This window comes from Paracoccus sp. 228, assembly GCF_000967825.1.
Classification (GTDB): Bacteria; Pseudomonadota; Alphaproteobacteria; order Rhodobacterales; family Rhodobacteraceae; genus Paracoccus; species Paracoccus marcusii.
This window is the reverse complement of sequence record NZ_JYGY01000003.1, coordinates 614176-668548: the sequence shown is the minus strand read 5'-3', so window position 1 is coordinate 668548 and position 54373 is coordinate 614176. Positions and strand designations below refer to the sequence as shown.

Sequence of the window (54373 nt, the reverse complement as noted above, 5' to 3'; positions counted from 1 at the left end):
TTGGCGATGTCGCGCTTGGAATTGGCGTCCGGATTGTCGGACACCCATTCGAGGATCTGCGCCTTGCTGGGGATCTGGGTCTGGGTCATCGGCTCACTTCAGGTCCAGGGCCATGTCGCGATGCGGGATGCCCGCGTCGTCATAGACGGGGCCCTCGGCGACAAAGCCCAGCTTTTCATAGAAACCCATCGCATGGGTCTGCGATCCCAGCCGCACCTGGCGCACGCCGCGGGCGGCCAGCGCGTCGATGGCGGCCCGCATCAAGGCGGCCCCCATGCCGGTGCCGCGCTGGTCGGCCAGCACGCAGACGCGGCCGATCTTGCCGATGTCGTCCTTGACCAGCAGGCGCGCGGTCGCGACCGGACGGTCCTCCGCATCGGTCGCCAGCAGGTGGACGGCGTCGCCGTCCAGGTCGTCCATCTCCTCGGCCTCGGGGACGTTCTGCTCCTCGATGAAGACGGTGCGGCGCAGCGCGTGGCAGGCGGCCAGGTCGGTCGTCTCGACGATGGTCATGCAAAGAACCTTTCCAGGATACGCTGATAGATCACCTGCAGCTGGCGGACCTGCTGGGCGGGGACACGTTCGTCCACCTGGTGCATGTGGGCACCGACCAGCCCGAATTCCACCACCGGGCAGTGATCCTTGACGAAGCGCGCGTCCGAGGTGCCGCCCGATGTGGACAGGACCGGCTGTCGGTTCGTCTCTTGCTGGACGACGCCGCGCACCATGTCGACGAAGGGGCCGGGCGCGGTCAGGAACGCCTCGCCCGAGATCTGGGCCTCGACGCTCAGCGTCACGCCAGTCTGCGCCTGCACCGCCGCCGCGCGGTCGCGCAGGCGGTCCAGCAGGCCCGCCCCGGTATGCAGGTCGTTGAAGCGGATGTTGACCACCGCCACCGCCTTTTCCGGGATCACGTTCGACGCGGGGTTGCCGCAGTCGATCGTGGTGATCTGCAGCCCCGAGGGGTCGAAATGATCCGTCCCCTGGTCCAGCGGTTCGGCGGTCAGGTCGGCCAGATAGCGGGTCAGCGCGTGCAGCGGGTTCAGCGCCTTGTGCGGATAGGCGGCATGCCCCTGACGACCCTTGGCGGTGATGGTGTAGGTGGCCGATCCGCGGCGGCCGATCTTCATCATCTCTCCCATCACCTCGGGGTTCGACGGCTCTCCGACGATGCAGGCCTCCATGCGTTCGTCGTTCGCGGCCATCCAGTCCAGCAGGGCGATGGTACCGTCTCGGGACGGGCCTTCCTCGTCGCCGGTGATGGTCAGGATCACGGCCCCGTCCGGGGGCGTCTGGCGCACGAAATCCACCGCGGCGCAGACAAAGGCCGCGACGCCGGATTTCATGTCGGTGGCGCCCCGGCCCCAGATCACGTCGTCTGCGTCCCAGTGGCCGGAGAACGGCGGGTGCGTCCAGGATGCCGGATCACCCGGCGGCACCACGTCGGTATGCCCGTTGAAGCCGATGGCCCGCGCCCCCTTGGCGCCCCATCGCGCGAACAGGTTCGGCGTGCCGTTGCGGTCGACGCGGTGGCAGTCGAAGCCCGCCTCCTCCAGCATCTCCTGCAGCAGGACCAGGGCGCCGCCCTCCTCGGGCGTGACCGAGGGGCAGCGGATCAGGCGGGCGGTCAGGTCGGCGGCGTCAGGCATCACAGGCTCCAGAGATCAAAGGCGCGGCGGATCAGGTTCAGCCCGGTCAGGATCAGCAGCAGCAGCGTCCAGCGGCGGAACTGTTCGACATCCAGCCGGTCCTGCAGCGCAAACCCCGCCATCATCCCCGCAAAGGCCGGGATGCACAGGACCGCGGACAGGGGCAGGGTCGATGCGTTCAGCAGGCCGGAAAACAGGTGTGCCACCGTCAGGACGACCGCGCCGATCAGGAACACGACGCCCTGCACCCGCACCTGTTCGCGCTTTTCGGTGCCCACCGACAGCAGATAAACGATCAGCGGCGGCCCCCAGATTCCCGAGATGCCCCCGTACAGTCCGCCGATGACGCCCGACCACCCCTCGGCCCGCCTGCGGTGGCGCAGGTTCAGGACCAGCGGGCGGCCCGACAGCTGCCACAGCGCGAACAGCGTGATCGGCACGCCCAGCAGCGCGTACATCACCCATTGCGGGATCACCGCCGCGAACCCGGCGGAGACGCAGATGAAGATGCCGACCATCGCGATGTGCAGCCGGAACTTGACGGCCGAGGCCACGGCGGCGGGCCGCCCGTCGCGCACGGCCTGCTGGATGTTGGTGAACAGCGTCGGCAGGATCATAGCCGCCAGGGCCACCGGCGCCGGCATGATCGACCCGAAGGCCGAGATCATGATCATCGGCATGGCAAAGCCCAGGGCCCCCTTCACGAAGCCCGCGAAGGCGGTAACCCCGAAGGCCGCCACGAATTGCCAGGGCTCCAGTCCGAACATGGGCGCACGCTAACCGCGACGCCGGGAAAGGAAAAGGCCGCTTTGACGGATCAGCGACATGCGAATCCGGTGCGACACAATAGGTCGCGCGGCGGTCATTGGGCGCAAAATTGTTGCGCTGCAGGTGCGAAGGCGCTACCCATGCTGCAATGCCGCGAAAGGACGAATCGATGAAAGACATGACCCATCAGTCCCAGACCGTCCTGTCCGAACTGGACGATCTGCTGGACAGCGCCAAGGATGCCCTGCGCGCCCGCGTGACGGTGGACGGCCGCGTCGACGCCGATGCGCTGGAGCGGCACCAGCATGCGGCGCATGCCCTGTCCTGGCTGGCCACCTATGTCATGTCGCTGCGTCAGCTGGCCGACTGGTCGGCGCGCGTGGACGGCCCTGTCGAGGCGCTGATCACCCGCATCGGCATGGGAGAATACCTGACCCAGATCCAGGGCGGCATCCCGATGAGCCAGACCGAATTCGCGCGCCTGGCCGATCTGGGTGTGACGTGGCAGCCGTCGGAACAGGCGCTGTTGCTGATGGCGGGCAACACGCCAGAGGCGCGGGCCGAACTGGCCGCCCTGATGGCGCGCGACGCCGGCGCCGCGATCTTTGGCGCCAGCGGCCTGGACGAGGATCTGGAGATGATCCGCGACCAGTTCCGCCGGTGGAGCGACGACAAGGTCGCCCCCCATGCCCATGGCTGGCACCTGCAGGATCAGCTGATCCCGATGGAGATCATCAGCGAACTGGCCGAACTGGGCGTCTTCGGCCTGACCATCCCCGAGGAATTCGGCGGCCTGGGCCTGTCCAAGGCCGCGATGGTCGTCGTGTCCGAGGAGCTGTCGCGCGGCTATATCGGCGTGGGCTCTCTTGGCACGCGCAGCGAGATCGCGGCCGAGCTGATCCTGTGCGGCGGCACCGAGGCGCAGAAGGCGCACTGGCTGCCGCGCCTGGCCAGCGGCGAGACGCTGCCCACCGCGGTCTTCACCGAACCCAACACCGGCAGCGACCTGGGCAGCCTGCGCACCCGCGCGGTCCGGGACAGCGACGATTGGGTGGTGACCGGGAACAAGACCTGGATCACCCATGCCGCCCGCACGCATATCATGACCCTGCTGGCGCGCACGGACCCCGCGACCGACGACTATCGCGGGTTGTCGATGTTCATCGCCGAAAAGACCCCCGGCACCGATGCCGACCCCTTTCCCACCCCCGGCATGACCGGCGGAGAGATCGAGGTCCTGGGCTATCGCGGGATGAAGGAATACGAGCTTGCCTTTGACGGGTTCCGCGTCGACGGCGCGAACCTTCTGGGCGGAGAGACGGGCCGCGGCTTCAAGCAGCTGATGGAGACGTTCGAATCCGCCCGCATCCAGACCGCGGCGCGCGCGATCGGGGTGGCGCAGAACGCGCTGGACCTGGGGCTGCGCTATGCGCTGGACCGCAGGCAGTTCGGCAAGCCGCTGGCGGCCTTTCCCCGCGTGGCCGACAAACTGGCGATGATGGCTGTCGAAATCATGATCGCGCGGCAGCTGACTTATTTCAGCGCGTGGGAAAAAGATCACGGTCACCGCTGCGATGTTGAGGCAGGGATGGCCAAGCTGCTGGGTGCCCGCGTGGCCTGGTCGGCGGCCGACAATGCCCTGCAAATCCACGGTGGCAACGGTTTTGCGCTGGAATATCCGATCAGCCGGGTGCTGTGCGATGCCCGCATCCTGAACATCTTCGAGGGCGCGGCAGAAATCCAGGCCCAGGTGATCGCGCGCAGGTTGTTGGGCTGATGCGCGCGCGGGCTGGATCGGCGCCGAAAATGACGCTAGACCACCTCAGCCCCGCTTGTCTGCGCCCATAGGAGCCTGCCCATGTCCCTGACGATCCGCCCCGCCCTTGCCCTGGCCGCCATCGCCACGTTGACCCTGTCCGCCTGCTCGGAACCGGCGGGCGACCCGATGGGCGGCATCCCGGCCAACGACTATGTGCTGGTGGGCATCGGAAACGGCACCGTGCCGCTGCGCAACATCACCCTGACGACCCGCCCCGAGGGCGTGTCCGGTCGCGGGCCGTGCAACGGCTATGCGGCCAAGAACACCGTCCCCCTGCCCGCCGTCGCCTTCGAGCCGCTGCAGACGACCGGCGTCACCGACTGCAAGGACCTGGCCGTCGAACAGCGCTTCTTCGAGGCGCTGCAGCAGGCCAGTTCGATGGAGTTCTATGGCGGCGTTCTGCGCATCAAGGGCCCGACCTGGCTGATCTTCGAAAGCGGCCGCCCTGCCGAACAGGCCACCGACGCGCTGTCGGCCGCCCGCGGCAACCAGTAGGCCTCAGCCGTCCTGCGGCCCCGCGGCGGGCCGCAGCAGGCGCCGCACAAGCCGCCCCCGCGCGGCGGGCAAGGGGCGTCCGACCAGGTCGGGCGCCAGCCGCCGTTCCAGGAAATGCCCGGTGATGGCCAGCCCCTGGGCCAGATCGCGGCCGCGATTGTCGCCCGCCCCGCCCATGACCGCCGGCAGTGGCAGCAGGCGGTCCGCCCAGTCCCCCGCCCCCTGCCGGCTGACCGCACGGCCCGATCTTGGGCTGACATAGGCCAGCCCCTCGGTCGCGCCGGTCACCGCGCAGCTGGCAAGGTCCAGGCCGAACCCCATCTCGTCCAGCAGCAGCATCTCCCACGCCAGATAGGCGGGCGGCCAGTCGGCACCCGCCTCGATCTGGTCCAGCAGCGCCTCGGTCCGCTGGACCAGCATCGGGTGCGGATCGCGTTCGGGCAGCGCAAAGACCAGCAGCGCGCAGACGGCGTTCAGGCCGGCAAGCGCGGTCGGATCGGCCATCAGCCCCGCCCGCATCCGCAGCGGCTCGGCGGCAAAGCTGCCCAGCTGGTCCGACTGGCGCGCGCGCCAGCGCAGGGTCAGCCGCGCGCCGGGCTGCAGCATGGCGGCGCGTTTCTGCGATGCCCCGCCGGGGACGACCCCGGCATGGCGCCCGTGTTCAAGGGTCAGCACGTCGATGATGACGGCCGTCTCGCAATGGGGACGGCGGCCGATCACGGTGCCTTCTGCCTGCCATTCCATCACAGCCTCCGGGTCCGCCGACACAGCTTGCGCGATCCGGCCTGCGGGGGCCAGAGGGCGTCACGCGGGCCACGGTCGCGCGCCCCGCCGGCATGGGGTGCCTATTGCATGCGCCGGGCGGCCAGGTCGCGACGGTCGCGGCGTCTCTGGCCCGCCTGGCGGACCAGCGTCACCGAATAGATGACCAGTGCCACCCAGATCATCGGGAACGCGATCAGGCGGGCCCCGTCGAAGGGTTCGCCGAACAGCACCACCGCGCACAGAAAGATCATCGTCGGCGCGATGTATTGCAGGATGCCGATGGTCGACAGGCGGATCAGCTTGGCCCCGTTGGCATAGAACAGCAGCGGGATCGCCGTGACCGGCCCGCATCCCAGCAGCAACAGCGCCTGGCCCCAGCCGGCGCCAGTGAAATGCGACTGACCCTGCAGCGCCTGCCAGATCAGGAAGCCCGCCGCCAGCGGGGTCAGCAGCAGCACCTCCAGCGTGAAGCCCTGGTTGGGGCCAAGCGGCAGGCTTTTCTTGCAATAGGCATAGAGGCCCCAGGACAGCGTCAGGCCGATCGCCACCACCGGCAGGCTGCCCGCCTGCACGGTCAGCACGATCACCGCGGTGGCCGCCAGCGCGATGGCCGCGACCTGCCCCCGCGTCAGCCGTTCCCCCAGCAACGTCGCGCCCAAAAACACGCTGAACAGCGGGTTGATGTAATAGCCAAGCGCCGCGTCCAGCGCGTGATCGTTCGAGATGGCCCAGACATAGATCAGCCAGTTGACCGAGATCAGCACCGCCGTCAGCGCCGCCATCGCCAGCAGGCGCGGCTGGCGCAGGGCCTGGCCGACCTCGGCCGCGCGGCCCTGCCACAACAGGACGGCGGCCGCGATGGGCAGCGACCAGACGATGCGATGGGCGATGATCTCGGCCGCGGGCAGATGGGCCAGCGCCTTCATGTAGATTGGCAGGAACCCCCACAGCCCATAGGCCGCGACGGCATAGGCAAGGCCCTTGGGCGAATCGGTTTGCGGGGTGCTGCTCATGGCGTGATGCATATTCTGCAAACCGCGACCCCGCCAGAGGTCAGAACAGCCCGTCGCGATCCAGCAGCGTGGTGCCGTCGCGCGATTCGATCTCGATCACCCACAGGTCGCGGTCGCGGGACCGCTGGCGGGCGATGGCAGCGTCGATGTCACGCTCGGTGCCCCTGTCGGTCGCGACCCAGGGACGGGTGTCGCTGTCCATGTCCCATTCGCGCATCCACAGCGCGGCGGTGCCGTCCAGATGGGCGCATTTCACCGCGATCGCCCCCGCCGTGTCGTCGCCGCGCGCCAGTACATAGGCGGGGATGGTGGCCTGCGCCAGGCGGGCCAGATAGGCCGCGACCCACAGGGACGCGGCCAGGCGGGCCTCAGCCATCGCCGTCGCGGAAGTTCAGGCCGATCTCGTCATAGCGTTCGGCCTCGTTCTCCCAGTTCTCGCGGACGCGGACCTGCAGGAACAGATGGACGCGGCGGCCCATGAACTCCTCCAGCTCGACGCGGGCGGCCTGACCCACGGCCTTGATCGTCTCTCCGCCGCGGCCCAGGACGATGCCCTTGTGGCCCTGGCGGGCGACATAGACGACCTGCTCGACGCGGGCGCTGCCGTCGTCCTTCTCCTCCCAGGCCTCGGTCTCCACCGTCAGCTGATAGGGGATCTCCTCATGCAGACGCAGGGTCAGCTTCTCGCGGGTGATCTCGGCGGCGATCATGCGCATGGGCAGGTCGGCGATCTGATCCTCGGGGTACAGCCACGGGCTTTCGGGCAAGCTGCGGGCCAGCCAGCCGCGCAGCTGCTGGCAACCATGGCCGCGCATGGCCGAGATCATGAACGTCTCGGTGAAGGGATAGGCCTCGTTCAGCTGCTGAGACAGGGCCAGCAGGGTCTCGGCCTTGACGCGGTCGATCTTGTTGATGATCAGCGCGACGGGCGTCCCCTTGCCCAGGTCGACCAGCTGATCCAGGATCGCCTGCGTGCCGTCGGTCAGGCCGCGATGCGCCTCGACCAGGACCAGCACGATGTCGGCGTCCGACGCCCCGCCCCAGGCCGCGGCGACCATGCTGCGGTCCAGCCGGCGGCGCGGGCGGAAGATGCCCGGCGTGTCGACAAAGACGATCTGCGCGGGGCCGTGCATGGCGATGCCGCGGATGCGTGCGCGGGTCGTCTGGACCTTGTGTGTCACGATGCTGACCTTGGCGCCGACCATCTGGTTCAGCAGCGTGGACTTGCCCGCATTGGGCTCTCCGATCAGGGCGACGAAGCCCGCGCGGGTGGGCCCGTCGGGTTGCGCCGCGGGCGGCTGATCGGGGGCGATGTCGTCGTCGGTCATGTCAGTCCTTCCAGCCGATCCAGCAGCGATTGCGCGGCGGCCTGTTCGATGCTGCGCTTGGTGCCCGTGCCGCGGGCCTGCGCGTCGCGGCCGTCTTCCAGCCGCACGGTGATCAGGAAGACCGGCGCATGGTCGGGGCCGCTGCGTTCGGTCTGTTCATAGACGGGGGGCGGCATGCCCTGGGCCTGGGCCCATTCCTGCAGGGCGGTCTTGGCGTCGCGGCTGTCGGCATCGACCCGCGCCAGACGCGGCGCCCAATGGCGCAGCACGACCTGACGGGCCGCATCGAAGCCCGCATCCAGATAGACGGCGGCCAGCACCGCCTCCATCGCATCGGCCAGAAGGGCGTCCTTGCGACGCCCGCCCGACAGCATCTCGGACCGGCCCAGCTTCAGCACGTCGCCCAGGGACAGCTCGCGGGCCACCGCGGCGCAGGTCTCTCCGCGCACCAGCGCATTGTAGCGCGGGGCAAGCTGGCCCTCGCTGGCGGCGGTGTCTGCGGTGAACAGCGCCTCGGCCATGACCAGGCCCAGGACGCGGTCGCCCAGGAACTCCAGCCGCTGGTTGTCGGGCCGCGTGACGCTGGCGATCGAGCCATGCGTCAGCGCGCGGATCAGCAGTTCGGGCCGCGCGAATTCATGCCCCAGACGGGCCATGAAGGCCCGGATGTCGGCCGAGGGCGTCAATTCACCGCCTTGAAGAAGCGGTCGGACCGCCACGTCCAGAAATACAGCAGAGACCGCCCCGCCGACGAGAACATGATGCGGTCGGCGCGGCCGATCAGGTATTCGGCCGGCACGAAGCCCAAGCCGCCGATCTCGGCCGGGAAACGGCTGTCTTCGGAATTGTCGCGGTTGTCGCCCATGAAGAAGTACTGTCCTTCGGGGACGGTGAAGGTCGGCGTGTCGTCGGCCACCCAGCCATCGACGATGTTCAAGATGTCATGGGTGTTGCCGCCCGGCAGCGTCTCGGTCATGCGTTCGCTGATGCAGTCGCCGCCCTCGGTCACGGGGTCGTTCACGCAGCGCGGGATCAGGCCCTGCGGCCCCTGCTGTTCCTTGACCTCGATGAACTCGCCGGCGGGGGTGACCTGGACCGGCTCTCCGTTCAGCCACAGGCGGCCGCCGCGCATCTGCACGGTGTCGCCCGGCAGGCCGATCACGCGCTTGATGAAATCGACGTTGCGGGTCGGGTGGCGAAACACGGCCACGTCGCCGCGCGCCGGTTCGCGTTCCAGGATGCGGCCGCTGATCGGGCACATCGAGAACGGGCAGCTATGCGCGGAATAACCATAGGCCATCTTGTTCACGAACAGGAAATCACCGATCAGCAGCGTGTCCTTCATGCTGCCCGACGGGATCCAGAAGGGCTGGAAGAACAGCGTGCGGAAGATGCCCGCGATCACCAGCGCCCAGAAGATCGTCTTGATCGTCTCCCAGATGCCGTCCTTTTTCTCGGGCGCTGCCGTTGCCATTCCGCGTGGTCCTCTTATCCCTCGGGCCGGGGGCCCTGCGTCGCGTGTTCATGGGCCGGGCACAGGGTCAAAGTCAAGCAGGCGCAGGGCCGGGACGCGCCTCGATCACCACGAAGGCCTGCGCCCAGGGGTGGTCGTCGGTCAGCGTGACATGCACGACCGCGTGATGATCGGCGGGCGTCATCGCCGCCAGCCGGTCCGCGGCCCAGCCCGTCAGCGCCATGACCGGCTGGCCCGACCGCAGGTTCGTCACCGCCATGTCGCGCCAGCTGATGCCCATGGAAAGACCCGTGCCAAGCGCCTTGGAGCAGGCCTCCTTGGCGGCCCACCGCTTGGCCAGGGTGCCGGCCTCGTCGGCGCGGCGGGCAGCCTTGGCCAGTTCGGTCGGCGTGAAGACCCGGTTGCGGAACCGGTCGCCAAAGCGGTCCAGCGTCCCTTGGATGCGGTCGATGTTCGCCAGGTCCGTGCCGATGCCAAGGATCATGCCGTACGTCCCGACGGGTCTTTGGACAGGAAAGGGATCACGCCCGCGCCGCGTCCATGCGCGCGCGCATCTCGCGGATTGCGCCCTCCAGCCCCAGGAACACCGATTCCGAGATCAGGAAATGCCCGATGTTCAGTTCGGCCACCTGGGGAATGGCCGCGATGGGACCGACCGTATCGAATGTCAGCCCGTGGCCCGCATGGACCTCCAGCCCCAGGTCATGGGCCAGCGCGGCACCCTCGCGCAGGGCGGCCAGTTCGGCGTCGCGCTCGGCGTGGCGGCCTTCGGTGTCCAGGTCGCAATAGGCGCCGGTGTGCAGTTCGACCACCGCCGCGCCGATCCGGGCGGCGGCGCGGATCTGGGCGGGTTCGTGACCGATGAACAGTGACACCCGACAGCCGGCCTCGCGCAGCGGCGCGATGTATCCCGCCAGCGCATTGTCGTTGCCCGCGACATCCAGTCCGCCTTCGGTCGTGCGCTCCTCGCGCTTTTCGGGGACGATGCAGACGGCATGCGGACGATGGCGCAGGGCGATGGCCTGCATCTCCATCGTGGCGGCCATCTCGAAGTTCAGGGGCTGCGTCAGGTTGGCCATCAGCGCGTCGATATCGGCGTCGCTGATATGGCGGCGATCCTCGCGCAGATGGGCGGTGATGCCGTCCGCGCCCGCGGCCTGGGCGATCAGCGCGGCCCGCAGCGGGTCCGGCCAGGGCGTGCCCCGCGCGTTGCGGATGGTGGCGACGTGGTCGATGTTGACGCCAAGGCGCAGCATGGGTTCCTCCGGGATCGGGTCGGGCGCAGTCTAGCCGCGTGCCGGGGCGGATGCCAGTTCGGTCGCCACCGCCCACCAGCCGTTGCGCGCAAGGGCCGCAGCCGCGCGCTCCGCGGCGCCGGGGTCGGCAAAGATGCCGAAGCAGGTGGCCCCCGATCCCGACATCCGCGCCAGCCGCGCGCCCTGGCCTTCCAGCGCCTGCAGCACGTCGGCGATGACCGGCGCCGCGGCGATCGCGGGGGGCTGCAGGTCGTTCCGCGTGGTGCCCAGCCAGCCCAGCAGCGCATCGACATCGGCAAAGGCGGGAATGGGCGGCAAAGGCGGATTGTCGCGCGACCGCAGGCCCGCGAAGATCGCCGGGGTGGGCACCGCGATGCCGGGATTGACCAGCACCAGATGCAGCGGCGGCAGGGCGGGCAGCGGGGTCAGCACCTCTCCGACGCCCTGCATGCGCGCGGGCGTCGAGGCCAGGCAGACCGGCACGTCGGCACCAAGCCGTTCGGTCCCCTCGGGCAGCGGATGGCCCATCCGCGCCAGCCCGCGCAGCACCGCCGCCGCATCGGCGGACCCTCCCCCGATGCCCGAGGCGACGGGCAGCGCCTTGGTCAGCCGGATCGCGGCCTGTCCCCCGACCAGACGCGCGGCGCGCAGGCACAGGTTGTCGTCGGTGGACAGACCCGCCGCGAAGGGGCCGTCGATGCTCAGGGACAGCGGGCCGGGGGTCAGGGCGATGCTGTCGCCGACCGCCGCAAAGCAGACCAGCGAATCCAGCAGGTGATAGCCGTCAGGCCGCCGACCCGTCACATGCAGCGCCAGGTTCAGCTTGGCGGGGGCCGCCTCGATGATCATTCGGCCGCGTCGGCCTCGGTCTGCGGGGCCTGGGTGGGGTGGCTGGCGACGGGGCCGTCCTCCTCGTCCATCACCGCGTTCAGGCCGCGATCCAGCTTGGCGCGGATGCGGTCGGCATCGACCTCTCCGCTTTCGCCGGGCTCCAGCGACAGGGCGCGCTGCCACTGGATCTGCGCCTCGCGGTGGCGGCCGACCATCCAGTAGATGTCGCCCAGGTGGTCGTTGACCAGCGGATCGGCGGCCATCGTGGCGATGGACTGCTCCATCGGGGCAACGGCCTCCTGATAGCGGCCAAGCCGGAAATAGGCCCATGCCAGGCTGTCCAGGATATAGCCGTCGCCGGGCGACAGCTCGACCGCGCGCTTGATCATGTCCAGCGCCCGGTCCAGGTTCTGGTTCCGGTCGATCCAAGAATAACCCAGATAGTTCAGCAGGCTGGCCTGATCGGGGCGGATCTCCAGCGCGGCCAGCAGGTCGGCCTCGGCGCGGTCGAACTGGCCCGCACGCTCCAGCGAGATGCCGCGCGCGTAAAGCGGGAACCACCGCGCCTCGGGCGGGGCGTCGGCCAGAAGGTCCAGCGCCCGGTCATAGCTTGGGATCGCCTCGGCGTATTTCTCCTGCTGGCGGGTCACGTCGCCAAGCGCGATCCAGGACTGCGCCAGGCCCGGATAGGCCGCGGTCAGTGCCAGGGCCGCACGCTCCGCCTCGGCGGGGCGTTGGGCGCGCGACAGGGCGTCGATGCGCGACAGCTCGGCCTGGGGGCGCATCTCGCCCATGCGGCGGACGGCATCGAACTCGGCCTCGGCCAGGTCGAACTGCTGGCGGTCCTGCAGCAGCTGCGCGGTGGTCAGCCGGGCCTCGGGGTTCTGCGGCGCGATCCAGGACGCCAGGCGCGCATGGATCAGCGCCAGCGGTTCCGGGTCCGGGCTGCTGGACAGGGCCGAGGCAAAGGACAGCAGCAGATGCGCGATCCCGTCCGCCGGGCCGCCCACCACGTCGAAGGGCACCGGCTGCCCCTGTTCCAGGCGCTGGCGCAGGGCCAGCAACTGCGGCTCGGCCTCCAGCCCGTCGATCTGGGACAGCAGCGCCAGCGCCTCGTCGCCGCGATCCAGCTGCGACAGGATCTGGACGCGGGCGGTCAGGCCCATCAGGTGGCCGCTGGCCTCGGACTGCACGATCAGGCGGTCGGCGGCCTCATAGTCGCCCGCCAGCGCCCGGGCCAGCGCCAGGTGATAGTTCACGATGGGGGCCAGGTCCGCATTCGCGGCCATCGCCTCGAACGCCGCGATGGCGTCGGTGGCGCGTCCCGCACCCAGCAGCGCCCAGGCGCGGATGGTGCCGTCCATCAGGTCCTGGTCCAGCGGGACGTCCGGCGCATGGGTCGCGTCGATCAGGTCGACCACGCCCTGCCAGTCCTCGGCCCGGACCAACTGCGCGCGGCGCAGAAGGCCGGCCAGTTCCGTCGGACGATCCTCGTCGAACAGCCGTTCGGCCATGGCCACCGCCTGATCGACATCGCCCGCCGATGCCAGCGCGACCAGCGCGCTGTCCTGCAGATAGACGTCCTGCGGATCCTGCGCCGAAGCCATGACGAAATAGCGCGCCGCCGCGCGAAAGTCGTTCTCGACGGTCGCCATTCGAGCGGCAAGATAGGGGCCGGCCAGGCCGCTGATCTGCGCGGGCTGCTGTGTCGGTTTCGGTTCGGGCGGGCCGTCCTGCGCCAGAGCCGGCAGGGCGGTTCCCGTCGTCAGCGCAGCCAGCACGGCAAGACGCAGCAGGGCAGCAAGGGGGCGGGTCTGGGTCAATGGCGGCACTTCCGGAAATCACATTTGCGTTGCCCGCAAGCCTAGCGGCCGGGGCCAAGGCAGGCAACGCCCCTGCCCCAAGGTTTCATCACATGTTCGAGTAATCACGTGTGTTTTGGATTTTGATAGGGTTCCTTGAGGCATATCGCCGGTTGCCGTCGAAGACTGCAGGATGCGCGGTTTGTAGCGCACAGCGACACGGGATACCCGCCCCGATCAGTTTGCAATTGTTAGCCGACGTACCGTCACGCTTGCCGAAAACTGAGGCATCGGCAGCAATCCGTGAAAATCGAACCATGTAACGGCATGATTTCGCCGCTTTTGTCACGGATGTCACCTCTGCCTAGGCGTTTTGCCAATGTGCATGGTACGATCAGTTAACCAAGATCGAAACGGTCATTCGCTGGTATTTTGGTTTCTGAATGAAATGCTGTGGCCATCTGTCCTTGCAGGGGGTCGGCTATCGAATGGAGGGGTCGGATGATCGCAGCCAATCTTGCCTTTGCCCTAGCCGTGGCCATCGGCGTCATGATGCTGTTCCTGTTCAACGGGTTCGCATATTGGGAATGCCTCACGGCCTATGCACTCTGCGGAGGATTCTCGGTGCTGGCATTTGCCTGGGCATCGGCATCGCGGACGCCCGTCCGCACAGACCAGAGGTCATGACGGACGGGCACGTTGCCTGACTGGTAACCTGTGACACAAGGGAACGACCGGCGACGGGACGGACCTTATCTCTGACAATCGATACGCACGTCTTAGACTTGTGCATATGGTGCAATACGTCAATATAATATAAGGTTGAATATAAACTAATAATTCACGCCTAAGTTGTTAATAAAAGTCTTGATATTGCCATAGCCGTCGTACGCGATTGCTTTCTGAAAGCTTTTTAGAGTTTTGATAAGATAGCAAGCGCATCAACATTTTACGCCTTATCCGACGGTACACTCCCCACTCTACGCCTCAGGTATCGCGTAGATTAGATTTGCGAACCGTATTCCCACAGGGGCAGCACGCAACGCAGTGTGTCTCATGCTGGATCTTCCGATCACCTTTAACAGGGCCCTTGATATAGTTCGCCGACAGAATATCGCGCTGTTCTGGCAGATCCGACGCCGTTCCTTAGCTTGCGTTCGTCCCACATGGGGCAAAGCACAAACCGCGCAGCGCAAGATCGCGTTAAAGTTGCATTAGGGTGTCCGGGTCATACTGAGCCTTCCGGTTTCCTGATCAGGCCGCGTGCTGCCCTGCCCGTCTCGGCCGCCGCCGTCCCTGCGACCATCTGAGGTGAGCATGACCACGACCCCGACCGCCCCTGCCCTTGATCTGTACGAGATCGGCGAACAGCACGACAATGACAGCTGGCTGATCTCGGACTGGGCGGCCGGGCAATCAAGCATCATGCAGTGGTCGGACGACAATGTCCGCGTCGGCGCGGATGGTGCCATCGAACTGGTCCTGGGCCGGTCCCCATCCGGATCGCCCCGTCCCTATCAGGGCGGCGAGATTCAGGGCGCCCAGATCGCCACCACCGGAACATGGGGATGGACCGTGCAGGCCCCCGACATGCAACCGGGCGCGGTATTCGGACTGTTCACCTACAAGGCGGACTGGCAGCATCAGCCTTGGGTCGAATTCGATTTCGAATTCGTGGGGGGCGACACCACGCAGGTCCAGCTGGCCATCCACATGGAGGACGCTGCCGGAAACCACGTCACGCTGAATGACGCCGGCCAGCGGCGCGCGGTGATCGACCTGGGCTTTGACGCGGCGGAAGGCTTTCACACCTACGAAGTCACCGTGACCGACCGTTCCGCCGTCTTCTATGTAGATGGGCGGGTCGTGGCGCAATTCAGCGCCGCGGACATGCCCGGCGGCATCTGGAACATCGGCCCCATGTCCAGCTATGTCGATCTGTGGGCGGTGGCCCCGGGGCAGGAAGGCTGGGCCGGACGATGGACCGATCCCGGAGAACCCCTGGTCGCCCGCATCGCCGGGGCAGAGATCAGGCCCGGCGAATACGGCAGTAGCGTTCCCCCCGACCCCGTGGTCGGCGGGCCGGGTCCGACCCCCGATCCGGTCCCCGGCTTTCCGCTGTTCCCCGCCGATGCCCCTCCGGGCAGCATCATCGGCAGCGCGGGTGCCGATCGCCTGCGCGGGACCGCGGCAAATGACACGATGTTCGGGCTGTCGGGCAATGATGTCATCGACGGCATGGCGGGCGCCGACAGGATGCACGGCATGGCCGGCGACGACGTCTATCACGTCGACAACGCGGGTGACCGGGTGATCGAAACGGCGAACGGCGGTCGGGACGTGGTGCATGCCGGCGTGTCCCACGCGCTGTCCGCCCATGTCGAGCATCTTGTGATGACCGGCACGGGGCGGGTGACCGGTATCGGCAACGATCTGGCCAACCGCATGACCGGCAATGGGGCCGATACCATCCTGCGCGGCGCGGGTGGCGCGGACACGATCGCCGGGGGCGGCGGGGCCGACAGCCTTTTCGGCGGGAACGGAAACGACGTCCTGCATGGCGGGGTCGGCAACGACATGCTTTGGGGTGGGGCGGGCAACGACACGATCGATGGCGGCGCGGGAACGGACTGGGTTTCGTTCATGGGTCAGGCGCGGGCCGCGCGGATCGATCTGGCCATGACCGGCGCGCAGGCCACGGGGCACGGGACCGACGTGATCCACAATGTCGAGAACATTCACGGCGGGATGGGAAACGACATCCTGCTGGGCGACGCCCGGGCGAACGTGATCCGCGGCGGGTTCGGTGCGGACATCCTTCACGGCAGGCAGGGCGATGATCGCCTGGACGGTGGGGCCGGAAACGACAGCCTGAATGGGGGTGCGGGACGCGATCAGCTGTGGGGCGGCGCGGGGGCCGATGTCTTCGTCTTCGGTCACGGTGCCGGGCGCGATGCGGTCATGGATTTTCAGGACGACATCGACACGATCCGCATGGTCAACTTCGGGATCGCCAGCTTGGCGCAGGCGCGGAACCATGCCGCGCAGGTCGGCGCGAACGTCGTCTTCGATCTTGGGGACGGTGACGTGCTGACGGTGCGCAACATGACGATCGACGGGCTGGGCAACGACCTGATCTTCGTCTGACCGGGATCGGCCCGTGACGCCCGTCCCACGCGGGGCCAGGCGTCACGGGCTACGGCATGCGCCCATCAGGCCGGGTCGGCAATGACCTCCTGGCGCTGCCGGCCCAGCCCCTTGATGCCCAGCTCGACGACGTCGCCCGCGCACAGGAAGCGTTGCGGCCGCATCCCCATCCCCACGCCCGGAGGCGTTCCGGTGGAAATCACGTCGCCCGGATGCAGGGTCATGAACTGGCTGAGGTAATGGATCAGGAACGGCACCTGATAGACCATTGTCGCCGTCGACCCGTCCTGCATCGTCTGACCGTTCACGCTCAGCCACATCGCCAGATCCTGGGGATCGGCGATCTCGTCCGGGGTGACCAGCCAGGGGCCGATCTGGCCGAAATTGTCGCAGGACTTGCCCTTGGTCCACTGGCCCGCGCGTTCGGTCTGGAACGCCCGTTCGGACACGTCGTTTGTCACGGCAAAGCCCGCGACATGGGACATGGCGTCGGCTTCATCGACATATTTGGCAGGCTTGCCGATGATGACGGCAAGCTCGACCTCCCAGTCAGTCTTTTCGCTGCCGCGCGGGATGATGATCGGATCGTTCGGGCCGCAGATCGCGCTGGTGGCCTTCATGAAGATCACCGGCTCGGGCGGGACCTGCATGCCGGATTCGGCGGCATGGTCGGCATAGTTCAGGCCGATGCAGATGAACTTGCCGGTGCCCGCGACGGGCGGGCCCAGACGCGGATCGCCCTGGACCAGCGGCAGCGTCGCCGGATCAAGGCGCGCCAGGCCGGCCAGTGCATCGGGATGCAGCGCCTGTCCGGACAGGTCCGACACATGCGCCGACAGGTCACGGATCTGGCCGTCCGCGTCGATCAGGCCGGGTTTCTCGGCGCCCGCGGCACCAAAGCGAACAAGTTTCATGTCGTCTTCCTTGGGTCAGAGTGTCCAGCCGCCGTCGATGCAGACGGCTTGGCCCGTGGTATAGGTCGCGCCCGCCAGATACACGGCCAGATCGGCGATTTCCGCCGCATCGGCGATGCGCCCCATGGGCTGGCGCGCGACGAAGGCCGCGCGGGCCGCCACGGCATCGCCCGTCGCGGCAAGGCGGTCATCCAGCGACGGCGACTGCACCGTGCCGGGGCATATCGCGTTGCATCGGATGCCGTGGCCCACATGGTCGGCGGCGACCGACTTGGTCAGACCCAGGACGGCGGCCTTGGTGGTGGAATAGGCAAAGCGGTTGGGCACCCCCTTGATGGACGAGGCGACCGAGGACATGTTGATGATCGCCCCCCGCCCCCGGTCGACCATCCCCGGCAGGACCGCCCGGATCGTGCGCATCATCGATCGCACGTTCAGGTCGAATGCGAATTCCAGGTCGGCCTCGGATGCCTCCAGGATGCCCCCCGCATGCACGACCCCGGCGCAGTTGAACAGCACGTCCACTGGTCCCAGATCGGCAAAGAACGCGGCCACGGCGGCGCCGTCCAGCACGTCCAGGCGCGCGGTGCGGCACCCGTCCAGCGTCGAGAGCCCGTCCATGTTGATGTCGGTGGCGATCACCTCGGCGCCCGCCGCGGCGAAGGCCAGCGCACTGGCGCGGCCGATCCCCTGGGCCGCCGCGGTGATCACGACGCGCTGTCCGGTCATGGGGGTTGGTATCATTCGCTGTCCTTTCACTTACATCACCGCGCCGATCTGCCAGGGCACGAACTCGACCGCGCCGAAGCCCTGCGCCTCGCTTTTCGTCGGGGCACTGGAGGCGACGGCCAGCATCAGGTCGAAGATCTCGTGCCCCTTCTCCTGCAGGGTGGCCCCGGAGAGGATCGCACCGCAATCGACATCCATGTCCGGCTCCATCCGGCGCCACAGGTCGGGGTTCGACGCGATCTTGATGCAGGGCACCGGGCGATAGCCCGACACGCTGCCCCGCCCGGTGGTGAAGGCGATCAGGTTGGCCCCCGACGCGACCTGCCCCGTCACCGAACAGGGGTCATAGCCGGGGCTGTCCATGAAGACGAAGCCCGGCCGGTCGATGGGTTCGCCATAGCGATAGACCGCCGACAGCGGCGCGCTGCCCCCCTTGGCCACGGCGCCCAGGCTCTTTTCCAGGATCGTGGTCAGGCCGCCGCGCTTGTTGCCGGGCGAGGGATTGTTGTCCATCTCTCCGAAGTTGCGGGCGGTGTAATCCTCCCACCATTCGATCAGGTCGATCAGCTTGCGGCCGGTCTCGGGATCGGCGCGTCGGGTCAGCAGATGTTCGGCGCCATAGATCTCGGAGGTTTCCGACAGGATCGAGATGCCCCCCTGCGCCACCAGCAGATCAGAGGCGATGCCCAGGGCCGGGTTGGCCGTGATCCCGGAATAGCCGTCCGACCCCCCGCATTGCATGCCCATCACCAGCGCGGATGCCGGCGCGGTCCGGCGCGTGGCACGGTCCGCCTCGGCGGCCAGTTCGCGCAGGATCGCCACGCCCTTGTCGACGGTGGCCCGCGTGCCGCCCGTCTGCTGGATGGTCATATAGCGGAACCGGGCGCTGTCCTTCAGCGCGCGCCGGTCGATCAGGTCGGGGATCTGCATGACCTCGCAGCCCAGGCCCACCATCAGGATGGCGCCGAAATTAGGGTTGTGGCCATAGCCTGCGATGGTGCGGAACAGCGTCTCGTACCCTTCGCCCTTGCCAGACATGCCGCAGCCGGTGCCGTGCACGATGGGCACGATTCCGTCCACGTTGGGGTAATCGGCCAGCCAGCCCTGACGCTCTGCCTCCTCGGCGATGAAGCGGGCGACCGATCCCGCGCAATTGACCGAGGTCAGGATGCCCACATAATTGCGCGTGCCCACCCGCCCCGACGGCCGGTGAAACCCCTGGAAGGACGCCGGCGCATCGGGGGCCGGCAGCGCACCCGCCGCGCTGCCAAAGCCGTGATCCTGCTTGTGCGCCCCCATGCCCAGGTTCTGGACATGGACATGCGCCCCCGCCGCGATGGGCCGGGTGGCGATGCCGATGACCTGACCGTATTTCAGGACCGGTTCGCCGGGCGCGATGGGGCGGATGGCGACCTTGTGGCCCGCGGGGATCGCCTCTGTCGCGGCGCATCCGGCATCAAGCGGCGCGCCGGGGGCCAGGGCGATCAGGGCGACCATGATGTTGTCGCGGTCATGCAGGCGGATGGCGGTCGGTGGGGCTTGCGTCACGGGGTCACCAGGATCTTGACGATGTCGTCGCGGTCATCGACCAGCGCGGCGAAGCGGTCGGGCAGATCGGCCAGCGGCACGACCTCGGACAGCAGCGCATCGGTGGGGATCAGCCCGTCGCGAATGGCCGCGATGACCCGGTCGAAATCGGGGGCCTGCGCGTTGCGGCTGCCGATGATGCGGGCCTCGCGCTTGTGGAACTCGGCATCCGAAAAGCGGATGTCGCCCTTGACCACGCTGACCAGCACCGTGCTGCCGCCATGGGCCACGAGGGGAAAACCCGCCTCGATGGCCGGCGCGCTGCCGGTCGCGTCGAAGACGACATCGAAGCCCTGCGCCAATTCGCCGGTCAGGATGTCGTCGCCCGGACGGTGCAGCAGGTCGAACCCGCACAGCCGCCGCGCCAGCGCCAGCCGCCGGTCGCTGAGATCCATCAGATGCACCTGGGCCCCGGCCAGGCGGGCGAACAGCGCGGTGCCAAGCCCGATCGGCCCCGCCCCCGTCACCAGCGCCAGATCGCCCGGCCCCACGCCCGAACGCGCGACGGCATGGGCGCCGATGGCCAGGAACTCGACCATCGCGGCCTGATGCACGCTCAGCCCGTCGGCGGGGTACAGGTTGCCCGCCGGAACCGCGATCCGCGCGCACATGCCGCCGTCGCGATGCACGCCCAGCACCGCGATCGCGGCGCAGCAGTTGGGCTTGCCGCGCAGGCAAGCACGGCAGGCCCCGCAGGACAGGTATGGGTTCACCACGACCAGGCGCCCGGCATCCGGTCCGCTGGCCACATGCCCGGACAGCTCGTGCCCGATCACGCGGGGATAATCCAGATAGGGATGCTTGCCCTCGAAGATGTGGTAATCCGTGCCGCAGATGCCGATGGCGGCGATGTCGACAAGCACCCAGCCCTCGGGGGCATGGGTCGGCAGGGGCCGCGTCTCGATGCGGAACCGGCCGGGCTCGACGCAGACGCCGCATGCCATCGTGGTGGCGGATGCGTCCTTCATTGCACCGGCTCCGGCCTGCGGGCGGACCAGTCGGACGGCAGCTCTCCCTTGACGATCAGGCTGAGGACGTCGTCCTTGCTGACATCGCCGATGGCATGGGCGCCCACGACGCGGCCCTTGTTCATCACCACAACCCGGTCGCACAGGTCGAACACGTCATGGATGTCGTGGCTGACCAGGAATATCCCGATCCCGTCGGCCTGCAGCTTGCGGATCAGGTCGGCCACCATCGCCGTCTCCGACGGGCCCAGGGCTGCGGTGGGTTCGTCCATGATCAGCACGCGGGTGTCGAAATAGATCGCACGCGCGATCGCGATCACCTGGCGCTGGCCTCCCGACAGGCTGGACACGGGGTCGCGCAGGTTGCGGAAGTTGGGGTTCAGCCGGGCCAGCACCTCGCGCGCGGCGCGCAGCATGGCGGCGTCGTCCAGGTTGCCGAACCGGGTCTTCAGCTCCCGCCCCAGGAAAAGGTTGCTGGGCGCGTCCAGGTGATCGGCCAGGGCCAGCGTCTGATAGATCGTCTCGATCCCCTTGGCGCGGGCGTCGTTGGGTTCGGCAAAGCGGACCGCCGTGCCGTTCACGCGGATCTCTCCGCTGCTGGGGGTCATGGCGCCCGACAGGATGCGCATCAGGCAGGACTTGCCCGCGCCGTTATGCCCCAGAAGGCCCACCACCTCGCCCGGATAGAGGCTGACCGAGACATGATCGACGGCCCGGACGCCCCCGAAATGCTTTTCGATGTCGATCATCTGGACCAGCGGCTGGTCTGACATGGGCATGCCCCTTGCAACGTGTCGGTGATCGGGGACCGCGCGGGCGGTCCCCGGCAGCATCAGTAGAGGACGTTCCTGGCCTCGTCGGACTCGATGTTGGCCTTGTCGACCATCACCACGCCGGTGTTGATGAACGGCTCGACCGTCTCTCCGGCCAGGATGTCCATCACGGTCTGCACGCCCATCTCGCCCATGGCGAACGATCCCTGCACCGCCGTCGCCGTCAGCACGCCGTCGCGCACGAACTGCTGCAGGTCCTCGTTGCCGTCAAAGCCCAGGGCGGTCAGCTGGCCCGCCTTGCCCGCCTGCTCGATCGCGCGCCCCATGCCGACGGCCGTGGGTTCGTTCGCCCCGAAGATGCCGACCAGGTCCGGGTTCGACGCCAGCATGTCGGTGGTCTGGTTCAGCGCGTTGGCCATCTGGCTTTGCGAATAGAGCGGACCCACGATCTCCAGGTCGGAATTCTCCTGCAGGTAGGTGGTAAAGCAGCCGACGCGCCCGATCTCGGACCCGACGCCCGCGACATAGGACATGATCCCCACCTTGCCGGTCGTGCCGGCCTCGTCGATCATGCGCTTGGCCACCTGCTCTCCGGCCGCGCAGTTGTCGGTCGACAGGAAGGCCTGGAACGCGCCTTCTCCGCCCTCGCCCAGGGCGCTGTCGATGATCACGACCGGGATGCCGGATTCATAGGCGCGCTGCACCACGGGGATCAGCGCCTCGGGGTCGGACGGGGCCAGGACCAGCCCGGCCACGCCGCGGTTGATGGCGTTCTCGACCAGGCTGACCTGATCGGCCACCGCGCTTTCCGCGGCCGGACCGTCAAAGCTCAGCGTATGCTCGGACTGGCCCTCGATCGCGGCCTGGGCGCCCAGGTTCACGTTCTGCCAGAAGTTCGAGTTGGTCGTCTTGACGATGACCGCGATCTCTCCGGCCTGGGCGCCGGCGGCGGTCAGGGCAAGGGCGGATACGGCCAGGCATGTCTTCAGCAGTGTCATCTTGGTTCCTCCTCCGATGATGATGATGCGGGCCTAGCGGCGGTTGCGGACCTGATCGATCCAGACCGCGCCGATGACCACGAAGCCGATGACGATCTGCTGGATGAAGGCGGACACGCCCGACATGTTCAGACCGTTTCGCAGGATGCCGATGATGAACGCACCGATCATCGTGCCCGCGACGGTGCCCACGCCCCCCGACAGGGACGCGCCGCCGATCACCGCCGCCGCGATGGCATCCAGTTCGTACATCACCCCCTCGCTTGGCTGGGCGGTGACCAGGCGCGACATCAGCACGTTGCCCGCCAGCCCCGCCAACGCGCCCGACATCGTGTAGGCGTACATCTTGGTCCAGTCGACATTCACGCCGGACAGGCGCGCGGCCTCCTCGTTCGACCCGGTGGCATAGATGTGGCGTCCGACCTGGCGGCGGCGCAGCAGATAGGTCGCAGCCACCGCCACGACCAGCAGCAGGATGGCCGGATAGGGGATGCCCGGAAAGATCACGCGCGGAAAGCCGTTCGGCTGCATCTCGACCACGCGGAACAGCGCGCCGTTGCCAAGCCGCCCGAAGCCCGCGCCCAGCTGCGAAATCGGCGTGGCCCCGGTCAGCTGCAGCGCCACGCCGCGCGCGATCAGCATCATGCCAAGCGTCGCCACGAAGGGCGGAATCCGCAGCCGGGTGATGACAAGGCCGTTGAACGCACCGCAGGCGGCGCCGGCCAGGACGCCTGCGCACATCGCAGGCACCACCGGCAGGCCGGCCTTGACCGCCATCGCCGATACCACGCCCGACAGCGCCAGCACCGAGCCGACCGACAGGTCGATCCCGCCGGTGATGATGACCATGGTCAGCCCGATCCCCAGCAGCCCGATGACCGATGTCTGCAACAGCACCGTCAGTCCGTTGTTGACCGACAAGAACGCCGGGCTGGCCATCGCAAAGCCGATGATCAGCAGAACCAGCGTCAGCAGGGCCGATGCGCGGTGCAGCTGGTCGCGGGCGATCGTCAGCCGACGCGCCTTGCCGTCGGCCCAGGGCTTGGTTGCGTCCGTCATCGTTCCTCCCCGACCGATTTCGTCCTGATGTCGGCAAAGCATGTGCAGGCACCTTGCACCTGTCAATTGTTTTTAATAATTTAAGACAAGAACCGCCTGATCCAAGGAAACCCCGACCATGGCCCGCAGCGACACCCGCTATCGCGAGGCGTACAACCGCCTTCTGGACCACTGCGCGACCCTGACCCCGGGGGCCGACCTGCCCGCCGAGGCCGCGCTGAGCGAGATCGCCGGGGTCAGCCGCACCGTCGTCCGCCGCTGCCTGGCGCGGCTGGCGGAGCTGGGGGTGATCGCGCTGGACGGGCGGGCCAAGCGGGTGCTGCGCATGCCGGACCAGGACGACCGGATCGCCGTGATCCGCGCCGCCGACGGCCTGCAGGCGCTGGAGCAGCGGTTCCTGGACTGGATCCTGCGGTTCGACGTGCCCGCCGAAACGCCGCTGTCGGTGGCCGAGCTGGCGCGGACCTTCGGCGTCACCCAGCATCAGCTGAACGAGTTCCTGGCCGGCCTCAGCCGGTTCGGCCTGGTCGCACGCAGGCCCAAGGGCGGCTGGATGCTGCGCGGCTTCACCAAGGAATTCGCAGTCGAGCTGTCGGACTTTCGGCTGGTCCTGGAACTGGACGCGATCGCCAAGCTGGTCGAGGCGCCGGTCGATCACCCCGTCTGGCCGCGGCTGGCCACGCTGCGCGTCCAGCACCTGGCCCTGGCGGACCAGATCGACACGCATTTCCACGAGTTCTCCAAGCTGGACGAGGCGTTCCACGAGGCCATCAACGCCGTCGTCCGAAACCGCTTCGTGGCCGAGTTCCAGAAGGTCATCTCGCTGATCTTCCATTATCACTACATGTGGGACAAGACGCAGGAAAAGCAGCGCAACGGCGCCGCGATCCAGGAACACCTGGCGATCATCGACGCGCTGGAGGCCCGCGACGCCGGCCGCGCGCTGGATGCCGCGCGCCAGCATCTGCGCACGTCGAAATCGACGCTGCTGTCATCCCTGCGCCATCACGACCTGGGCTAACGCAGGGCCTCCAGGTTGCGGCGCAAGGTCGTAGGATTGGCCGTGCCCAGCAGCACCGCCGCCGCCGCGGGATGGTCGCGCGCGAAATGCAACGCCGCGGTCGCAAGCGGCATCCCCTGCACGGCGGCCTGATCCTGCAGGGCAGCCACACGGTCCAGCACCTGCTGCGGGGCGGGGCCGTAGTCATAGGTCGCGCCGGCCACGGGCCCGGTCGCCAGGATGCCGGAGTTGAAGATCCCGCCCAGCACCAGACTGGTGCCGACCGTGCGACAGCGCGGCACCAAAGCGTCCTCGGCCGAACGGTCCAGCAGGGTCAGCCGCCCCGCCAGCAGGATCACGTCCAGCGGCCCGTGATCCATCACCTGCAGGCAGATCTCGGTTTCGTTGACGCCAAGACCGAATGCGCCGATGCGGCCCGCCTTCTTCAGCCGGACCAGCCGTTCATACCCGGACCCCAGGAACGCCTGCAGATGCCGGTCGTTGTCGGTGCCATGGGTATAGGTGCCCAGATCGTGGACATAGACGATGTCGACCCGCGCGACGCCAAGCCGGTCCAGGCTCTGCTCCAGACTTTCCTCGATCCCGTCACCGGAATAGTCGTAATGCACGTCGTTCTGCGCGGGGCGGACATAGCTGTCGGCCTCGGGGATCGGCGCGGCGGCAGGGGTCAGGACGCGCCCGACCTTGGTCGACAGAACGGCCCCCGTCCTGCCCGTCAGGAACCGCCCCAACCGCTGCTCGGACAGGCCGCGCCCGTAATGGGGCGCCGTATCGAAATAGCGGATCCCGGCATCCCATGCCGCCTGCAGAACCTGCTGCGCGTCCTCCTCCGCGACCTCGCGATACAGGTTGCCGATGCTGGCACAGCCGAACGCGATGGGGGTGATCTCCACCCCCGTCCGGCCGATCCTGATGGTCTTCATGCCGCCTCCTGTCCTCCCGGGTCGGGCGTTGACACGCCGCGACCGCCTCCATACGGTTTATTATGATTAGAGACACAACCCGGCAAGGACATTCCCGTGATCATCGACGCCCATCAGCATTTCTGGCGGATCGCCCGAGGCGATTACGGCTGGATGACCGATCAGGTCGCGCCCATCCGGCGGGACATCCTGCCCGCGGACCTGGAACCCCTGGCGCGGGCGGCTGGGGTCACCGGCACGGTGCTGGTCCAGGCCGCCCCCACGCTGGACGAGACGCGGTTCCTGCTGAGACTGGCCGACCGGTCGCCGATGATCCGCGGCGTCGTCGGGTGGATCGACCTGACCGGCGACGTGGCCGCCCAGCTGTCGCGCATCGCCCACCCTGCGCTGCGCGGTATCCGCCCGATGCTGCAAGATATCGACGACACCCGGTGGATCCTGCAGGACGGCGTGGTCGACGCCCTGCGGCAGGTCGCGGGGGCCGGGCTGCGGCTGGACGCGCTGATCACGCCCCGCCATCTGCCGGTCATCGAGGAATTGGCCAGGCGAGTGCCGTCCCTGCCCATCGTGATCGATCACTGCGCCAAGCCCGTCTTTGACGGCACGGACCCCGGACCGGACTGGCGCCGGGGCATCGACGCCCTGGCCGCCCATCCGCAGGTGTTCTGCAAGCTGTCGGGGCTGGCCAACGAATTCGGGCCCGGCTGGTCCGCAGACACCCTGCGCCCGGTCTTCGACCATGTCCTGCAGGCCTTCGGCCCCGAACGGCTGATGTGGGGTAGCGACTGGCCGGTGCTGGAGCTTGCGGGCACCTATGCCGACTGGCTGCAGGTCGCGCAGACCCTGTGCGCTGACCTGTCCGATGCCGATCGCGCGCAGGTCTTTGGGCAGACGGCCATCCGCTTCTATGACCTTGACGCGAAGGAACAGCGCCCATGAGACGCATGGCCTATGTCATCGGGATCGATCCGGACCGGATCGACGAATACACCCGCCTGCATGCCGATGTCTGGCCCGCGGTGCTGGCCCGGCTGTCGCGGTCGCATATCACCAACTATTCGATCTTCCTGCGCCGGCCAGAAAACCTGCTGTTCAGCTATTGGGAATATCGCGGCACCGATTTCGCGGCCGATAATGCGGCCATTGCCGCCGAGCCGGTGACGCGCGACTGGTGGGCGCTGTGCGGCCCGATGCAGCGCCCGCTGGACACGCGGGCCCCTGGTGAATGGTGGGCGGGCCTGACCGAGGTGTTCCATTCGGACTAGGTCGCGCCTGCCGGGTCACCCGTCGATCAGGCCGACAAGGATCTCCTTGATCTGCCGGGTGCAGGCTTCCTCGTTTCCGTCCTCGGCCAGGGTGCGGGCTTCGCCTAGGCGGGCACGCGCCTCGATCAGCTCCTCGCCACCGTCCCCGGCCTCCTCGGCCTCCTCGACCGCCCCGGCGGCGTCGTCCTGATAGGGGACGGGTTCCTCTGCCGTCTCCTCGGTCACGGCCTGGGCCTCACGGGCGCCCGCGACCCCCTGCCCGCCCGTCGAGGCCGAGATGGCCAGCCGCGAGGCATCGTCCAGCGCCTCTTCGAGGAAGGTGATCCGGTCGGCGCAATCCGCCAGCGCCGGACCGGCCAGGACAGCAAGGCCGCCGGCCAGAAGCATCTGTTTCAGGGTCATGGACATGTCCTCAGCTGCGAAGTTGATCGGCCACCGGCAGGCGGCGGATACGGGTGCCCGTCGCGGCAAAGATCGCGTTGACGATGGCCGGGGCGACGGGCGGCAGGCCCGGTTCCCCGACGCCCCCCAAAGGCTGGTCATAGCCACCCGAGGACACGAGATGCACGTTGATCTCCCGTGGCGCGGTCTCCATGCGGGGAATCAGGTAGGTGTCAAAGTTGTCCTGCTGCGCACGCCCGTCCTGGAAGGTGATCTCGGCCGTCAGGGCCTGCCCCGCGCCCATGATGACCGCCCCCTCCATCTGAGAGCGGATGCGGTCGGGATTGACATGCGCGCCGCAGTCGATGGCGATCTCGACGCGCGGAATGCGCACCGCGCCGTCCATGACCTCAACCTCGGCCGCCACGGCGACATGGCTGACAAAGCTGTAATGCGCGGCGACGCCCAGGCCGCTGCCGGCGGGCATCTGGCGACCCCATCCGATCGCCTCGGCCACGGTTTCGGTGACCGCCCGCAGCCGTCCGGTGTCGATGGGATAGCGCGCCGGGTCCTCGCCATAATTCCAGACATCGCCGATCTCGCTCGGGTTGATGAGGCGGGCGGGGCCGATCGTCTCCAGCAGGTATTCCAGCGGATCGCGCCCCGCCGCCGCTGCCAGTTCTGCGATGAAGGACTGGATCGCGAAGGCGTGCGGGATGTTGGAGACCGACCGGTACCAGCCGATGCGCACATGGGCCGGGGCCTGCGGGTTCTCGGCACGGACGTTGGGGATGTCCAGGGGCATGTTGGTCAGCCCCATGCCCAGCTCGAACGGCAGCTTCTCCTTGGGGTCGGGGGCAAAGATCGACCCGATCGTGGGGGCGGCGGTGCGGTGCAGCCAGGCCACGGCCTTGCCCTGTGCGTCCAGCCCCGCCTCCAGCCGCTCGACCGAGACGGTGTGGTAATAGCTGTGGTGCAGATCGTCCTCGCGCGTCCAGGTCAGCTTGACCGGGGCGCCCATCTCGCGGCTGAGGATCGCGGCCTCCAGCACGAAGTCGGGCTTGGACTTGCGGCCGAAACCACCGCCCAGCAGGGTGACGTTGACGGTCACGTCCTCCTCGGGCAGGTCCATCCGCTGTGCCAGGCGCAGGCGGGTGACCTGCGGCGCCTGCACGCAGGCCCAGACCTCGCAGGACCCGTCGCGCACATCGGCCACGGCGGCTGGCGGCTCCATCGGTGCCTGCGCCAGGTGGGGGATATAGTATTCGGCGACCACGCGGATCTCTGCCTCGGCCAGGGCCGCGTCGACGTCGCCCCGGTTCAGGATCAGCTTGCCGTCGCCGGTCTGCACCGCCGCCTCAAGCTCTGCCCTGAAGTCATCCGAGGAATAGGCGGCATGCGGCCCATCCTCCCATTCGATGACCAGCGCTTCGCGCCCCTTGATGGCAGCCCAGGTGTTGCGGGCAATGACCGCGACACCGCCAAGCGGCTGGAATTCCGTGGGGATGGCGGGCGGGTCCAGCCGCACGATCCGCTCGACCCCGGGCACCTGCAGGGCGGCGCTGTCGTCCAGGCTGGCCACGCTGCCGCCAAAGACCGGCGGGCGGGCGATGACGGCATACAGCATGCCTTCGCGGCGCACGTCGATCCCATAGGTCGTGGTGCCGCGGGTGATGTCGTCATTGTCGACCAGCCCGATATCGGCCTTGCCGACGTAACGGAACGTCGCGGGGTCCTTCAGGCGCAGGCCCTCGCGGTCGGGAACCGGCAGGGCGGCGGCGGCGGCGGCCAGTTCGCCAAAGCCCATCGTGCGGTCCGATTCGGCATGACGTACGACATGCCCCTCGGCGCGCACTTCGGACAGGGGCACGTCCCACGCTTCTGCCGCCGCCTGCTCCAGCATGGTCCGCGCCGAGGCCCCGGCACGGCGCATCGGGCCGAAGAAATGCCGCAGGCTGCGCGAGCCGTCGGTGTCCTGGTTGCCATAGCGCGGCTCGTTGCCGGGGGCTTGGGTCACTCGGACCATGTCCCAGTCGGCCTCCAACTCGTCGGCAACGACCATCGCGATCGAGGTGCGCACACCCTGCCCCATCTCGGAACGGTGGACAGTGACGGTGACGATACCGTCCTCGGCGATCGAGACGAAGACGTTCGGATTGTCACGCCAGCCATTGGGCATCGCGTCGGCGCCGAACTGGACAGGCGCGTCCTGCGCGCGGCCCGGGCGGGGCAGCCCGATGGCAAGGACCAAGCTGCCGGCCCCCATGCCCAACAGCAGGGACCGGCGGCTGACATTGGCGATGCCGAGGGATTCGGGGACGCGGTTCGACATCATTCCGTCCTCGCTTCGGCGGCCTGCTTGATGGCGGCACGGATGCGCGGATAGGTGCCGCAGCGGCACAGGTTCGCGCTCATCACCGTGTCGATGTCCTCGTCGGTCAGGTCGGGGGTGGAATCCACCAGCGCCGCGGCCTGCATGATCTGCCCCGCCTGGCAATAACCGCATTGCGACACGTTCAGGTCACGCCAGGCGACCTGCACGGGATGGTCGCCGTTCTCGGCCAGACCTTCGATCGTGCGGACGTCCGACCCGTCCGCGATCGAGATGGGGGTGATGCAGGCAAAGGTCGGGTAGCCGTCCAGATGGATCGTGCAGGCGCCGCATTGGGCGATGCCGCAGCCGAACTTGGTGCCGGTCAGTCCCAACTCGTCGCGCAGGTACCACAGCAGCGGCATTTCGGGATCGCCATCGAAACTGTGTTCCGTCCCGTTCACGGTCAGGGTGATCATGATGGCTTCCTCGCTCTCGGATCAGGGCCGGTCGGCGTCGTGCGCGCATGTGACCGTCAAGGGCAACGCCCTTTGGTAAACCGGGTTCCCGAAAAATCGCGCGCCAGTTGCCGGCATGGTCCGGAAAGGCATTGAGCCCGGTCCAGGCACCGGTCCCGTGCCAGGACCATCCTTTATCAGGTGGAGCTGTCCGCGGTGACGGATTAGGCGTGATGATCAGACTGCGCCTTTGGCGCTTGACGACCGGCACCCTGTCGGGACAGGGATCCGCCTTGTGTCCGGGGCACGTGCGGGCCGATACCATCCAAGGCATGGGACAGCAGATGAGCCAGGAAACAGCAGGCGCGGACATCGACGCGCGCTTTCGCACCGGAACCCCCGGCCTGGATGCCGTGCTGCTGGGCGGACTGACGCCGTCGCGGCTGTATCTTGTCGTGGGCACGCCCGGATCGGGCAAGACCACGCTGGCGCTGAAGTTCCTGATGGAGGGGCGCCAGGCGGGTGACCGCGGCCTCTACATCACCCTGTCCGAGACTGAGACAGAGCTGCGGGCCGTCGCGCGGTCGCATGACCTGACGCTGGACGGCATCGACATCTTCGAGATGATCGCCGAAGACGAGTTCGGCATCGACCACGAACAGTCGCTTCTGCATCCCAGCGAGGTGGAGCTGGGAGAGACGGTGCGCGGCATCTTCGATCTGGTGGACCGGACCGACCCGGTGCGTGTGGTGCTGGACAGCCTGTCGGAACTGCGCCTGCTGGCGCAGAACCCGCTGCGCTATCGCCGCCAGATCCTGGCGTTGAAGCATTTCTTCGCGCGCCGGAACTGCACCGTGCTGATGCTGGACGACCGCACGGCCGAACCCGGCGACCTGCAGCTGCATTCGATCGCGCATGGCGTCATCTCGCTGGAGCAACTGGCCAACGATTTCGGCTCGGAGCGCCGCAGGCTGAGGGTCGTCAAGATGCGCGGCCTGAAATATCACGGCGGCTATCACGACTTTACCATCGAACGCGGCGGCATCCGCGTCTATCCGCGCCTGATCGCGGCCGATCACCACCGCCGCTTTTCGGCCGAACCGGTGACCACAGGGCTTGCCGGTCTGGACGCGCTGCTGGGCGACGGCCTGTTTCCCGGAACCAACACGCTGTTGGCGGGGCCTGCCGGGGTGGGCAAGACGACGACCGCCGTACGCTGCATGATCTCGGCGCTGCAGCGTGGCCAGAAGGCGGCCTATTTCCTGTTCGACGAACGGCTGGCCACGCTGATGACCCGATCCAGGGCGCTGAACATGGACCTGCAGCCATTCATCGACGCCGGCCTGCTGACGATCCGCCAGATCGACCCGGCGGAACTGTCCCCCGGAGAGTTCGCCAGCGCCGTCCGCAGCGCGGTCGAACAGGACGATGCCGGGCTGGTCGTGATCGACAGCCTGAACGCCTATCTGCACGCGATGCCAAGCGACAATTTCCTGGTGCTGCAGATGCACGAACTGCTCAGCTATCTGGCCCAGCAGGGCGTGGTGTCGCTGATGATCCTGGGTCAGCACGGGGTGACGGGCGATCTGCGGTCGGACCTGGACATCAGCTATCTGGCCGACACGATGATGATGCTGCGCTTTTTCGAGGCCGACGGAGAGGTGCGGAAGTCGATCGCGGTCATCAAGACGCGCACGTCGGACCACGAACGCACCATCCGCGAATTGCGGATCGACGGGGGCGGCATCGTCATCGGCGCGCCGATCCGGGGCTTTTCGGGCATCCTGTCCGGGACGCCGGTGCTGGTGGGCACCGAGAACGACCTGATGGCGACCGTTCCGCAGAGGGACCGGGCACGGTGACCGACCGGTCGGCCGCGCGCGACGACCTGGCCCTGGCGGTGGCGATCCTGGCGCCGCGGGGCCGCGACGCCGCCGTGGCCGCGGCGCTGCTGGACAAGGTCGGCATCGCGTCGGTCCAGGCACGGGACCTGCCCGCGCTGGCGGGGCTGGTCGGGGCGACCATCGGCGTGGCCCTGGTCACCGAGGAGGCCCTGGTCGCCGCGGATGAGGGACTGCTGCAGCGGGCCCTGGCCGATCAGCCGTCCTGGTCGGACGTTCCCTTCATCGTTCTGGCGAACGGAACGTCGCGGCATCGATCGGACCGGGCCAAGGCCCGCATCGACGCGCTGCAGAACGGGGTGGTGCTGTCGCGGCCGCTGCACGCGGAGGAGCTGGTGCGCGCCGTCCGCTCTGCCCTCAAGGCCCGCGCGCGGCAGTACGAGGCGCGCGATCGCATGCACGAGCTGCAGACCCGCGAGGCGCAGCTGCACGACAGCGAGGCCAAGTTCCACGCCATCGCCGATTCCGTCGACCAGATGATCTGGTCGACCCGCCCGGACGGCTTTCACGACTATTACAACCATCGTTGGTACGAGTTCACCGGCGTGCCCGAAGGCTCGACCGACGGCGAGGCCTGGGCCGGGATGTTCCATCCCGACGATCAGGACCGCACATGGGCGCGCTGGCGTCAAAGCCTGGAGACCGGCCAGCCCTACGAGATCGAGTATCGCCTGCGGCACCGGTCCGGCGAATACCGGTGGGTCTTGGGCCGCGCCAAGCCGGTCCGCGATGCGACGGGCCGGATCACCCGCTGGTACGGCAGCTGCACGGACATCAACCGCATCAAGGTGGTCGAGGAACAGCTTCAGCTGATGCTGGGAGAGATGAACCACCGGGTCAAGAACTCGATGGCGATGGTGCATTCCATCGTCTCGCAGACCCTGCGCCAGGCCGAGACGCTGGACCAGGCCCGCATGTCCATCCAGTCGCGCATCGGCATCATGGCGCAGGCCCATGACCGCCTGGTCAAGGCGACCTGGACAGAAACCGCCATCACCGAGGTGGTCGAGGCGGCCCTGGGCCCCCACCGCATGAGCGCGGACCGCTTCCGGGTCGCGGGGCCGGACCTGGCCCTGGGGTCCAAGCAGGCGCTGGCCCTGACCATGGCGCTGCACGAACTGGCCACCAACGCGATGAAATACGGCGCCCTGTCCGCCGAGACGGGCCATGTCCAGGTCCGGTGGCACCGCAACGACGACGCGGAGCCTGTCGGATTTCGCCTGTCCTGGCAGGAACATGGTGGGCCGACCGTCACCCCGCCCCGCCGCCAGGGCTTTGGCAGCCGGATGATCGAACAGGCCCTTGCGGGATACTTCGACGGGGTCGCGGAACTGGACTATGACCCCGGCGGTTTGCGTTTCGAACTGACATCACCGCTGACCGGCCTGACGCAGCAGGACTGAGCGTCCGCCACCCCATCCCCGGAAGAACCATCATGTCCCAGCCCCGCAACGCCGTCCTTGTCGTCGAGGACGAGATCCTGATCCGGATGGAAGCCGTCGACATGATGCACGACGCGGGCTTTCGGACCTACGAGGCCAAGTCGGCCGACGCCGCGCTGGCCACGCTGAACGGCACCTCCGACATCGCCATCCTGTTCACCGATGTCGAGATGCCCGGATCGATGAACGGCCTGAAGCTGGCGGCCCATGTCAGCGCCACTTGGCCCGACATCCGCATCATCGTCGCATCTGGGATACTGGGCGTCAGGGACGCCGACCTGCCGCCCGGTGCGCGGTTCTTTCCAAAGCCCTATCCCACGGACCAGATCATCGACGCCCTGCACCAGATGACCGGCGATCCGGCCTGACGCCCTGAGGCCTACCGGGACGGCGCGTTCGACAGCGCTGCCGCGCGGGCCGCGATGATCTGATCGCGCGTCTCGCGGACATGGACGATCTGCTGGGACCCCTGCCGATGCAGGCCAAGGATGGTCGCCCCCTCGGGTCCGTTCTCGATGGTGAAGCGGGTGTCGGCCTCGAAACTGAGAACGACCGGGTGGTGCCCCGGCATTCCCGTCAGCGTCATACGGGGCATAACTTGCCACCTCCTGCGCGATGCTTTGATCCGTAGAGTTGGATACCGAATGCCATCCTCCATCAAGTGATTTCGAAGGCATCGCGTACCCAGGTCGGACACCGTCCAGGCGCCGACGCCGCCTGCCCTGCATCGCAGACGGCCCCGCCTCGATTGATCGCGACCCCGCCGGCCTATGCGGTCAAGCGGCGATCCTGACGCGGCCCGGCCGGGGTCCGCGCCCTGTCGTCGCGTGCGTCGCGGTGGCCGGCGACCTTGGCGCTGCGCGTCGCACCGTCCAGCGCGCGGACCATGGCGACCTGCATGTCCAGCTTGTCGCGCAGGTCGCGATAGACCGCATTGTGGGAATAAGCCGTCAGCGCCGTGTCGATGATCTCCCAGTCCTTGTCGGACATGGACAGCCGAAACGTCGTTTCCGTCGGAACACCTTGCATACTCGATACCTCGAACAACTACACGATGTGTGTACCCCCGTTTGTCCATTTTGCGCACTTGGCTATTTGTACAGCCATCTGCCGGGACAGCGATCGCGGCGCCCGCGCCTACGACAATCCGCCGATCGGGTGAGTTTGGTCTGGCCAAATGACCGAACCGTATGGTTCAATACACGCTCTGCGTGCATTTCTGACCAAGAGGAGCATGTCATGACGATCATCGACCCCCAGATCTGCGCCATCCTGCAAAAGATGGTCCAGACCTGCGAGGATGCGCAGTCCCGGTCCCGTGCCCGAAAGATCGCCTGTGACAGCGACCTAAGGGGCGCCCCTGATCCAAGGGCCGGAACCTGCCGCAGCGGCTAGACGGGCCATACCGCCCCGGCACGGGGCGCAAGGCGGCAAGCCACCGGCAGGTCGGGACAAGGAACCCGCCTGGACCTGCCTTATCGGACCACGGTCACATGTTGGGATAGTTCGGCCCGTCTCCGCCCTGCGGGGTCGTCCAGACGATGTTCTGGCTGGGATCCTTGATGTCGCAGGTCTTGCAGTGGACACAGTTCTGGAAGTTGATGACGAAGCGCGGGCCCGACGCATCCTCGACCACCTCATAGACGCCTGCGGGGCAATAGCGCTGCGCGGGTTCGGCATATTCCGGCAGGTTCACCGCGATCGGCACCGAAGGGTCGCGCAGCTTCAGGTGGCAGGGCTGGCTTTCCTCGTGGTTGGTAAAGGAAAACGCCACGTTGGTCAGGCGGTCGAAGGACAGCTTGCCGTCCGGGCGCGGATAGTCGATCGGCTTGTGATCGCGCGCCTTGCCGGTGGCGGCGGCGTCAGATTTGCCGTGGCTCCAGGTGCCCAAGGGGTTCCAGCCGGTCAGGTTGGCGGTCCACATGTCCACCGCACCCAGCATCAGGCTGGCCGACAGGCCAAGGCGCGACCAGATCGGCTTGACGTTGCGCACGCGCTTCAGGTCGGCACCGATGGCACCGCCGCGCACCGCGCCGTCGTAATCGGTCAGCCGGTCGCCCTCGCGCCCCGCCTTGATCGCGGCGGCGGCGGCATCGGCGGCCTCGATCCCCGAGATCATCGCGTTGTGGTTGCCCTTGATGCGGGGCACGTTGACCATGCCTGCCGAACAGCCCAGCAGCACGCCGCCGTCGAAGGACAATTGCGGCAGCGACTGCCAGCCACCCTCGGTAATGGCACGGGCGCCATAGCTGATGCGCTTGGCCCCCTCCAAGAGGTCCGCGACCATCGGATGGTGCTTGAAGCGCTGGAACTCCATGTAGGGATACAGGTACGGGTTGGCATAGTTCAGGTGAACCACAAAGCCGACCAGCACCTGGTTGTTCTCAAGATGATAGATGAAGCTGCCGCCGCCGGCATTCTTGCCCAGGGGCCAGCCCATCGTGTGCACGACGCGACCCTTGTGGAACTTGTCGGGAGAAACCTCCCAGATCTCCTTCATGCCCAGGCCGAACTTCTGCGGATCGCCATGGGCCGACAGGTTCAGCCGCGCATCGATCTGCTTGGCCAAGCTGCCGCGCACGCCTTCGGCAATGAAGACGTACTTGCCGTGCAGCTCCATCCCCGGCTCGTATCCGTCGCCGATGCTGCCGTCGGGTTCGCGGCCGAACTCTCCGGCGACGACACCCTTCACGCGATCCCCGTCCCAGACCACCTGGCTGGCGGCCATGCCGGGGAAGATCTCGACCCCAAGGGCCTCGGCCTGTTCGGCCAGCCAGCGGCAGACATTGCCCATGCTGACGATGTAGTTGCCGTGGTTCGACATCAGCGGCGGCATCGGCCAGTTCGGCACGCGCACCTGCCCCGCCTCGCCCAGGACATAGAAGTTGTCGTCGGTCACCTCGGTGGTGACCGGGGCGCCCTTGTCGCGCCAGTCGGGGATCAGCCGGTCCAGCCCGCAGGGGTCCAGCACGGCACCCGACAGGATGTGGGCGCCCACCTCCGAGCCCTTTTCCAGGACCACGACGGACAGTTCGGCGTCGATCTGCTTCAGCCGGATCGCGGCCGACAGGCCCGCCGGCCCCGCGCCCACGATCACGACGTCGTATTCCATCGATTCGCGAACGATCTCGGTCTGGTCTGTCATGTGCTGGGGCCCCCTCCGTGACAATCTGGCTGCCAAACAGATAGCGACCCCGGCGGGCGGGGGCAATCGTGACGCGGCGGTTGGCCGCGTGCGATTGCGCGATTCGGGCCATGCAGGCTTGCATTGAGCGCCATTTTGGTGACCATGTCCCCGATCAGCTTCCGCGCCCCTGCCATTCCGCAATGGCAGGGGCGTTGGTTTGGCACCCGCAGGACAAACGCATCCCAACAAGGACCAGGGCAGCGATGGAAAAGATACCGATGACCCCCACCGGCGCGGCAGCGCTGGAACGCGAACTGGGGCAGCTGAAATCCAAGGAACGTCCCGCCATCATCCGCGCCATTGCCGAAGCGCGCGAACATGGCGACCTGTCGGAGAACGCCGAATACCACGCCGCCCGCGAAAAGCAGGGCTTCGTCGAGGGGCGCATCAAGGAGCTGGAGAGCCTGCTGTCGCGCGCCGAGGTCATCGACCCCGCGAAACTGTCGGGCAGCATCAAGTTCGGCGCCCGCGTCAAGCTGATCGACGAGGACACCGAGGAAGAGCGCAACTATCAGATCGTGGGCGAGGCCGAGGCCGACATCGAGCGCGGGCTGCTGAACATCCGCTCTCCGCTGGCGCGCGCGCTGATCGGCAAGGACGAGGGCGACAGCGTCGAGGTGACCACCCCCGGCGGCCAGCGCAGCTATGAAATCGTCGAGATCCGGTACGGATGACGCCATGTCCCTGATTGCACGCATCGCCAGCCTGGCCAACCGCGACCGCCTGACCACGGTCGGCTTTACCCTGACCGGCGTCTGGCTGTTCCTGGTCGCGCTGTTCTGGCTGCTTGGGCCCGCGGGTACCGATGGCGGCCCGTCGGGCGTGGCGCGCCTCGTCTCGATCATGGGGACGGTCCTGCCGCTGGCGCTGATCTGGCTGGGCGTGTCGCTGGCCCGCCAGCTGGCCATCCTGCGCGCCGAGGCCGAGGATCTGCGCGCCCGCCTGACGCATCTGCGCGGCGAGGCAGCCCCCGCCGAGCCGCAGCCGGCCGCCGCGCCGCGCCCCGCGGCCCCCCTGCCCAAGCCCCGCCAGACCGCCGATCAGCGTCAGGCCGCCCTGCGGTTCGAGGCCCAGGGCGCCCCGGTGGACGCCACGACCCTGATCCGGGCGCTGAACTTTCCCGACGGTCCCGACGATGTCGACGCGATCGACGCCCTGCGTCATGCGCTGAAGGATCCGGCCCATTCCAAGGTGCTGCGCGCCGCGCAGGATGTCGTGACGCTGATGGCGGGCCAGGATGTCTACATGGACGACCTGCCGCCGGAGATGGCCCGACCCGACGTCTGGCGCCGCTATGCCGCCGGTGAACGCGGCAGCGCCGTCGCAGCCTTGGGCGGCATCCACCACCAGCCCGCGCTGGAGATCGCCGCCACCATGCTGCGCGAGGACGAGATCTTTCGCGACACCGCGCATCACTTCCTGCGCCATTTCGACGGGCTGACGGCCCGGCTGGTACCGGAACTGGACGACCTGCAGATCGCCGTGCTGGCCGACAGCCGGTCGTCGCGCGCCTTCATGCTGCTGGGCCGCGTGTCGGGCGTCTTCGGCTAGACGCTCAGGTGCAGCAGATGGACCTGCCCCCACCAGGGCAGGCCATAGCGGCCCCGCCCCCGGTCCGAAAACCCCACCCTGTCGTAGAAGGCCAGCGCGCCCCGGTTGCGGGCGCGCACCTCGGCCCGCAGGCCGGGGCGGCCGTCGCGGGCGGCGACCAGCGCCCCCGCCTCGATCAACGCGCGCCCCGTGCCCTGCCGGGTGTCGGTGACGGCAAGCCCGTCGATGACCAGATCGCCCGTGGGCGGCGCCGCGCGGAACAGCCAGCCTGACAGCCCCGCGCCGCCCTGCGCGAACCCGCCGGCACCGTCGCGCAGACCCATCACCCCGCAGACCGCCCCGGATGCATCCACCGCCACCACGCCATGCCCGGCGCGGACCCGCGCAGGCCAGCGTCCGCGCCCGAAATGCGCGCGCCACAGCGCCGCCGCGGCGGGCAGCAGGCTGTCGGGGATCGGGTGCAGGATCTGCATCGGCTGGCCTTGTCTTGCCTTGCGTGTCGTGCAAGCAAGGTGCCGCGAAACGCAGGAAGACGAAAGCGCCATGTCCCCCGCCCCCGAACCCAGGCCCTCGGCCCGGCAAGCCGCCGCCGATCAGGCGGCAATCCGCGTATTGGCCCGGACGCCGGCCGCCGCGTTCCGCCACGGCATCGTCCAGTCGCTGCCTTTCCTGGTGGTGATCGTGCCCTTTGCGGTGCTGTTCGGCGTGGTCGCGACCGAGGCCGGGCTGAACCTGGCGCAGGTCATGGGGTTTTCGGTGCTGGTCCTGGCGGGCGCGTCGCAGTTCACGGCGGTGCAGCTGCTGACCGACAATGCGCCGGCGCTGATCGTGATCCTGTCCGGGCTGGCGGTGAACCTGCGCATGGCGATGTATTCGGCGTCCCTGCTGCCGTGGCTGCGGGACGCGACGCCCGGCCACAAGGCCTGGGTCGCCTATGCGCTGATCGACCAAAGCTATGCGCTGTCGATCCAGCATTACGAACAGTATCCGCGCCTGACCATCGCGCAGCGGCTGGCCTATTTCGGCGGCACCGCGCTGGTCTTGTGCGTGCCGTGGATGATCGCCACCTGGGCTGGCGCCACCGTGGGCCAGGCCATCCCCGAGGGGATCGCGCTGGATTTCGCGATGCCCATCACCTTCCTGGCGATGATCGCGCCGATGCTGCGCACGCCCGCGCATCTGGCCGCCTGCTTTGTCGCGATCGTCGCGGCGCTGGCGCTGGCGGGGCTGCCGTCGGGGCTGGGCCTGCTGATCGCCGCGCCCCTGGGCATGGCCACCGGTGCCCTGGTCGAGATCCGCACCGAACGCAAGGAGGCGCGCGATGCAGGCGTCCGCGACTGAGATCTGGGTCATCATCGTGGTGCTGGGCGTCGGCACCTACCTGATCCGCTGGTCGTTCCTGGGCGCGCTGGGCGACCGCGACCTGCCGAACTGGATGCTGCGGATGCTGCGCTATACCCCGGTGGCGGTGCTGCCCGCGCTGGTCGCGCCGCTCGTCGTCTGGCCCGCCGCGACCGGCGGCAACGCCGATCCGGCCCGCATGGCCGCCGCCGCCGCCACCGTGGCGGTGGGCGTGCTGACCCGCAACGTGATGCTGGCCATCCTAGCCGGGGGCATCACGCTGGCGGGCCTGCTTTACCTTCTGTAACCGCCGATCGTCCCGTCCTTCTGGCGCAGCAGGACGTCGTGGTTGTTGGCCGGGTCGCCGTCATAGTGACGCTTGGACACCACGCCCGGCTGGCGCAGGAACCATTCGCGCAGCTTCAGCGGAGAGAACCCCCGCGGCACCGTCTCGAACCCCGGCACGCCGGACAGGACGTTGCCCGATTCGATCGCGCAGAAGCTCTTGTTGGCGGAACCGTTGGCCTCGGCCCGGCGGATCGCCAGGTCGGCCACCTCGCGCGGGACCAGGATCGTGTCCTCGGCCACCCAATAGGTCTCGCGCGCGTGGTAATCGATGTAGAAGTTCTTGAAGTTGTCGGTGATGCCGTAAAGCACGTCGCGCCGTTCGGGAATGCGCGGATGGCTCCAGCTGCCGGCGGGATCATAGATCACGCGCTGACTGCCGTTGAACATCAGCGCCGAATGCCCCCCCTCGCCGCGCGGGATGCCGATCACCGTGAACAGCGTGATCGAGGTCGGCGTGGCGGACACATAGCGCGCGTCGCGCACGGCTTCGTCGCTGGCCCAGATGTTGTCGGCCCCGCAGGCGGTCAGCACGACCGGCAGCGTGGCCGCCAGGAAGACGCGTCGCTTCATGTCCCCGCCCGTCCGATCAGGCGTTCGTCAGGGCCATGAAGACCAGGACCGCCAGCGATCCGACGATGACCCAGGTGGATCCGCGGATGAAGCCCGCGAAGGTCTTCTTGTGGTCGGTCAGGTCCATCGTTCCCTGGGTCGCTTCGGGTTTGTTGTCGTAGTCGGCCATCACTGCCCCATCGGTTTGCGTTCATCCTGCGATAGCGGAAAGCGGCGCAGCTGTCACGCCCCCCACAGCACCGCACCCTGCGTTTCGCCCACCGGCCGGATGCGCCCGGCGCGGTGCAGGTGGTTCACATGGGCCACGGCCTCGACCATGGCCAGGCCGTACTCGGCCTCGCCGATGCGGCGGCGGAACAGGATGTCGAAACACCCGACCGCGGTGCGCGGGCCGTCCGCCAGGGCCTGCGCCAGCCGGTCCAGCCCGGCGCGGTGGTTTTGGATCAGCTGTTCCAGCCGGAAGGGCAGCCCGGTGAAGGGCAGCTTGTGTCCCGGAAGCACCAGCTGGTCGGGCCGCGCCAGCGCCGCCAGCCGGGTGCAGCTTTCCAGCCACTCGCCCACCGGGTCGGCCTCGGGCTCGGTCGGATAGACCCCCAGGTTCGGAGAGATCGACGGCAGCAGCTGGTCACCGCCGATGACCAGATCGCAGTCCTGCGACCACAGCGTCGCGTGGCAGGGCGCATGGCCATGCCCCATCGCCACCCGCCAGCGCCTTCCGCCGAAGGTCACCGTGTCGCCCTCGACCAGGCGGGTGAAGCCCAAAGGCAGCGGGTGGACCACGTCGGCAAAGTTGAAGGGCCGGTCGCTGGCGCGCCGGTCCAGCATCTCGGCCGCCATCCCGGCCCGTCGCCAAAACGCCAGCGCCTGCGGGCTGGCGCGGTCCTGCACGTCCAGGACCAGCATCCGCGCCATCAGCCATGCGGTGCGGCTGATCCACAGGTCGGCGCCCCGTTCCATGAACCAGCCGGCCAGCCCGATATGGTCGGGATGGTGATGCGTGCCGATCACCCGCACGACCGGCCGCCCCTGCAGCGGCCCGTCCAGCAGCACCTGCCAGATCTCGCGCGTGCGCGCCGTGTCGAAGCCGGTATCGACGACCGTCCAGCCGTCGGGATCGTCAAAGGCATAGACGTTGACGTGGTCAAGCTTCATCGGCAGCGGCAGGCGCATCCACAAGACGCCCGGGGCGACGGTGATGGCCTGCCCCTCGGCGGGCGGGATGTCGTGCGGCGTGCGGATCACGCCGCGAAGTCGCCCGCCAGCGCGGCATTGCTCAGCGCGGTCAGGTCGCCCTGGCCCGCCTGCGCCTCGGCCAGATCGCCGGTGAACCGCGGCAGGACGCGCGCCATGAAGACCCGCGCCAGCGCCAGATGCGCCGGTCCGCCCTTCAGCGCCGCGCGCAGGTGGTAATGCCCGCCCAGCACCCGCGCAAAGGCGGTCAGATAGGCGACCGCGCCCGCGAAACGGTCGGCCATGTCACGCTCCAGCAGGGCCTGGGTCGCCTCGCGCAGGGTCTCGGCGGCCTGCCACAGCTGGTGGGCCAGCTCGGGATGCGCGGACTGCGCGGCCTTGGCCCCGTCCAGCACCTCGTCCAGCAGGCGCATCGCGGCCTCGCCGCCGTCCGACAGCTTGCGTCCGACCAGATCCATCGCCTGGATGCCGTTCGTGCCCTCGTAGATCGAGGTGATGCGCACGTCGCGCAGATACTGCGCGGCGCCCGTCTCCTCGACATAGCCCATGCCGCCATGCACCTGCACGCCCATGTCGGCCACCCGGATGCCCACGTCGGTGCCATAGGCCTTGGCGATCGGCGTCAGGAAGGCCGCGCGGGCGGCCTGATCGGCATCCCCCGTGGCGCGGTCCATGTCGATGGCGGTGGCGCAGGCCAGGCCGATGGCGCGGGCGGCGAACACCTCGACCTGCGCGGTGGCCAGCATCCGGCGCACATCGGGATGGCCGATGATCGGCCCCATCTGGTTGCGGTCCACCGCATAGGCCACGGCCTTCTGCAGCGCGGCCTCGGCCACGCCCACGCCCTGCATGCCGACGCCAAGGCGGGCCACGTTCATCATCGTGAACATCGCCGCCATGCCCTTGTTCTCCTCGCCGACAAGCCAGCCGGTGGCGCCGTCATAGGACATGACGCAGGTCGGGCTGCCGTGGATGCCCAGCTTGTGCTCCAGGCTGACCACCTTGAGACTGTTGGCGACGCCCGGGTCGCCCTGCTCGTCGGGGATCAGCTTGGGGACCATGAACAGGCTGATGCCGCGCGTCCCCTTGGGCGCGCCCGGCAGACGCGCCAGCACCAGGTGGCAGACGTTCGACGTGACGTCGCTGTCGCCCCAGGTGATGTAGATCTTCTGCCCGCTGATCCGATAGGTGCCGTCGGCCGCCGGTTCCGCCCGGGTGGTCAGCGCGCCCACGTCGCTGCCCGCGCCCGGTTCGGTCAGGTTCATCGTGCCCGACCATTCGCCGCTGATCAGCTTGGGCAGATAGCGCGCCTTCAGATCGTCGCTGGCGTGATGCTCCAGCGCCTCGATCTGGCCCTGGGTCAGCAGCGGGTTCAGCTGCAGGGACAGGCAGGCGCCCGACATCATCTCGGCCACGGCCATGTTCAGGGCCTGCGGCAGGCCCATGCCGCCGTATTCCGGATCGGCCGACACGCCGACCCAGCCCCCCTCCGCAATCGCCCGGAACCCGTCGGCAAAGCCGGGCGAGGATCGCACCACGCCGTTCTCCAGCCGCGCGGGGGTCTGGTCGCTGCCCCGGTTCAGGGGCGCCAGAACGTTCTGGGCCAGCTTGCCGGCCTCGGACAGAATGGCGGTCGCGGTCTCGGCCGTGGCCTCGGCAAAGCGGTCGGTCCGGGCCAGGTCGGCAAAGGGGACGACATGGGTCAGGATGAAGTCGATCTGGGCTGTCGGGGCCTTGTAGGTCATCGGGTTCTCCTCCTGGCGCCTTGGCATCGGGCCGCGGCGCGTCTATCAACGGGCGCTGGCGGCATCTTGTGCCGCCGTCCTTTCAGGCTCAACCGAAACCCCGCGTCACGAATGCAGACCCTGCGACTGATCCCCGACCGTGCCGGCCTGGCCCAGGCCGCCCGCCTGCTGGCCCAGGGCCGCTGCGTGGCGATCCCGACCGAGACGGTCTACGGCCTGGCTGCCGACGCGCGCGACGGGGCGGCGGTGGCCGGCATCTACCAGGCCAAGGGGCGGCCCAGCTTCAACCCGCTGATCGTGCATGTGGCGGACCTGTCCGCGGCGCAGGCCGTCGCCGACCTGCCGCCGCAGGCGCTGACCCTGGCGCGGGCCTTCTGGCCGGGCGCGCTGACACTGGTGGTGCCGCTGCGCGCCGATGCGGGCATCGCGGGGCTGGTCACGGCGGGGCTGGACACGATCGGCATCCGCGTTCCTGCCCATCCCGTGGCGCAGGCGCTGCTGCGCGCATCCGGCGCGCCGCTGGCCGCACCGTCGGCGAATGCCTCGGGGCGGATCAGCCCGACCACCGCAGATCATGTGCTGCACCCGGACGGGGGCCTCGACGGGCGCATCGCCGCGGTACTGGATGGCGGTGCCTGCCCTGTCGGCGTGGAATCGACGATCATCGGCTGGCAGGACGGTCGCCCGACGCTGCTGCGTCCCGGCGGCATCCCGGCCGAGGCGATCGCCGCGGCCCTGGGCGAACCCCTGGCCGCGCATCATGCAGACCCTTCGGCCCCGAACGCACCCGGACAGCTGTCCAGCCATTACGCGCCGCAATCGGCGCTGCGCCTGAACGCAGTCCCCGCCCCCGGAGAGACGCATCTGTCCTTCGGCGCCCCCGGACCGTTCAGCCTGTCGGAGACGGGCGACCTGACCCAGGCCGCCGCGCGCCTCTTCGACCTGCTGCGCCGTGCCGATGCCCTGGGGCGCCCGATCTCGGTCGCGCCGATCCCGGACCACGGGCTGGGCCAGGCGATCAACGACCGCCTGCGCCGCGCCGCCGCCCCCCGCCCCTGATTTCTCCTTTGTCGGAAATACCCCAGGGGGAGTCCGCAGGACGGGGGGCAGCGCCCCCCTGCCCGCTTGCCACCTGCGCGCGCCCCGCGCACACTCCCCCCGAACCAGCCGGAGCCCGCGATGACCCCCCCCCCCTGACGCGCGGTCCTCCTCAAAGCCCCAGGGAGTTGTAGACGTTCGAGATCCGGCGGATCGCCACCACATAGGCCGCGGTGCGCATGTCCTGGACCTTGGGATTGCTGATCCAGACCTCCTTCATTTTCTTGAAGCTCTCGCGCATCGTGTCGTCCAGGCCGGACCGCACCAGCTCCAGCTCGTCCGCGCCGGTCAGGAACGCCTCCTTGAAGCCCTTGGACAGGGTCCAGTTCAGGCCGGTATCGGCCGACAGACGCTCCAGCTCCTCGACGATCATGCGGGCGCGGGCCTCCTCGTGGCGGCGCTCCAGACGGCCCAGGCTGATCTGCGACAGGTTCTTGACCCATTCGAAATAGGACACGGTCACGCCGCCGGCATTGGCGTACATGTCGGGAATGATCACGATCCCCTTGCGGCGCAGGATCGCGTCCGCGTCGGCGGTCACGGGACCGTTCGCCGCCTCGATGATCAGCTTGCAGCTGATGCGTTCGGCGTTGTCGGCGTGGATCACGCTTTCTACCGCGGCGGGGATCAGGATGTCGCACTCCTGCTCCAGCATGGCCAGGCCGTTCTCGTGATAGTCGCCGCCGGCAAAGCCCTTGATGCCGCCGGTCGCGCGGATATGGCCGCGCAGCGCGTCGATGTTGATGCCCTGCGGGTTGGTGATGGCGCCGTCGCGCTCGATCACGCCGGTGATCAGGCACTTGTCCTCGACCGACAGGAACTGGGCGGCGTGATAGCCCACGTTGCCCAGGCCCTGCACGATCACGCGCTTGCCCGCCAGCACGCCGGTCAGCCCGGCCTGCTTCATCACGTCGTCATGGCGGAAGAACTCGCGCAGCGCGTATTGCACGCCACGGCCCGTCGCCTCGACGCGCCCGTCGATGCCGCCCGCGGTGCGCGGCTTGCCGGTGACGCAGGCCTTGGCGTTGATGTCGTCCGGATGCAGCCGCTTGTAGGCGTCGGCCATCCACGCCATCTCGCGCTCTCCGGTGCCCATGTCAGGCGCGGGCACGTTCTGGGACGGAGAGATCAGGTTGCGGCGCGACAGCTCGTAGGTGAAGCGGCGGGTGATGCGCTCCAGCTCATCCTCGTTCCAGGCGCGCGGGTCGATGCACAGCCCGCCCTTCGACCCGCCGAACGGCACCTCGACCAGCGCGCATTTGTAGGTCATCAGGGCTGCCAGCGCCTCGACCTCGTCCTGGTTCACATCCAGCGAATAGCGGATGCCGCCCTTCACGGGCTCCATGTGTTCGGAATGGACCGACCGATAGCCGGTAAAGGTGTGGATCTGGCCACGCAGCCGCACCCCGAACCGCACCGTATAGGTGGAATTGCAGACGCGGATCTTCTCCTCCAGCCCCGGCGCAAGGCTCATCAGGCCTGCGGCATGGGTGAACATGCGGTCCACTGAATCCCGGAACGAGGTCGTGTTGACGGACATTGCTGCTTCCTCCTGGTGACGGCGCAAGGTCGATATGGCCGCACGCTAGGCCAATCCGCCCGGTGCCGCCACAGCGGATCGTCGCCGACGGCGCCATGTTTGCGATAAAAACCAGCAGCTTTTGCACGACGCGCAGCCCGGCCGGGGTTTTCCTTTTCACACCATTTATTATGCTGATAGGGAAACCGCCTCTCTATCCGCGGTGTTTGGATGGAAACCAAGGAAGAAGAATGAAGACCGATACCACCCATGCACCGGCCCCCGGCATCACGCGGGGCCGCAAATTCGATCAGGTCCGTGACGGGGCTGCCGTCATCTTTCTGCGCGACGGCTATGCGGCCGCCAGCGTCGACGACATCGCCCGGTCCGCCCGGGTGTCCAAGGCGACGCTCTACAGCTATTTCCCCGACAAATCCCTGATGTTCCGCGAGGTGCTGCGCGCCACGATGGACAGCGCCTTCCGCCAGCAGCCCTTCGCGGCCGACCCCGCGTCCCAAGCCCGGACCGAGCTGCCGCGGGTATTGTCGGACCTGGCGACATGGGCGCTGTCGGAACCGCGGCTCAGCCTGCTGCGGGTGATGACCGCCGAATCGACGCGCTTTCCCGACGACGCGCGCGACTATGACGACGCCTTGGCCAACCGCGTCGCGGCCCCCCTGGCGCAGATCATCGACGGCTGGATCGCCGCGGGACAGATCCGCGACCTTGACAGCGGTCAATCCGCCCGCCAGCTGGTCGCGTTGATCACCGGGCAGGTCCAGCAGCCAGCCCTGCTGACGGGCACCACGCTGCCCGATGCGCAGGTCGCGCGGATCGCCCGCGACGCGGCGGCGCTGTTCCTGTCGGCCTACGGCCTGCAGGCCGCCTGAGGGCGCGACGCGCCCAGGGGCTGTTGCATTCCTGCGATGATCGAAACGTGATCCATCACCCCGCTTCTCAAGGCCGGAGGCGCGGCCTATGCTGGCGGGAACAAGGTCCGGAAACAGGACCGGCAGGGGTGACAGGCGATGATCAGCAAGGACTGGACGATTCGGGCCGCGATGGCCGCCGGCATGGCGCTGGCGGTGCAGGGCTGCGCGTCGTCGCCGAACCGCATGCCGCCCGCGGGCGGCTATGCGGGGCCTGCCTATGCGGCCCAGCCCGGCTATGCGCCCGCGCCCTATGCCGCCGCGCCCGCGCCCTATGCGGCCCCCGCACCGGCCCCCTATCCGACGGCGCCCTATCCGGCCGCAGCCCCCTTCCCGGCGGCACCCGTGGTGGCGGACCTGCCTGTTGCGACGACCGGCATCACCGGGGTGACCGAACGCAAGCCCGACCTGTGCAAGGCCAGCAGCTACGCCTCCAGCGTGGGTCAGCCCGGCAGCACGATCCCGACGCTCGGCCTGCCCGGCGCCTATCGCGTGGTCGAGTATCGCGGGATCGAACCCCAGGACTATGACCCCGACCGGCTCGTCTTCCGCCTGGATGCGACCGGCACCATCACCAAGATCGATTGCGGATGACCCACATGCACAAGACCACGCTTGCCCTGATCCTTGCCGCGACGGCCCTTGCCGCCTGCGAACCCGCCTATGTCGAGCCGACCCCGCCCCCGGTCGTCGACGAATGCGGCGCCGCCGGCTATCAGGGCCTGATCGGCCAGCCCCGCACGGCCCTGTCGGCGATGAACTTTCCCCTGGGCACCCGCGTGATCGGCCCCGAGGACATGGTCACCGCCGATTTCCGCCCCGACCGGCTGAACATCGAATACGGCGTGAACGGTCGCATCACCAAGGTCAGCTGCTTCTGACCCGTTTGGCGTTGCGCAGGCCGCGGCGGGCTGTCACCATCCCGACATGATGAACGCGATCCCGCCCGATGCCGACCGCGTGGTGTTCGACCGCAGGGAACTGAACCTGATCCTGTCGACCTACGGCCGCTTCGTGGCCGCGGGTGAATGGCGCGATTACGGCATGTCCTTTCTGCGCGACGCGGCGGTGTTCAGCGTCTTTCGCCGCGCCGCCGAACACCCCCTTTACCGGATCGAGAAACGCCCCCGCCTGCGCGCGGCCCAGGGCGCCTATGCGGTGATCGCCATGGACGGGCGCATCCTGAAACGCGGCCACGACCTGGCCCAGGTGCTGCGCGTTCTGGACGCCAAGCTGATCCGCCCCATCGACTAGGTGCCGCGCGGCTTGGCCCGCACCGTCGGATCGGCCGCGGTCGGGTCCTCGGGCCAGGGATGGCGCGGATAGCGGCCGCGCATGTCCTTTCTGACATCGGCATAGGAGCTGGCCCAGAACCCCGGCAGATCCATCGTCACCTGCACCGGCTTGCCGCCCGGCGACAGCAGCGTGATCCGCAGCGGCCGCCCGCCCACCGCCGGATGGCGGGTGACTCCGAACAGCTCCTGCAGGCGCAACTCGATCGACGGGTCCGCGCCCCCGTAATCGATCGGCACGCGGCGACCCAGGGGGGTGGTGAACTGCCCCGGCGCCTCCTGGTCCAGCCGCTGCTGGCCTGCCCATCCGATCCGCGCCTTCAGCGGCTCGACCAGGTCCAGCCCGCGCAGATCCGCCAGCGTCCGCACCCGGCCCAGCCAAGGCAGCAGCCAGTCGCCATCCGACAGCAGGTCGGCATCCGCCACCGAGCCAAGGTCCGGCACCAGCGCGATCCGCGCCCGCAGACGTGCCGCGGCCGGGGTCCAGGGCAGCCCGTCCAGGCGCAATCCCTCCAACGCGGCCGCGGCCATCGCCTCGGCCGGGGCGTCGGGCCAGGGCCGGTCCGACAGCACCAGCGCGCCCAGCCGCTCCTGCAGGCGGGCGATGACGCGACCCTCGCGGCGCGACCATTCGCACAGGGCCTGCTGGCCGATCCTGTCGCCATGCAGCGCGCGCAGATCAGCCTCGTCCAGTCGCGCGGCCAGCCTGATGCGCGCCTCGCGCTGATCCCCGTCCAGATCCAGCGCCACGATCGTCCGTTGCACTGCCAAGCTGTCCTCCGATGCCAGCACCGCACCCTTGCCGCCCGACAGCACGAACCGTGCCTCGTCACCCTTGCGACGCAGCCCGATCCGGTCGGGATAGGCCAGCGAGGCCATGCCGCCCGCCGACAGGGCCGACAGGGGGGGTGCGGGGGGGACATCGTCCCCCCCGCCGTCGCGGGACGCAACCAGCCGCCGCAACCGCTTGGCCTCGGCCCTGATCCTCTCGATGCCCTGCCGGTTCACCTCGAATGCCGCACGTGCCCCCGGATCGCGGATTGCGCGCAGCCGATGCTCCAGATCGGCCCCCGCCCCGCGCAGCGGGTCGCGGTCCGACAGCAGCGCCGCCAGATCGGCGGCAGCCGGCCCCGCCAGCGCCAGCATATGCGCCAGACGCGGATGCAGCGGCAGCCGTGCCAGCACCCGGCCATGCGCCGTGATCCGCCCCTCCGCATCCAGCGCGCCCAGATCGGCAAGCAGCGCCCGCGCCTCGGTCAGTGCGGCGTCCGGCGGCGGCGTCAGGAACGCCAGATCGGCGGCCCCCGCCCCCCAGACGGCCAGTTCCAGCGCCAGCCCGGTCAGGTCGGCCACGGCGATCTCGGGTGGCGCGAAAGCCGGCAGCACCCCCTCCTCGGCCCGTGCCCACATGCGATAGCAGATGCCCGGTGCCACCCGCCCCGCCCGGCCGCGCCGCTGCTCGGCCTCGGCGCGGCTGACCCGCTCGGTCACAAGCCGCGACATGCCGCTGCCCGGATCGAACCGCGCCCGGCGCGCGCGCCCCGCATCCACCACCACCCGCACGCCGGGGATTGTCAGCGACGTCTCGGCAATGGCCGTGGCCAGAACGATCCGCCGCACGGCTCCCGGCGGGGCCAGCGCCGCGCGCTGCGCCGCGGCCGGCAGCGCGCCATACAGGGGCAGCACCTCGCAGCCCGTCCCCGACAAGGCCGCCGTCACGCGGCGGATCTCTCCCTCTCCGGGCAGAAAGGCCAGGATCGTGCCGCCCGTCTCGCGCGTCTCGTCCGCGGCCCTTGCGATCAGACGCGCGGCATCGTCCGCCAACCGCCCGCCCGCTGGCAGGGGCCGGCCCAGCCAGCGCGTCTCGACCGGAAAGGCCCGCCCCTCGGACGTCACCACGGGTGCGTCGTCCAGCATCGCCGCCACCGGCCCCGCGTCCAAGGTGGCGGACATCACCAGAACCGCCAGATCCTCGCGCAGGGCGCCCCGCGCCTCCCAGACCAGGGCCAGCCCCAGATCGGCGTTCAGGCTGCGCTCGTGGAACTCGTCGAAGATCACACAGCCCACGCCCTCCAGCGCGGGATCGATCTGGATCATCCGCGTCAGGATGCCCTCGGTCACCACCTCGATGCGGCTGCCCCGAACCGATTCCCCGCGCATCCGGTATCCGACCCGCCCGCCCACGGCCTCGCCCAAGGACTGCGCCAGGCGCTCGGCCGCGGCGCGCGCGGCCAGGCGGCGCGGCTCCAGCATCAGGATGCGGCCCGCGACCTGATCCATCAGCGCCAGCGGCACCCGCGTCGTCTTGCCCGCGCCGGGCGGGGCCACCAGCACCGCGCGGCCGTGGCTGCGGATCGCCGCGCACAGCGCAGGCAGGGCGTCGTCGATGGGCAGGGCATCCGTCATGCCCGCCTTCTAGCGCCGCCGGGGCACCGGGCACAATCGCGCCGCTACACATCGCGCCTCCGCGGACCTATCTTGCACCCGCGGCGTTGGGTGTCGCGAAACGAACAGGGGCAGACATGGGTATCCGCAGCGACGTGATGGAGGGGCTGGGCCTGTCCGATCCGGTGATCCGCATCGGCGTGACGGGCCTGTCGCGGGCCGGCAAGACGGTGTTCATCACCTCGCTGGTGGCGAACCTTCTGGAACGCGGGCGCATGTCGTCGCTGCGCGCTGCCGCCGACGGGCGGCTCAAGGCGGTGTGGTTGCAGCCCCAGCCCGACGACACCATCCCCCGCTTCGACTTCGAACGCCACCTGGCCGCGCTGACCGGCCCCGATCCGCACTGGCCCGACGGCACGCGTCACGTCAGCCAGCTGCGCCTGTCGCTGCGCCTGCAGGGCGGCGGCATGTTCGGGGGGCTGCGCGGCGCGCGCAACTTGCACGTGGACATCGTCGATTATCCCGGCGAATGGCTGCTGGACCTGCGCCTGATGGAACGCGACTTTGCGCAATGGTCGACCGAGGTGCTGGACCGCATCGCGGGCCGCCCCGGCGCCGACCGGTTCCTGACCGCGCTGCAGGCGCTGCCCCGCGATGACGGCTTCACCGAACCGCAGGCCCAGCAGCTGGCCGACATCTATACCGCGCATCTGAACGCGGCGCGCGACGCGGGCTGGTCGGACTGCACGCCCGGCCGGTTCCTGATCCCCGGAGAGCTGGCGGGATCGCCCGCCCTGACCTTTGCGCCCCTGCCGCCCGACCTGCAGGCCACGCGGCTTGGCCGCGAATTCCGCCGTCGGTTCGATGCCTACAAGTCGCGGGTGATCCGGCCCTTCTTTCGCGACCACTTTGCCCGCATCGACCGCCAGGTGGTGCTGGTCGACATCCTGGGCGCGATCCATCAGGGCCCCCAGGCGGTCGAGGACATGCGCCGCGCCATGGCAGACATCCTGTCGGCCTTCCGCCCCGGCCGCGCAGGCTGGCTGGGCCAGCTTCTGGGCACGCGGCGGGTCGAACGCATCCTGTTCGCCGCGACCAAGGCCGACCACCTGCATCACACCCAGCACAACCGCCTGACCGCGATCCTGTCCGCCATGCTGCGCGAGGCCCGCGACCGCGCCGATTTCCAGGGCGCCCGGACCGAGGCGATGGCCATCGCCGCCCTGCGCGCCACGACCGAGGACATGATCGCCCAGCCCGACGGCGACCTGCCCGCCGTGCGCGGACGCCTGCTGGACGGGCGGCAGGCCGCGTTCTTTCCGGGCGAACTCCCCACCGACCCCGCGGTGCTGCTGCATCCCGCACGGCAGGGCGCGCAGGCGTGGCTGGATGCCGATTACGCGATCATGAACTTTGCCCCCGCCCCCCTGACCACGCGTCCGGGCGACGGCCCGCCCCACATCCGGCTGGACCGCGCGGCCGAATTCCTGATCGGAGACCGCCTGTGACAGACGCCCCCAAACGCCCGCGCGGCCCGGTCCTGATGCCCCTGGACGACGATACGGGCACCCGGCCGCGGCCGCCCCGCACGGAAACCCGCGCGGACGATGCCCCAAGCCCCGCCGATGCCCCTGCCATCGACATCAGCGACGCCCCGCTGCCCCAGCCGCGCACCATGCAGATGGTGGCCCGGCTGGTCGGGCGCCCGCCATCGCGGCTGACGCGGCTGTTCATCAATGCCGGGGCGGCGCTGTTCACCTTCCTTCTGGGCGTGATGGCGCTGGATTTCATCGACGGGCTGATGACCCGCTATCCGCTGCTGGGCTGGATCGCCGTCACGCTGTTCGCGGTCTTCACCATCGCGGCCCTGGGGATGGCGCTGCGGGAATGGCGGGCATGGCGGCGGATGGCCAGGATCGACGCGCTGCAGCGGCAGGCCGGTGCCGCCCTGGCCGCCGAAAGCCTGGATCAGGCCAAGGCGGTCGCCGACGGCCTGGTCGCCCTCTATGCCAAGCGCCCCGAGATGGAGTGGCAGCGTCAGCGCCTGGCCGACCGCCGGGCCGAGACCTTTGACGCCCAGGCCCTGCTGACCCTGGCCGAGACGGAGCTGCTGGCCGGGCTGGACCAGCAGGCGCGCCGCGAGATCGAGGCCGCCGCCCGGACGGTCGCCGCGACGACCGCGCTGGTCCCGCTGGCCCTGGCCGACGTGGCGGCCGCCCTGGCCGCGAACCTGCGCATGATCCGCCGCATGGCCGAGATCTATGGCGGGCGCGCCGGTGCCGTCGGCGGCTGGCGCCTGGCGCGGACGGTGATGACGCATCTGATCGCCACCGGCGCGGTGGCGGCCGGGGACGACCTAATCCACACGATGGCGGGGGGCGGCATTTTGGCCAAGCTGTCGCGCCGTTTCGGCGAAGGGTTGGTGAACGGCGCGCTGACCGCCCGCGTGGGCATCGCCGCGATGGAGGTGTGCCGCCCGCTGCCGTTCCTGTCCCAGCCCCGGCCCAAGGTCGGAAACCTGGTCAGCCGCGCGCTGACCGGCCTGTTTTCGAACGACGACGCCCGCTAGTCCAGCGCCAGCTTGTATCCGACATGCGACGGGACGAAGCCCAGCCCGTCATAGAACCGGTGCGCATCCTTGCGTGACCGGTCCGTCGTCAGCTGCACCAGCGCGCAGCCCCGTGCCCGGCATTCCGCGATGGCCCAGTCCATCATCGCCCGGCCCAGGCCCGCGCCACGGTGGCTGCGGGCGACGCGCACCGCCTCGATCTGGCCACGCAGTGCGCCGCTGCGCGCCAGCCCCGGGATGAAGGTCAGTTGCAGGGTGCCGACTACCCGGTCCCCGTCCTGCGCCACGGCCAGCAGCTGCGCCGGATCGGCGTCGATCAGGTCGAAGGCCGCACGATACCGCGCGGCATCAGCCGGGTCCTCTCGCCCTGCGCCTAGCGGATCGTCGGCCAGCAGGGCAAGGATCGCGGGCAGGTCGGCCGCGGTGGCGCGGCGGAACGCGGTCACGGGGCCTCGGCCGGCAGGTCGGGCGCGTCTTCGGTGGGGGCCATGTCGGTCGATCCCTGGTCGGCCTCGATCAGGCGGTTGTCCTGCCATTCGCCCGACGCGATCTGGCCGGTGGCATAGCGCATGACGCCCTGCCCCTGGCGCTTGCCCGCGGCAAAGGTGCCCTCGTACCGGTCGCCGTTGCCATAGGTCGCGACGCCGGTGCCGTCGATCTCTCCCGCCTTCCAGCCGCCTTCATAGATGAACCCGTCGGGCGTGGTCAGGCGGCCCTGGCCCTCGCGCAGCCCGTCCACGAAGCTGCCGGTATAGACCGTGCCGTCGGGATAGGTGGCCTGCCCCTCGCCGTGGCGCTGGCCGTCCTTCCAGGCACCGGAATAGACATAGCCGTCGGGATAGGACATGCGCCCCTGCCCGTCGTTGCGCGCGTTGCGAAAGCCCCCCTCATAGACCATGCCGTTGGCATAGCTGGCCTTGCCCTCGCCCTCGATCACGCCCTCGGACCACTGGCCCTCATAGGTCGAGCCGTCGGCATAGGTGATCTTGCCGGTGCCGTCGGGCCGGTCGGCGCGCATCTGGCCCAGATAGACGGACCCGTCGGGATAGGTGATCTGGCCGCGGCCCTCCATGCGGCCTTCGGACCATTCGCCGACATAGACGTAGCCGTCCGCGCCGGTGAACGTGCCCTGGCCGTGGCGGCGGTCATCGGCGAAATCGCCGTCATAGACGTCGCCGTTGGCATAGGTCGCGACACCCTTGCCCTGCCGGCGCCCGCCCTGCATCTGGCCATCGTACCGATCGCCCGTCGGCTGGACCAGCACCCCCGACCCGGACATCTGGCCCGCTGCCCAGACCCCCTCGTAGGTCAGCCCGTCCGACATCACCAGCTTGCCCTGGCCCGCGCGCTGGCCGGCCAGCATCGCGCCCTCATAGGTGGCGCCGTCGGGATAGGTGATCTTGCCCTGCCCCTCCTTGACGCCGGCGTTCCAGTCGCCCTCGTAGCGATAGCCGTTGGCCTGGGTCAGCACGCCGCGCCCCTGATGCAGGCCGCTGACGAACTGACCCTCGTAGACGGACCCGTTGGCATAGCGGGCGACGCCCTGCCCGGTGATCTCTCCCTCGGCCCAG

The 54373-nt window shown here is 68.8% G+C and carries 59 protein-coding genes (2 of these 59 running past the window's edge); 22 read left to right on the top strand and 37 right to left on the bottom strand.

The window, feature by feature from the left end:
* The 4 genes in view from rnr to SY26_RS12900 are tightly spaced (at most 4 nt apart) and all read right to left on the bottom strand, a layout consistent with a single transcriptional unit that may run on beyond the window.
* Positions 1-89, bottom strand: the 5' portion of a protein-coding gene (rnr, locus tag SY26_RS12915) for a ribonuclease R (protein WP_046000803.1). Its footprint begins 2161 nt before the window's first position; only the first 89 of its 2250 coding nucleotides appear in the window; its start codon is at positions 87-89; its stop codon lies off the left edge, out of view.
* Between the two features lie 4 nt (positions 90-93).
* Positions 94-513 carry a GNAT family N-acetyltransferase gene (locus tag SY26_RS12910; RefSeq protein WP_046000802.1) on the bottom strand — a complete coding sequence of 140 codons (420 nt, stop codon included), beginning with the start codon at positions 511-513 and terminating at the stop codon, positions 94-96.
* A complete protein-coding gene (gene dapE, locus SY26_RS12905) occupies positions 510-1649 on the bottom strand; it encodes a succinyl-diaminopimelate desuccinylase (protein ID WP_046000801.1) in 1140 nt (379 codons plus the stop codon). The genes SY26_RS12910 and dapE overlap by 4 nt, the downstream gene beginning before the upstream one ends.
* Positions 1649-2416, bottom strand: coding sequence for a sulfite exporter TauE/SafE family protein (locus SY26_RS12900; RefSeq protein WP_046000800.1), 768 nt, complete (start codon positions 2414-2416; stop codon positions 1649-1651). The genes dapE and SY26_RS12900 overlap by 1 nt, the downstream gene beginning before the upstream one ends.
* Positions 2417-2595: 179 nt before the next feature.
* Between SY26_RS12900 and SY26_RS12895 the strand changes: the two genes are divergently transcribed.
* Positions 2596-4194 carry an acyl-CoA dehydrogenase family protein gene (locus tag SY26_RS12895; protein ID WP_369799433.1) on the top strand — a complete coding sequence of 533 codons (1599 nt, stop codon included), beginning with the start codon at positions 2596-2598 and terminating at the stop codon, positions 4192-4194.
* A gap of 81 nt (positions 4195-4275) precedes the next feature.
* A complete protein-coding gene (locus SY26_RS12890) occupies positions 4276-4731 on the top strand; it encodes an META domain-containing protein (protein ID WP_052715267.1) in 456 nt (151 codons plus the stop codon).
* A 3-nt stretch (positions 4732-4734) separates the two neighbouring features.
* Here the strand turns inward: SY26_RS12890 and recO are convergent, their stop codons facing one another.
* The 10 genes from recO to SY26_RS12840 all read right to left on the bottom strand — a co-directional run bounded on the left by recO (position 4735) and on the right by SY26_RS12840 (position 13221).
* Positions 4735-5478, bottom strand: coding sequence for a DNA repair protein RecO (gene recO, locus SY26_RS12885; protein WP_046000892.1), 744 nt, complete (start codon positions 5476-5478; stop codon positions 4735-4737).
* Between the two features lie 98 nt (positions 5479-5576).
* A complete protein-coding gene (gene rarD, locus SY26_RS12880; protein ID WP_046000798.1) occupies positions 5577-6509 on the bottom strand; it encodes an EamA family transporter RarD in 933 nt (310 codons plus the stop codon).
* 40 nt (positions 6510-6549) lie between these two features.
* On the bottom strand, positions 6550-6885 hold the full coding sequence (locus SY26_RS12875; RefSeq protein WP_046000797.1) for a DUF1491 family protein: 336 nt from the start codon (positions 6883-6885) through the stop codon (positions 6550-6552).
* Positions 6878-7837 (bottom strand): GTPase Era, encoded by a 960-nt coding sequence (gene era, locus SY26_RS12870; protein WP_045981023.1) that lies wholly within the window; start codon positions 7835-7837, stop codon positions 6878-6880. The genes SY26_RS12875 and era overlap by 8 nt, the downstream gene beginning before the upstream one ends.
* Positions 7834-8523 (bottom strand): ribonuclease III, encoded by a 690-nt coding sequence (gene rnc / locus SY26_RS12865; protein ID WP_127897782.1) that lies wholly within the window; start codon positions 8521-8523, stop codon positions 7834-7836. Before rnc ends, era begins: the two co-directional genes overlap by 4 nt.
* Entirely contained in the window at positions 8520-9311 is a 792-nt protein-coding gene (gene lepB, locus SY26_RS12860; RefSeq protein ID WP_046000796.1) for a signal peptidase I, read from the bottom strand. Before lepB ends, rnc begins: the two co-directional genes overlap by 4 nt.
* Before the next feature lie 73 nt (positions 9312-9384).
* Positions 9385-9795 (bottom strand): holo-ACP synthase, encoded by a 411-nt coding sequence (acpS, locus tag SY26_RS12855; RefSeq protein ID WP_046000795.1) that lies wholly within the window; start codon positions 9793-9795, stop codon positions 9385-9387.
* A gap of 37 nt (positions 9796-9832) precedes the next feature.
* Positions 9833-10567 (bottom strand): pyridoxine 5'-phosphate synthase, encoded by a 735-nt coding sequence (locus SY26_RS12850; RefSeq protein WP_045981026.1) that lies wholly within the window; start codon positions 10565-10567, stop codon positions 9833-9835.
* Between the two features lie 30 nt (positions 10568-10597).
* Entirely contained in the window at positions 10598-11416 is an 819-nt protein-coding gene (locus SY26_RS12845) for a 4-(cytidine 5'-diphospho)-2-C-methyl-D-erythritol kinase (protein ID WP_046000794.1), read from the bottom strand.
* Complete coding sequence (locus SY26_RS12840) at positions 11413-13221, bottom strand: tetratricopeptide repeat protein (RefSeq protein WP_232303336.1); 1809 nt, start codon at positions 13219-13221, stop codon at positions 11413-11415. The genes SY26_RS12845 and SY26_RS12840 overlap by 4 nt, the downstream gene beginning before the upstream one ends.
* 480 nt (positions 13222-13701) lie before the next feature.
* Here SY26_RS12840 and SY26_RS12835 point away from each other — a divergent pair, with 480 nt between their 5' ends.
* Both SY26_RS12835 and SY26_RS12830 read left to right on the top strand, forming a co-directional pair.
* Positions 13702-13887: a hypothetical protein gene (locus SY26_RS12835; protein WP_046000793.1), complete on the top strand. Its 186-nt coding sequence runs from the start codon at positions 13702-13704 to the stop codon at positions 13885-13887.
* Between the two features lie 630 nt (positions 13888-14517).
* Positions 14518-16347, top strand: a complete 1830-nt coding sequence (locus tag SY26_RS12830) for a family 16 glycosylhydrolase (protein ID WP_046000792.1) — start codon at positions 14518-14520, stop codon at positions 16345-16347.
* Between the two features lie 65 nt (positions 16348-16412).
* Here SY26_RS12830 and SY26_RS12825 read toward each other — a convergent pair whose 3' ends face one another.
* The 7 genes from SY26_RS12825 to SY26_RS12795 are packed head-to-tail and all read right to left on the bottom strand — an operon-like array spanning position 16413 to position 23375.
* Positions 16413-17261: a fumarylacetoacetate hydrolase family protein gene (locus tag SY26_RS12825; RefSeq protein WP_046000791.1), complete on the bottom strand. Its 849-nt coding sequence runs from the start codon at positions 17259-17261 to the stop codon at positions 16413-16415.
* A 15-nt stretch (positions 17262-17276) separates the two neighbouring features.
* Complete coding sequence (locus tag SY26_RS12820) at positions 17277-17990, bottom strand: SDR family oxidoreductase (RefSeq protein WP_198143162.1); 714 nt, start codon at positions 17988-17990, stop codon at positions 17277-17279.
* A gap of 30 nt (positions 17991-18020) precedes the next feature.
* Positions 18021-19487 (bottom strand): UxaA family hydrolase, encoded by a 1467-nt coding sequence (locus SY26_RS12815; RefSeq protein ID WP_084693849.1) that lies wholly within the window; start codon positions 19485-19487, stop codon positions 18021-18023.
* A 47-nt stretch (positions 19488-19534) separates the two neighbouring features.
* Positions 19535-20545 carry a zinc-binding alcohol dehydrogenase family protein gene (locus SY26_RS12810; RefSeq protein ID WP_198143156.1) on the bottom strand — a complete coding sequence of 337 codons (1011 nt, stop codon included), beginning with the start codon at positions 20543-20545 and terminating at the stop codon, positions 19535-19537.
* The gene (locus tag SY26_RS12805) at positions 20542-21318 is read right to left on the bottom strand and encodes an ATP-binding cassette domain-containing protein (RefSeq protein ID WP_198143155.1); all 777 of its coding nucleotides are present in this window, start codon (positions 21316-21318) and stop codon (positions 20542-20544) included. Before SY26_RS12805 ends, SY26_RS12810 begins: the two co-directional genes overlap by 4 nt.
* Before the next feature lie 59 nt (positions 21319-21377).
* Positions 21378-22316 (bottom strand): ABC transporter substrate-binding protein, encoded by a 939-nt coding sequence (locus SY26_RS12800; RefSeq protein ID WP_046000788.1) that lies wholly within the window; start codon positions 22314-22316, stop codon positions 21378-21380.
* A gap of 33 nt (positions 22317-22349) precedes the next feature.
* Complete coding sequence (locus SY26_RS12795; protein ID WP_046000787.1) at positions 22350-23375, bottom strand: ABC transporter permease; 1026 nt, start codon at positions 23373-23375, stop codon at positions 22350-22352.
* A gap of 118 nt (positions 23376-23493) precedes the next feature.
* Between SY26_RS12795 and SY26_RS12790 the strand changes: the two genes are divergently transcribed.
* Entirely contained in the window at positions 23494-24396 is a 903-nt protein-coding gene (locus SY26_RS12790) for a GntR family transcriptional regulator (RefSeq protein WP_046000786.1), read from the top strand.
* Here SY26_RS12790 and SY26_RS12785 read toward each other — a convergent pair.
* Positions 24393-25319: an aldo/keto reductase gene (locus SY26_RS12785; RefSeq protein WP_046000785.1), complete on the bottom strand. Its 927-nt coding sequence runs from the start codon at positions 25317-25319 to the stop codon at positions 24393-24395. The two genes, SY26_RS12790 and SY26_RS12785, sit on opposite strands and share 4 nt — an antisense overlap.
* 96 nt (positions 25320-25415) lie before the next feature.
* Here SY26_RS12785 and SY26_RS12780 point away from each other — a divergent pair, with 96 nt between their 5' ends.
* Both SY26_RS12780 and SY26_RS12775 read left to right on the top strand, forming a co-directional pair.
* Positions 25416-26258 (top strand): amidohydrolase, encoded by an 843-nt coding sequence (locus SY26_RS12780; protein ID WP_046000784.1) that lies wholly within the window; start codon positions 25416-25418, stop codon positions 26256-26258.
* Positions 26255-26584, top strand: a complete 330-nt coding sequence (locus SY26_RS12775) for an L-rhamnose mutarotase (protein ID WP_046000783.1) — start codon at positions 26255-26257, stop codon at positions 26582-26584. Before SY26_RS12780 ends, SY26_RS12775 begins: the two co-directional genes overlap by 4 nt.
* 15 nt (positions 26585-26599) lie before the next feature.
* On the opposite strand, the gene SY26_RS12770 is transcribed toward SY26_RS12775, so the two are convergent.
* The 3 genes from SY26_RS12770 to SY26_RS12760 are packed head-to-tail and all read right to left on the bottom strand — an operon-like array spanning position 26600 to position 29755.
* Positions 26600-26986: a hypothetical protein gene (locus SY26_RS12770; protein ID WP_046000782.1), complete on the bottom strand. Its 387-nt coding sequence runs from the start codon at positions 26984-26986 to the stop codon at positions 26600-26602.
* 10 nt (positions 26987-26996) lie between these two features.
* Entirely contained in the window at positions 26997-29300 is a 2304-nt protein-coding gene (locus SY26_RS12765) for a xanthine dehydrogenase family protein molybdopterin-binding subunit (RefSeq protein WP_046000781.1), read from the bottom strand.
* The gene (locus tag SY26_RS12760) at positions 29297-29755 is read right to left on the bottom strand and encodes a (2Fe-2S)-binding protein (protein ID WP_045983882.1); all 459 of its coding nucleotides are present in this window, start codon (positions 29753-29755) and stop codon (positions 29297-29299) included. The genes SY26_RS12765 and SY26_RS12760 overlap by 4 nt, the downstream gene beginning before the upstream one ends.
* Before the next feature lie 323 nt (positions 29756-30078).
* Between SY26_RS12760 and SY26_RS12755 the strand changes: the two genes are divergently transcribed.
* From SY26_RS12755 to SY26_RS12745, 3 genes are read left to right on the top strand one after another with little or no spacing between them, the layout of a single operon-like run.
* The gene (locus SY26_RS12755) at positions 30079-31596 is read left to right on the top strand and encodes an ATPase domain-containing protein (RefSeq protein WP_046000888.1); all 1518 of its coding nucleotides are present in this window, start codon (positions 30079-30081) and stop codon (positions 31594-31596) included.
* Positions 31593-33038, top strand: a complete 1446-nt coding sequence (locus SY26_RS12750; RefSeq protein WP_046000780.1) for a sensor histidine kinase — start codon at positions 31593-31595, stop codon at positions 33036-33038. Before SY26_RS12755 ends, SY26_RS12750 begins: the two co-directional genes overlap by 4 nt.
* A gap of 32 nt (positions 33039-33070) precedes the next feature.
* Positions 33071-33445, top strand: coding sequence for a response regulator (locus tag SY26_RS12745; protein WP_046000779.1), 375 nt, complete (start codon positions 33071-33073; stop codon positions 33443-33445).
* An 11-nt stretch (positions 33446-33456) separates the two neighbouring features.
* On the opposite strand, the gene SY26_RS12740 is transcribed toward SY26_RS12745, so the two are convergent.
* Positions 33457-33672, bottom strand: coding sequence for a hypothetical protein (locus tag SY26_RS12740; protein WP_127897767.1), 216 nt, complete (start codon positions 33670-33672; stop codon positions 33457-33459).
* Positions 33673-33845: 173 nt separating this feature from the next.
* Positions 33846-34067, bottom strand: coding sequence for a hypothetical protein (locus SY26_RS12735; protein ID WP_046000777.1), 222 nt, complete (start codon positions 34065-34067; stop codon positions 33846-33848).
* Positions 34068-34316: 249 nt separating this feature from the next.
* On the opposite strand from SY26_RS12735, the gene SY26_RS21160 reads away from it, so the two are divergent.
* A complete protein-coding gene (locus tag SY26_RS21160; protein ID WP_157001774.1) occupies positions 34317-34472 on the top strand; it encodes a hypothetical protein in 156 nt (51 codons plus the stop codon).
* Positions 34473-34566: 94 nt separating this feature from the next.
* Here the strand turns inward: SY26_RS21160 and SY26_RS12730 are convergent, their stop codons facing one another.
* Positions 34567-36222, bottom strand: coding sequence for an electron transfer flavoprotein-ubiquinone oxidoreductase (locus SY26_RS12730; protein WP_046000776.1), 1656 nt, complete (start codon positions 36220-36222; stop codon positions 34567-34569).
* A 245-nt stretch (positions 36223-36467) separates the two neighbouring features.
* On the opposite strand from SY26_RS12730, the gene greA reads away from it, so the two are divergent.
* Both greA and SY26_RS12720 read left to right on the top strand, forming a co-directional pair.
* On the top strand, positions 36468-36938 hold the full coding sequence (greA, locus tag SY26_RS12725) for a transcription elongation factor GreA (protein WP_046000775.1): 471 nt from the start codon (positions 36468-36470) through the stop codon (positions 36936-36938).
* A 4-nt stretch (positions 36939-36942) separates the two neighbouring features.
* Positions 36943-37815 (top strand): hypothetical protein, encoded by an 873-nt coding sequence (locus SY26_RS12720; protein ID WP_084693828.1) that lies wholly within the window; start codon positions 36943-36945, stop codon positions 37813-37815.
* Here SY26_RS12720 and SY26_RS19965 read toward each other — a convergent pair.
* A complete protein-coding gene (locus SY26_RS19965) occupies positions 37812-38288 on the bottom strand; it encodes an N-acetyltransferase (RefSeq protein ID WP_052714859.1) in 477 nt (158 codons plus the stop codon). The genes SY26_RS12720 and SY26_RS19965 overlap by 4 nt on opposite strands.
* A 70-nt stretch (positions 38289-38358) precedes the next feature.
* On the opposite strand from SY26_RS19965, the gene SY26_RS12710 reads away from it, so the two are divergent.
* On the top strand, positions 38359-39156 hold the full coding sequence (locus SY26_RS12710; RefSeq protein WP_084693827.1) for an AzlC family ABC transporter permease: 798 nt from the start codon (positions 38359-38361) through the stop codon (positions 39154-39156).
* On the top strand, positions 39137-39463 hold the full coding sequence (locus SY26_RS12705) for an AzlD domain-containing protein (protein WP_046000773.1): 327 nt from the start codon (positions 39137-39139) through the stop codon (positions 39461-39463). The genes SY26_RS12710 and SY26_RS12705 overlap by 20 nt, the downstream gene beginning before the upstream one ends.
* Here SY26_RS12705 and SY26_RS12700 read toward each other — a convergent pair.
* Genes SY26_RS12700 through SY26_RS12690 form a run of 4 tightly spaced genes read right to left on the bottom strand, consistent with a single transcriptional unit; the run spans position 39451 to position 43010 of the window.
* Complete coding sequence (locus tag SY26_RS12700) at positions 39451-40074, bottom strand: hypothetical protein (protein ID WP_046000772.1); 624 nt, start codon at positions 40072-40074, stop codon at positions 39451-39453. The two genes, SY26_RS12705 and SY26_RS12700, sit on opposite strands and share 13 nt — an antisense overlap.
* 16 nt (positions 40075-40090) lie before the next feature.
* Positions 40091-40243 (bottom strand): aa3-type cytochrome c oxidase subunit IV, encoded by a 153-nt coding sequence (locus SY26_RS20195; RefSeq protein WP_064503561.1) that lies wholly within the window; start codon positions 40241-40243, stop codon positions 40091-40093.
* 53 nt (positions 40244-40296) lie between these two features.
* A complete protein-coding gene (locus SY26_RS12695; protein ID WP_046000771.1) occupies positions 40297-41316 on the bottom strand; it encodes an MBL fold metallo-hydrolase in 1020 nt (339 codons plus the stop codon).
* Positions 41313-43010 carry an acyl-CoA dehydrogenase gene (locus tag SY26_RS12690; RefSeq protein WP_046000770.1) on the bottom strand — a complete coding sequence of 566 codons (1698 nt, stop codon included), beginning with the start codon at positions 43008-43010 and terminating at the stop codon, positions 41313-41315. Before SY26_RS12690 ends, SY26_RS12695 begins: the two co-directional genes overlap by 4 nt.
* A 111-nt stretch (positions 43011-43121) precedes the next feature.
* Here SY26_RS12690 and SY26_RS12685 point away from each other — a divergent pair, with 111 nt between their 5' ends.
* A complete protein-coding gene (locus tag SY26_RS12685; RefSeq protein WP_046000769.1) occupies positions 43122-44069 on the top strand; it encodes an L-threonylcarbamoyladenylate synthase in 948 nt (315 codons plus the stop codon).
* Positions 44070-44220: 151 nt separating this feature from the next.
* On the opposite strand, the gene SY26_RS12680 is transcribed toward SY26_RS12685, so the two are convergent.
* Positions 44221-45648 carry a Glu/Leu/Phe/Val dehydrogenase gene (locus SY26_RS12680; protein WP_046000768.1) on the bottom strand — a complete coding sequence of 476 codons (1428 nt, stop codon included), beginning with the start codon at positions 45646-45648 and terminating at the stop codon, positions 44221-44223.
* A gap of 230 nt (positions 45649-45878) precedes the next feature.
* Between SY26_RS12680 and SY26_RS12675 the strand changes: the two genes are divergently transcribed.
* The 4 genes from SY26_RS12675 (at position 45879) to SY26_RS12660 (ending at position 47810) form a co-directional block, all read left to right on the top strand.
* Positions 45879-46517, top strand: a complete 639-nt coding sequence (locus SY26_RS12675) for a TetR/AcrR family transcriptional regulator (protein ID WP_052715266.1) — start codon at positions 45879-45881, stop codon at positions 46515-46517.
* A 138-nt stretch (positions 46518-46655) separates the two neighbouring features.
* Positions 46656-47150: a hypothetical protein gene (locus tag SY26_RS12670; RefSeq protein ID WP_176695042.1), complete on the top strand. Its 495-nt coding sequence runs from the start codon at positions 46656-46658 to the stop codon at positions 47148-47150.
* On the top strand, positions 47147-47437 hold the full coding sequence (locus SY26_RS12665; protein ID WP_232303335.1) for an I78 family peptidase inhibitor: 291 nt from the start codon (positions 47147-47149) through the stop codon (positions 47435-47437). The genes SY26_RS12670 and SY26_RS12665 overlap by 4 nt, the downstream gene beginning before the upstream one ends.
* Positions 47438-47483: 46 nt before the next feature.
* Complete coding sequence (locus SY26_RS12660; RefSeq protein WP_045983091.1) at positions 47484-47810, top strand: DUF2794 domain-containing protein; 327 nt, start codon at positions 47484-47486, stop codon at positions 47808-47810.
* Here the strand turns inward: SY26_RS12660 and hrpB are convergent.
* Positions 47807-50254 carry an ATP-dependent helicase HrpB gene (gene hrpB / locus SY26_RS12655; protein WP_046000767.1) on the bottom strand — a complete coding sequence of 816 codons (2448 nt, stop codon included), beginning with the start codon at positions 50252-50254 and terminating at the stop codon, positions 47807-47809. The two genes, SY26_RS12660 and hrpB, sit on opposite strands and share 4 nt — an antisense overlap.
* Before the next feature lie 116 nt (positions 50255-50370).
* Here hrpB and SY26_RS12650 point away from each other — a divergent pair, with 116 nt between their 5' ends.
* A complete protein-coding gene (locus SY26_RS12650) occupies positions 50371-51741 on the top strand; it encodes a YcjX family protein (protein WP_046000766.1) in 1371 nt (456 codons plus the stop codon).
* Complete coding sequence (locus tag SY26_RS12645; protein WP_084693825.1) at positions 51738-52802, top strand: YcjF family protein; 1065 nt, start codon at positions 51738-51740, stop codon at positions 52800-52802. Before SY26_RS12650 ends, SY26_RS12645 begins: the two co-directional genes overlap by 4 nt.
* Here the strand turns inward: SY26_RS12645 and SY26_RS12640 are convergent.
* Both SY26_RS12640 and SY26_RS12635 read right to left on the bottom strand, forming a co-directional pair.
* On the bottom strand, positions 52799-53248 hold the full coding sequence (locus tag SY26_RS12640; RefSeq protein ID WP_046000764.1) for a GNAT family N-acetyltransferase: 450 nt from the start codon (positions 53246-53248) through the stop codon (positions 52799-52801). The genes SY26_RS12645 and SY26_RS12640 overlap by 4 nt on opposite strands.
* A protein-coding gene (locus tag SY26_RS12635; protein ID WP_046000763.1) for an MORN repeat-containing protein crosses the window boundary here: on the bottom strand, positions 53245-54373 show its 3' portion. The gene runs 314 nt beyond the window's last position; only the last 1129 of its 1443 coding nucleotides appear in the window; its start codon lies off the right edge, out of view; the stop codon is at positions 53245-53247. Before SY26_RS12635 ends, SY26_RS12640 begins: the two co-directional genes overlap by 4 nt.

Excerpts from the sequence above, each read along its gene's own strand:
- SY26_RS12910 (WP_046000802.1), bottom strand. The coding sequence starts at position 513 with ATGACCATCGTCGAGACGACCGACCTGGCCGCCTGCCACGCGCTGCGC.
- dapE (WP_046000801.1), bottom strand. The coding sequence starts at position 1,649 with ATGCCTGACGCCGCCGACCTGACCGCCCGCCTGATCCGCTGCCCCTCG.
- SY26_RS12900 (WP_046000800.1), bottom strand. The coding sequence starts at position 2,416 with ATGTTCGGACTGGAGCCCTGGCAATTCGTGGCGGCCTTCGGGGTTACC.
- SY26_RS12895 (WP_369799433.1), top strand. The coding sequence starts at position 2,596 with ATGACCCATCAGTCCCAGACCGTCCTGTCCGAACTGGACGATCTGCTG.
- SY26_RS12890 (WP_052715267.1), top strand. The coding sequence starts at position 4,276 with ATGTCCCTGACGATCCGCCCCGCCCTTGCCCTGGCCGCCATCGCCACG.
- rarD (WP_046000798.1), bottom strand. The coding sequence starts at position 6,509 with ATGAGCAGCACCCCGCAAACCGATTCGCCCAAGGGCCTTGCCTATGCC.
- SY26_RS12875 (WP_046000797.1), bottom strand. The coding sequence starts at position 6,885 with ATGGCTGAGGCCCGCCTGGCCGCGTCCCTGTGGGTCGCGGCCTATCTG.
- era (WP_045981023.1), bottom strand. The coding sequence starts at position 7,837 with ATGACCGACGACGACATCGCCCCCGATCAGCCGCCCGCGGCGCAACCC.
- lepB (WP_046000796.1), bottom strand. The coding sequence starts at position 9,311 with ATGGCAACGGCAGCGCCCGAGAAAAAGGACGGCATCTGGGAGACGATC.
- acpS (WP_046000795.1), bottom strand. The coding sequence starts at position 9,795 with ATGATCCTTGGCATCGGCACGGACCTGGCGAACATCGACCGCATCCAA.
- SY26_RS12850 (WP_045981026.1), bottom strand. The coding sequence starts at position 10,567 with ATGCTGCGCCTTGGCGTCAACATCGACCACGTCGCCACCATCCGCAAC.
- SY26_RS12845 (WP_046000794.1), bottom strand. The coding sequence starts at position 11,416 with ATGATCATCGAGGCGGCCCCCGCCAAGCTGAACCTGGCGCTGCATGTG.
- SY26_RS12835 (WP_046000793.1), top strand. The coding sequence starts at position 13,702 with ATGATCGCAGCCAATCTTGCCTTTGCCCTAGCCGTGGCCATCGGCGTC.
- SY26_RS12830 (WP_046000792.1), top strand. The coding sequence starts at position 14,518 with ATGACCACGACCCCGACCGCCCCTGCCCTTGATCTGTACGAGATCGGC.
- SY26_RS12825 (WP_046000791.1), bottom strand. The coding sequence starts at position 17,261 with ATGAAACTTGTTCGCTTTGGTGCCGCGGGCGCCGAGAAACCCGGCCTG.
- SY26_RS12820 (WP_198143162.1), bottom strand. The coding sequence starts at position 17,990 with ATGACCGGACAGCGCGTCGTGATCACCGCGGCGGCCCAGGGGATCGGC.
- SY26_RS12815 (WP_084693849.1), bottom strand. The coding sequence starts at position 19,487 with ATGGTCGCCCTGATCGCCCTGGCCCCCGGCGCGCCGCTTGATGCCGGA.
- SY26_RS12810 (WP_198143156.1), bottom strand. The coding sequence starts at position 20,545 with ATGAAGGACGCATCCGCCACCACGATGGCATGCGGCGTCTGCGTCGAG.
- SY26_RS12805 (WP_198143155.1), bottom strand. The coding sequence starts at position 21,318 with ATGTCAGACCAGCCGCTGGTCCAGATGATCGACATCGAAAAGCATTTC.
- SY26_RS12800 (WP_046000788.1), bottom strand. The coding sequence starts at position 22,316 with ATGACACTGCTGAAGACATGCCTGGCCGTATCCGCCCTTGCCCTGACC.
- SY26_RS12795 (WP_046000787.1), bottom strand. The coding sequence starts at position 23,375 with ATGACGGACGCAACCAAGCCCTGGGCCGACGGCAAGGCGCGTCGGCTG.
- SY26_RS12790 (WP_046000786.1), top strand. The coding sequence starts at position 23,494 with ATGGCCCGCAGCGACACCCGCTATCGCGAGGCGTACAACCGCCTTCTG.
- SY26_RS12785 (WP_046000785.1), bottom strand. The coding sequence starts at position 25,319 with ATGAAGACCATCAGGATCGGCCGGACGGGGGTGGAGATCACCCCCATC.
- SY26_RS12775 (WP_046000783.1), top strand. The coding sequence starts at position 26,255 with ATGAGACGCATGGCCTATGTCATCGGGATCGATCCGGACCGGATCGAC.
- SY26_RS12770 (WP_046000782.1), bottom strand. The coding sequence starts at position 26,986 with ATGACCCTGAAACAGATGCTTCTGGCCGGCGGCCTTGCTGTCCTGGCC.
- SY26_RS12765 (WP_046000781.1), bottom strand. The coding sequence starts at position 29,300 with ATGATGTCGAACCGCGTCCCCGAATCCCTCGGCATCGCCAATGTCAGC.
- SY26_RS12760 (WP_045983882.1), bottom strand. The coding sequence starts at position 29,755 with ATGATCACCCTGACCGTGAACGGGACGGAACACAGTTTCGATGGCGAT.
- SY26_RS12755 (WP_046000888.1), top strand. The coding sequence starts at position 30,079 with ATGAGCCAGGAAACAGCAGGCGCGGACATCGACGCGCGCTTTCGCACC.
- SY26_RS12745 (WP_046000779.1), top strand. The coding sequence starts at position 33,071 with ATGTCCCAGCCCCGCAACGCCGTCCTTGTCGTCGAGGACGAGATCCTG.
- SY26_RS12740 (WP_127897767.1), bottom strand. The coding sequence starts at position 33,672 with ATGCCCCGTATGACGCTGACGGGAATGCCGGGGCACCACCCGGTCGTT.
- SY26_RS12735 (WP_046000777.1), bottom strand. The coding sequence starts at position 34,067 with ATGTCCGACAAGGACTGGGAGATCATCGACACGGCGCTGACGGCTTAT.
- SY26_RS21160 (WP_157001774.1), top strand. The coding sequence starts at position 34,317 with ATGACGATCATCGACCCCCAGATCTGCGCCATCCTGCAAAAGATGGTC.
- SY26_RS12730 (WP_046000776.1), bottom strand. The coding sequence starts at position 36,222 with ATGACAGACCAGACCGAGATCGTTCGCGAATCGATGGAATACGACGTC.
- greA (WP_046000775.1), top strand. The coding sequence starts at position 36,468 with ATGGAAAAGATACCGATGACCCCCACCGGCGCGGCAGCGCTGGAACGC.
- SY26_RS12720 (WP_084693828.1), top strand. The coding sequence starts at position 36,943 with ATGTCCCTGATTGCACGCATCGCCAGCCTGGCCAACCGCGACCGCCTG.
- SY26_RS19965 (WP_052714859.1), bottom strand. The coding sequence starts at position 38,288 with ATGCAGATCCTGCACCCGATCCCCGACAGCCTGCTGCCCGCCGCGGCG.
- SY26_RS12710 (WP_084693827.1), top strand. The coding sequence starts at position 38,359 with ATGTCCCCCGCCCCCGAACCCAGGCCCTCGGCCCGGCAAGCCGCCGCC.
- SY26_RS12705 (WP_046000773.1), top strand. The coding sequence starts at position 39,137 with ATGCAGGCGTCCGCGACTGAGATCTGGGTCATCATCGTGGTGCTGGGC.
- SY26_RS12700 (WP_046000772.1), bottom strand. The coding sequence starts at position 40,074 with ATGAAGCGACGCGTCTTCCTGGCGGCCACGCTGCCGGTCGTGCTGACC.
- SY26_RS20195 (WP_064503561.1), bottom strand. The coding sequence starts at position 40,243 with ATGGCCGACTACGACAACAAACCCGAAGCGACCCAGGGAACGATGGAC.
- SY26_RS12690 (WP_046000770.1), bottom strand. The coding sequence starts at position 43,010 with ATGACCTACAAGGCCCCGACAGCCCAGATCGACTTCATCCTGACCCAT.
- SY26_RS12685 (WP_046000769.1), top strand. The coding sequence starts at position 43,122 with ATGCAGACCCTGCGACTGATCCCCGACCGTGCCGGCCTGGCCCAGGCC.
- SY26_RS12680 (WP_046000768.1), bottom strand. The coding sequence starts at position 45,648 with ATGTCCGTCAACACGACCTCGTTCCGGGATTCAGTGGACCGCATGTTC.
- SY26_RS12675 (WP_052715266.1), top strand. The coding sequence starts at position 45,879 with ATGAAGACCGATACCACCCATGCACCGGCCCCCGGCATCACGCGGGGC.
- SY26_RS12670 (WP_176695042.1), top strand. The coding sequence starts at position 46,656 with ATGATCAGCAAGGACTGGACGATTCGGGCCGCGATGGCCGCCGGCATG.
- SY26_RS12665 (WP_232303335.1), top strand. The coding sequence starts at position 47,147 with ATGACCCACATGCACAAGACCACGCTTGCCCTGATCCTTGCCGCGACG.
- SY26_RS12660 (WP_045983091.1), top strand. The coding sequence starts at position 47,484 with ATGATGAACGCGATCCCGCCCGATGCCGACCGCGTGGTGTTCGACCGC.
- hrpB (WP_046000767.1), bottom strand. The coding sequence starts at position 50,254 with ATGACGGATGCCCTGCCCATCGACGACGCCCTGCCTGCGCTGTGCGCG.
- SY26_RS12650 (WP_046000766.1), top strand. The coding sequence starts at position 50,371 with ATGGGTATCCGCAGCGACGTGATGGAGGGGCTGGGCCTGTCCGATCCG.